Origin of the sequence: Flavobacterium muglaense (assembly GCF_014305155.1) — a bacterium.
GTDB classification, from domain to species: Bacteria; Bacteroidota; Bacteroidia; order Flavobacteriales; family Flavobacteriaceae; genus Flavobacterium; species Flavobacterium muglaense.
Map to the genome: position 1 here is coordinate 57,672 of NZ_JACRUK010000004.1, position 57,671 is coordinate 115,342.

The window sequence follows — 57,671 nt, forward strand, 5'->3', positions numbered from 1 at the left end:
CAATGTCTGTCCAGCCTCCGAAACAATCTTCACTTTACCTTGCAAATCGATAATACCCGTTTCTTTATACGATACCGCATAATTCGAAGTTACATGAGTTTTCTTTCCCTTGTTATCATACAAAGTAACATCAACACCCTTAGGAAAATCAGTAAAAGGAAAGGCAACCGTGCCATAATCCAACATTTTAGGACTAATCAACACCACCTTTATTAATCCAGAGTCTGTGTATTTTAGATTCACAGTGTCCGCATCACTACTAGGTGTAAACTCCGTGAAATTAATTTTTTGAACTTCTTTAAAATTACTTTCGCAACCAAAAAACAGAGTCACAGCAAAGGCTGTGACTACTGGAAGTACGTTATATTTTTTTCTTAAAATCATTTAATAGATGGAACAAGTTAGTTTTGCTCACAAAAATACATTTTTATGAATTAATTAAATTTAGATTTAACAAACCATTTATCATTTAATGAGAATCCCACACTAATTTTCATATAATTTTCTTGAACCAAGCTTGCCGCAGTAGTCCCTTTTTTTCCCATTTCGAAACCAAAATTTACATTAGAAAAAACACCATTAATAGGCATTCCTAGACCAAGAGTAAATCCTAAATCATTAATAGACTCGCCATTTACAACTAGCCCTGTTTTCTCATAACGAAGACCTCCTCTATAAACAATTCTCTTTGCGTAGCTCGAAAACGAATTATAATTAGGAATAAAATACCCTCCTAAACTAGCAGTGGCATACTTACCGTAACCTACATTTGGAGCAGCATTATAATCATTGGCCTGAGCAGCTCTTCCCTGATATTCAATTTTCCCACCAACAAGCCATTTTCTCGCTTCTCCTATACCTGCGCTAAAAGATACTTTACTAGGAAAACTTAAGTTCACTCTACTGCTTTGCTCAGCTAAAACATCGACAACTGAAACGCTAAAAGCACTATTATATCGAACTGTAGAAATATTTCTTGTATTTTGAGAAGTCAAAGAATGCTGCAATGAATAATTCAAACTTGTAAACAAACTTAATTTATCGGTAATTTTCGCTTGGTACATGGCACCGATATTAAAATTAACACCAGATAAATCGGCAGTATTAACTTCCCGTGTTCCAATAGGAATACCATTTACAAAGTCTAAACTAGAGGTAGTGATTTTACCAAAATTATAATTAAAATCAGCTCCAATACTCAATTTAGGTGTAAGCTTATAACCTGCCCCTAAGAACACTTTATTCAAACCACCTTCACCATTGTAGCGTCTATTACTAGCATCAACTACATCCGATAGCGACTGAATTTTATACCCCACAGAAGAATACGGAATCAATCCAAACCCAACTCCTACTTTACCCATTGGTAAACCAACAGCTAAATAATCCAAAGTGGTACGTCTTGCATTTTCAGTATTTGAATCGGTTTTCAATTTATTTGTAGCATAAGTTCCTCCCAAAGCAAAAGTAGTTAGCTTTAAATTAGCAAAACTAGCAGGATTTTCTAAGTTGATATGGATACTATCCTGTTCAACAGCTACTCCACCCATAGAGCGACTCTCAACGGTACCTCTAAATCTCACATCACCAATACCGTAATAAGAATAAGGAGACGAAGTCCCTTCCTGAGCAAAGGAAACAAGCGACAATAATAAAAAAGCGCTTACTATAATTTTTTTAATCATTTTTGATTTTATATTGAAATGTTTGGTTCAAACTCTCTAAAAGAAAATTTGAATTGGCAAATATGGTATTTTTTAATCGTTTAGCCAAAAAATCTGCGTCTCCACCCGTTAAAATTATTATAAAATTTAAACCGAGCTGTCTATATTCATCGATAAAACCGTCAATCTCATAGACCAATCCGTTGACCACCCCCGAATGTATCGACTGATCGGTTGATTTTCCGATCAAATGCTCCGGACTATCCAATTGCAACAACGGCAACTTAGCAGTATAATTATGCAATGCTTCATATCGCAATCTAAAACCTGGAGAAATAGCCCCTCCTTGATAATTATCATCCTGATCTACATAATCATAGGTAATACAAGTACCTACATCAACAACCAGTCGATTCTGTTTGGGGAACTGTAAAGTTGCGCCAGCCGCAAGGACCATTCGATCAATTCCTAAAGTTTTTGGTGTACCGTATTTATTTTCGAAAGGAAAAATATCTTCATTTGAAAAAAAATGAACCGAAAGCTGTTGTTCAAACTCCAAAAAAGAATCTTTACCCACTTTTCCCACCGAAGCCACCACCAAATGAGTGATGTTATTGTATTCTTTTAAAATATTTTTAATTTTTTCGTGCAGCTCATTTGCATCAAAAACAAAATACTCCAAAGCAGTATCTTCCTCAAAAACAGCGCTTTTAATTCGAGTATTCCCTACATCAACTGTTAAAATCATAAATTATCTTTTGATATTACAAAGGTACGAATTGATTTTTTTAAAAAAATGTTTTGGATATACTAAAAATGATTCTATATTTGCACCCGCAACAAACAAGCATTACTGCTTACTAGAAGCAAAAATGGTGCCTTAGCTCAGATGGTAGAGCAATGGACTGAAAATCCATGTGTCCCTGGTTCGATCCCTGGAGGCACCACTTTAAAACCCGAATAGAAATATTCGGGTTTTTTGTTTTACAACCCTTTCTACAACTGCATTACGGATCAATCCCAAAAAACATACTATCCTAAAATTAAAACCGATATCTATCGCTACCCAAAAGAACCCTCTATTTCCCGATCGTTTCAATCCAAACCCATTCAACTTCATCCAAAATTCAATAACAACTATTTAAAAAAAAAGAACTACTGATCCTTTTAAAAAAACTTATAAATCCTCCGTAATCCACATTAGTTATCACCTTAAAATCACTTTTGAATGCGAATTATTAGTAATTTTGCTAAAAAACTAAATGTTCTGTAATTATTTTTTATTGAATTCGAAAAATAATTATTGCTAATTTACTATATTTATGCAAAATTTATATACATGGAGATTTTAAGCTGCCCAAAATGCCAAGGAAATGAAATCATAAAAAGTGGTGTAATCAACAGTAAACAAAGGTATTTATGCAAAAAATGCAAATACTTCTTCACGGTTGCCAAAATAGGTAAAAAGATAGATGATTACTATGTTACCAAAGCTTTACAACTTTACCTCGAAGGCTTAAGCTATCGAGAAATCGAGCGTATTATTGGCGTTTCTCATGTTACCATTAGCAACTGGGTAAAGTCATTCAATATAAAAAAGCCATCACACGCCAATTACCACCCTACCTACAAGATATTTAACCATTTAGAGCTTATTGAATACCTCAAAAAAAAAGAATTACTATCCGGAGCCGGAATGATCATCACAGAGCTTGGCGATAAATTTATGCTTATAAAATGGGAACGTTTTAAAGATTAACTATACTACTTTACACAAATATATATCATAATTTTTTTTATTAACAAAAAATTAGAATTTGGCACCGTTATAACCAACCACATTACCAACCAAACCTAATTTAATTATGAAAAAAATATATTTGATTGCAGTTGCGCTGTTATTCAGCTTTAAAGGTTTTTCTCAAGGATCGCCAGATTATGGCGCTGGAATGAAATTTAATTTAAACGAAGATGGTTCAAAATACCTTAGAGTCATTTCTTGGGCACAAATTTGGGGACAATACAACTCAGATCGTCCACTAGATGCAAACGGAAAAGAACAAGCTGATCTCGACTTTAGCGTACGAAGAGCGCGTGTTTTAATGTATGCTCAAATTAATAAAGACTTTTTAATTTTAACGCATTTCGGACTAAATAGTCTGAACTCGGCTAATCTTACGCCAACTGGAAAAGGAGAGAGTTCTCAATTATTCCTTCACGACGTTTGGGCCCAATACAGCTTAGGAAAAAACAACGCTATTGGAGCGGGATTGCATTACTGGAACGGAATCTCAAGACTAAACAACCAAAGCACCTTAAACATCATGACCTTGGATAACGATAGACAAGCATGGGCAACCCTAGGTTTATCAGATCAATTTGCAAGACACATTGGGGTTTACGCCAAAGGAACCGTGGGTAAATTTCAATACCGTGTTTCTATAAACGGAGCCGCAACAACAAACTTACAAGCAACAACTGTACCTACAAACGGAGGCGCAGCAACGTATACAGGAGCAAGATTATTAGGTTCTAAAGAAGCTGGACGTACTTACGCTGGTTATTTTGAATACGGTTTTCTAGATGCAGAGAGTAACTTTTTACCGTATAAAGTGGGAACTTATTTAGGAACTAAAAAAGTATTCAACATAGGTGCAGGGTTCTTTTCTCACCCAAACGGATCTGTAGTTGCAGACCTTGCAGGAAATTTAACTGGAGAAAACGTAAACATTTTTGGACTTGACGCTTTTTATGATGTTCCCGTAGGAAAAAAAGGAGCTGCAGTAACCGCTTATGCTTTATATCAAAACACTGATTACGGAAAAAATTACAGACTCGGGACCACTTACGAAACGGGATCAATGATTCACACCCACTTAGGATATGTGCTTCCTGGGAAATCCAAAACACGTTTTCAACCTTACTTATCGTATGACAGTAGAAAAATCGATGTACTAAACGACAATGCTTCGCAATTAGGAATTGGAGCCAACGCTTTTTTCAGCGGTCACAATTCTAAACTTACTTTAGAATACCAAACTTTAAAATACGCTTCAGATAAAGCCGTAAATACAGTTACACTACAAGCAATGATTTACCTATAATTAACCAACCAAAAAAAACAATATTTTATGAGTACAAAGTCAACAACAGGGATTTGGAAAGTGATTTCTGCATCCTCAATGGGAACAATGATTGAATGGTATGACTTCTACATTTTTGGGAGTTTAGCAACTTTATTGTCCACCAAGTTTTTCCCACCCGATAACCCAACGGCAGCCTTCCTATCCACGCTTGCAACCTTTGCGGCAGGATTTGTAGTACGCCCTTTTGGAGCATTATTCTTTGGTAGATTAGGCGATTTAATAGGTCGAAAATACACCTTTATGGTCACCTTACTATTGATGGGTGGCGCAACATTTTTAATTGGTTGTGTACCAAGCTACGAAACTATTGGCTTTATGGCACCAACATTAGTATTGATACTAAGATTATTACAAGGTTTAGCCCTAGGTGGTGAATATGGAGGAGCCGCAACCTATGTTGCTGAGCACTCCCCTACCAACAGAAGAGGTTTTTTCACTTCTTGGATTCAAACTACTGCAACCGTAGGTTTATTTATATCACTTATCGTTATCTATATTGTAAGACACTCATTAACCAAAGAAGAATTTTCTGATTGGGGATGGAGAATACCGTTCTGGGCTTCAATTATCATGATTGTGGTATCATTTGTCATCAGAAGAAACATGCACGAATCTCCTGTATTTGCTAAAGTAAAGGAAGATGGTGAAATCTCTAAAAATCCCTTAAAAGAAAGTTTTGGAAACAAATTAAACTTCAAATTTGTATTGTTGGCTTTATTTGGAGCAACAATGGGACAAGGTGTAATCTGGTACACTGGACAATTCTACGCCATGAGTTTTATCGAAAAAACCATGAGTATTGACAAAGATATATCCGATAATATCATGTTGATATCTTTGGCTTTAGGAACACCGTTTTTTGTATTATTTGGATGGTTATCTGATAAAATGAGTCGAAAATGGATAATGATGTTTGGAATGCTTATCGCGATTTTTGCCTATCGTCCTATTTATACGTCTATGTACGAATCTGCCAACGAAAAATCAATGAAAGCGGCCGGAAGCGCAGTTGTTCTAGACAGTTGTAAAGTAATTGGAAGCACCATTGCTGATATCAAAACCGAAGACGACAAAAAGGATCCTTCGATTAAAAAAACCAAAATTCTTTTAGTCACTAAAACCGACTCATTATACAATACGGGAGCTAAATTTCATTATACTAAAACAGATACTTTGTACGCAGCAAATCCAATTGTGTTTGATGCTAAAGCAAATGATAAAAATGAAACTTGGATCAAATACACTACTACCGATGGAGCGACAACCACGATCAATACTTTCAAACTCAAAAACGGTATAAAAGCAGACGAAAAACCTATAAAAGTAGATACACTAGCGGCCTTTACCTTAAAAACGTTCACTGAAGGAGCGGGACTTAAGCACCACCCAGCAGGTATCAGTTTGAAAAAAGGAACCGAAGTCGTAAAACAAATTACTGATGATACGAAATGGCATTTGATCTGGATGGTATTCATTCAAGTATTGTTTGTGACTATGGTTTATGGACCTATTGCCGCTTTCTTAGTCGAAATGTTCCCTGCTAAAATACGCTATACTTCAATGAGCTTACCTTACCACGTCGGTAACGGAATCTTTGGAGGACTATTACCTGCAGTTGCAACATTCTTAGCATTGAATGCAAAAAAAGCCAATGATATTGCTAAAGAAGCTGGAGAAGTGTTACCTTTTGACAAGCCTTATTTAGAAGGACTTTGGTACCCTATTATTGTAGCGAGTGTGTGTTTAGTAATTGGAGTGGTTTACTTAAAATCAAACGACAAAAACGTACACGATTAATAACCTTAAAAAACTAAAAAATGAATAAATTCAAAAGACTTTTAGGAATTGTATGGATTGCCATTGGAGCCATATCCGTATACTATTTATTCGTGAACCAAGCACTTGGAATGTGGCAAGCGGGTGGCGAAAAACTAATACCAGCAATAATATACACCTTTATATTATGCCCATTAATTGCTTACGGACTGTTTACTTTTGGTAAATACTGCTTGTCAGGCGAATATGATGATGATGAAAAATAATAATTAATTCTTAGTTTATTTCTAACAATCTCTACGTATTTTTATGTAGAGATTGTTTATTTATTAAAATTATAATGAAAAAAAGACACGAACAAAAGCTGGTTATCCTTTCGATGTTAATGCTATTGCTATTAAACATCCCGCTTTTGCTATTATTTGATAGTTCCGAACCAATATTGGGTTTCCCGATTGTGTACATCTATATCTTTTCGGCTTGGTTTTTTTCAATCGCAATTTCCTTTCTAATCATAAAAAAATATTATGAGTAGCATAGGCCTTTTAATCATTCTAGCACTTTATGTGTCGATCCTCTTTTATGTTGCTCATTGGGCAGAAAAAAGAAGCCATTCTAAGTGGACTAACAATCCCTACATTTATTCCTTTTCTCTCGCGGTCTATTGTACTGCTTGGACCTATTATGGAAGCATTGGTCTGGCAGCTAACTCTGGTTTAAGCTACTTACCCATTTATGTAGGCCCTATTATTATCATTCCTACTTGGATGATTATCCTAAAACGCATCATTCGCATTTCGAGAGTGAATAAAATATCAAGCATCGCCGATTTCATTTCGCTTCGCTACGGCAACAGTAGATTCCTAGGAGCATTAGTAACCATGATTTGCATCTTTGGAATCGTGCCTTATATCGCTTTGCAGTTAAAATCAATTTCAGACACCTTTCATATTGTTACTAAAACACAATCAAGCTCTAATATTTTCAACGACACTACCACTTATGTGTGCCTCGCTTTAGCCTTATTTGCCTCTTATTACGGAACCCGTTATGTAGATGCATCCGAGAAAAAACGGGGTATAGTAACTGCAGTGGCCATTGAATCTATTTTAAAATTAGTGTTCTTTTTAATCATCGGAATCTACGTAACTTACTTTGTATTTGACGGTTTTGGAGACATTTACAACCAAGCATCAGTTCTTGAAAATTTTCATAAAAAAAACACCATTGGCGGTTTGAGCGAAAGCATTAATTGGTTTTTCCTTTGTGTCTTATCCATGTTTGCCATCTTTCTTTTACCCAGACAGTTTCATACTTCGATTATTGAAAACAATAAAGAAACCCATATTCGAACAGCGATTTGGTTATTTCCATTGTACTTATTGCTTTTCAATGTATTTGTTTTTCCAATTGCATGGGGTGGCAACATTTTATTTCAAGGAAAAGGTTTTAATTCTGATACTTATTCTTTATTAATACCACAGTTTTACAATAAAAACTACCTCACTGTATTGGTATTTCTTGGCGGATTTTCGGCAGCAATCTCTATGATTATTGTGTCGTCCATCGCACTTGCAACTATGTTAAGTAACAACCTTTTAATTCCCTACGGATTCATTGGTTCATTAGAAAACAGTTCACAAGAAAAAAACAGCAAACGCATCTTGAACAGTAGAAAAATCGGAATCTTCTTGCTGATTATTTTGGCTTATGCCATATATAAAATTTTCGCTTTAGAGTATTCTTTAGTCTCTATTGGTTTAGTGGCTTTTGTAATTATAGCACAGCTAGCACCTGCTTTTTTTGGTGCCTTATTCTGGAAACGAGGTTCAAAAAATGGTGCTGTAACTGGTATTATCATCGGTTTTGCCATTTGTTGCTACACCCTACTCGCACCTTACGCCATTGGAATTACTAAATCGACTAGTTTATTCATTCAAGAAGGACCCTGGGGAATTAGTTTATTAAAACCATTTCAGCTTTTTGGGTTGGATTATTTAGATCCTATTCCGCATGCGGTTTTTTGGAGTTTATTATTAAACATGATGAGTTATGCTGCGATTTCGGTGAGTTTTAGAGGCAATTATAGAGAGCGCAATTATGCCGAAATGTTTGTGGATATCGATAAATACATCACCAACCACGAGAATGCTTTTGTATGGAAAGGAACAGCCTACATTACGGATATTCAAAAAGTACTGCAACGTTTTCTGGGTGAAGAAAGAACCAAAAGAGCACTGACTATTTTCAATCTAAAATACAATATTGACAAAAACATCACTACTGCCGATGCGCGATTTATCAAATTTGCCGAAAATCTTTTGACTGGGCATATTGGTACGGCTTCCGCCAAAATTTTAATTTCGAGTGTAATTAAAGAGGACAAAATAAGCTTACCCGAAGTACTGCGTATTTTAGAAGAATCGAAAGAGAATATCATTATCAATAAAAAACTAACGGATACTTCGAATGAATTAAAGCAAATATCAGAGCAGTTAAAAAACGCGAATCAGGAATTGATCGACAAAGACATTCAAAAAGACGAATTTCTAGACACCGTGACCCATGAATTAAGAACTCCTATAACGGCCATTCGGGCTGCGAGTGAAATACTTCATGACGACGAAGACATTCCGGAAGAGCTTAAAAAACGTTTTTTACAAAATATCATTTCCGAGTCGGATCGATTGAATCGTTTAATTGATAAAATTCTGGATCTAGAAAAGTTTGAAACTGGTAAGCAAAAACTCTATCTATCCAAGAACAACATTTCGAAAACAATAAAAAGCACGGTAGAATCCGTTAAACAACTAATTTTAAACAAGAACATTACCATCGAGTTCTTGCAATCAAATTTGGAGATCAAAGCCTTTTATGACGAAGAGCGTCTGATTCAAGTGATTCATAATTTATTATCGAATGCCATTAAGTTTAGCGCTGAAAGCGATGGTAAAATAACCATTAGCATTACAGAAAACGCTCAAGAAGTCGAAGTTCAAATCCATAATAACGGTAAAGGAATCAAGGAAGAAGATTTTGAAGCCATCTTTGATAAATTCTATCAATCACGAAATCAAAATGTCAAAAAACCTATAGGTAGCGGTTTAGGTCTCGCGATTTGTAAGCAAATTATAGAACATCATAAAGGGAAAATTTGGGCTAAAAGAACGACCGAAACAGGTGCCACTTTTATTTTCACCTTACCCAATTATAACACAACTGAAAGCACAGAAAGATGAGGAAAATTTTAATAGTAGATGACGAACCCAATATTGTAATGTCGCTAGAATACACTTTCAAGAAAAACAATTTTGAAGTATTCATAGCACGTGACGGGCAAGAAGCATTGGATATTTTACAAAAGCAACTACCCGATATCATTATTCTTGATGTAATGATGCCCATGGTGGATGGTTTTGCCACATTAGAACAAATCAAAAAAGACGAACGATTGCAAAATTGTAAAGTCATATTCCTTTCGGCAAAAAACAAAGAAAAAGACATTGAAAAAGGACTTTCATTGGGTGCAAATTTATATGTAGTCAAGCCTTTCTCAGTCAAAAAACTAGTAGAACAAGTACATGATTTATTGCAATAATTTTTAATTACTACCATCATGAATTACAACGATTTTTACAATAAAAGCATCCAATATCCAGAAGAATTCTGGGCTGAACAAGCCAATACGATCAAATGGTACACAAAACCTGAAGTGATTTTATCACAAGATGAAAACGGTTATCCACTATGGTACAAGGATGGTGAATTAAATATGTGCTATTTGGCTTTAGACAAGCATGTAGAAGATGGATTTGGTGACCAAGTAGCCATTATTTATGACTCGCCAGTAACACAAACGGTCAAAAAATACACTTTCGCTCAAGTAAAAACCGAAGTAGCAAAACTCGCTGGCGGCATGCAATCCTTAAGTTTAAAACAAGGAGATACCGCTATTATTTATATGCCAATGATTCCCCAAGCTGCATTTGCGATGCTCGCTTGCGCTAGAATTGGGGTAACACATTCGGTTGTTTTTGGTGGTTTTGCTCCGCATGAATTAGCCATTCGAATCGATGATTGTAAACCCCGATTAATTATAACAGCCTCATCTGGAATCGAAATTGATCGCTTAATTACTTACAAACCATTGGTCGATGAAGCCATAGCACTCGCCTCCCACCGACCAAAAAAAGTAATTGTTTTCAATCGAAAATTAGGAGCAAGAGTACCTTTTAAAAAGTACGATGTTGATTATGATGCTTTGGTATACGGATCCGAAGAAGCCGCTTGCGTTCCCGTAAATACGCTGCATCCATTGTATATTTTATACACCTCAGGCACCACCGGAAAACCAAAAGGAGTTGTGAGAGATACAGGAGGATATGCGGTTGCTTTGCGTTTTTCTATGCAACACATATACAATGTAAAAGAAGACGATGTTTTTTGGGCAGCCTCAGATGTGGGCTGGGTTGTAGGGCATAGCTTTATCGTTTACGGTCCGCTACTCAATAGAAACGCCACTGTAATATTTGAAGGAAAACCGATAAAAACACCTGATGCAAGCACCTTCTGGCGTATTATAGACGAGCACAAAGTAAATGCCATGTTCACGGCACCTACTGCCATTCGAGCTATAAAAAAAGAAGATCCCGACGGTGATTTTATAAAACAATACGATCTAAGTTCATTAAAAACGCAGTTTTTAGCGGGAGAACGTTGTGATTTAGCCACCCTAGAATGGTATTCCCAACACATAAAAGCACCTGCAATTGACCACTGGTGGCAAACCGAATCAGGCTGGCCCATGATCGCCAATATGATGGGAGTAGAAGCATTAGCAGTGAAACCGGGCTCCGTAGGAAAAGCGGTTTGCGGATACAATATTAAGATTTTTAGCGAAGAAGGAAGTGAAGTAGCCGCAAATGAGCAAGGATATGTAGTCATTGAACTGCCATTGCCACCCGGAACCTTACTTGATTTATGGAATGACAATCCGAGATTTCAAGCAGGATATTTAGCCCAATTCCCCGGTTATTATTTCTCTGGAGATGGAGGTTATAAGGACGAAGACGACTATATTTTTATCACAGGTAGAGTCGATGATGTGATAAATGTAGCCGGACATCGACTGTCGACTTCGGAGATGGAAGAGATTGTTTCGTCACACCAATCGGTTGCTGAATGTGCCGTAATTGGTATCAACGACGCTTTAAAAGGACAAATACCTCTGGCCCTTGTCGTTATAAAACTGAATGATGAGATCGAAAACTATCAACTAGAACAAGAAGTCATAAAACTAGTCCGGCAACAAATTGGTGCAGTAGCTTCACTGCGCAATGTGGTCATTGTAGAACGGCTACCAAAAACCCGATCAGGAAAAATTCTACGAAAATTAATGCGTAGTATTGCAGACGGTGATGCATTCCAAATCCCATCTACCATTGACGATGAAGCGATCGTTGCCGAAATTGAGACGGTCTTATCAAAACATGAAATTGGAACTTATAACAAACAACACTAACTATATTAAATATTACAAACATGAGTCGTTACAAGATAAACAACCTAGAAGAATACTTTAAAGAATATAAAAAATCAGTTCGTGAGCCTAAAAAATTCTGGGACAAAATCGCATCCGAAAACTTCACTTGGTACCAAGAATGGAGCAAAGTGGTTGATTTTAATATGGCTGACGCCGAAATAAAATGGTTTGAAGATGCCAAAGTAAACATTACAAAAAACTGTATTGACAGACATCTTGCCAAAAAAGGAGATAAAACCGCTATTATCTTTGAACCAAATGACCCAACCGAAGAAGCGCAGCATATATCCTATACCGAATTGCACCAGCGCGTTTCAAAAATGGCCAATGTTTTGCGTGATCAAGGCATTCAAAAAGGAGATCGTGTGTGTATCTACTTGCCCATGATTCCGGAACTTGCTATTACTACTTTGGCGTGCGCTAGAATTGGAGCGATCCACTCGGTTGTTTTTGCAGGATTCTCGGCTTCGGCAGTGGCTACAAGAATAAATGATAGTGAATGTAAAATGGTCATCACCTCGGATGGTGGTTATCGTGGTAATAAAACCATTGACTTAAAAGGAATCGTAGACGAAGCTTTGACAAACACTCCATGTGTCGAAAAAGTTTTAGTAGTTAAAAGAACGAATACTGCAATCCAAATGAAAGACGGTCGTGACCAATGGTTGCAACCGCTTTTAGACCAAGCATCAGACAATAATACGGCCGAAATCATGGACGCCGAAGATCCGTTGTTTATCTTATACACCTCTGGTTCTACCGGAAAACCAAAAGGAATGGTGCATACTACCGCAGGGTATATGGTGTACACAGCCTATACTTTTAAAAACGTATTCAACTACGAGGATAATGACATCTTCTGGTGTACTGCTGATATTGGGTGGATCACAGGACATTCTTATATTCTTTACGGCCCGTTATTAAATGGTGCGACTACCGTAATTTTCGAAGGAGTTCCTTCTTATCCTGACTTTAGTCGTTTTTGGGAAATTATAGAAAAACATCAAGTAAATCAATTCTATACCGCTCCTACAGCCATTCGTGCTTTAGCCAAAGAAAGCTTAGATTATGTACAACGCTTCCCTTTAAAATCGCTAAAAGTAATAGGATCAGTAGGAGAACCGATCAACGAAGAAGCATGGCACTGGTACAATGACCACGTGGGTGACAAAAGGTGTCCTGTTGTTGATACTTGGTGGCAAACAGAAACTGGCGGAATTATGATTTCTCCAATTCCATTTGTAACACCTACAAAACCTACTTATGCTACATTGCCATTACCCGGAATTCAGCCTGTTTTAATGGATGAAAAACGAAATGAAATAGAAGACAATCAAGTGGTAGGATCGTTATGTATTAAATTTCCTTGGCCTGGAATCGCCAGAACCATTTGGGGCGATCATCAAAGGTATAAAGAGACTTATTTCTCGGCCTTTCCAGGCAAATATTTCACTGGTGACGGCGCTTTGCGTGACGAAGTAGGCTATTACAGAATCACAGGTCGTGTGGATGATGTAGTTATTGTATCTGGACACAATCTAGGAACAGCACCTATTGAAGACGCGATTAATGAGCATCCAGCCGTAGCCGAATCAGCAATTGTTGGATTCCCACATGATGTAAAAGGAAATGCATTATATGGTTACGTAATCCTGAAAGAAACAGGTGAATCACGTGATAGAGAAAACTTAATGCGCGAAATCAACCAACAAATTTCTAACCAAATAGGCCCAATTGCCAAACTAGATAAAATTCAGTTTGTTTCAGGCTTGCCCAAAACACGTTCTGGAAAAATCATGCGACGCATACTTCGTAAAATAGCCGAAGGGGACTTTTCTAACTTTGGAGATACCTCAACGTTATTAAACCCTGAAATTGTAGAAGAAATAAAAAACGGGAAACTTTAAAATTTCTTTTTATCGAATGCAAAAGCGGCCTTAGTCTTAATTGACTGAGGCCGCTTTTTTCTTTAAACAAAAGTAGGAAAGCTGTTTGTTAAGAACAGCCTTACTACCCAACCCAATTAACTTATTTTTTTATGAATTTAATTACCTGTACTTGATTGTCTGCATTGTAAGCTTTTACTACATATACACCTTGAGTCAAATCATTCACTTCATATTGAAACGAAGCATTTCCATTGGTTTTAAAACGTTTCATTACCTGTCCGTTGATCGAGAATACTTCCACTCTATTAATCTGGCTACTTAGTGTGAAATAGTGGTCCACTGGATTTGGATACAAATAAACTGCATTCTCTTTATTTTCGAAATTTGCAATGGCTAGCGCAGCTACTTTATTACCATAGATTCTAAATTCGCCTGCTGGTATACTTATCGTTGCATTCACATCTGAAACTGTAATTGCACTATTGTCCATCAAATTGTACCAAGTTCCCGTGTAAGGAAAACCAGTAGCTACGTTTTGAGTCGACAAATCAAAATTAGCCAATACCAATACATCCTTCAATTGGGCCGAAGTCAAAGCAGCGTTAGTAATTTTAATATTTGGCGTAAGCGTAGTTCCTCCAGCCATAGTTACGGTTCCTACAAAAACAGGTTCATTCAATTTTAAAGCAATCATTTTTGACCAATCGGTATAAATTTTATTTCGATTCGTGTTGCCTAACCAATTGTTTGCCCACTGTGGTTGTGGTTTTGTATCTAGCTTGCAATCACCCGCAGTTGCATCTGTAGCAGTGTTTACGCTCCCGTCGTTGCATGCAAAAATTGAAGAATCCCAACCAAGCTCGCCAAAATGCCAAATCATCTTTGGCCCGGGTACCAATAAAGTCACCGCTCCTAAAGCCGACATTCTAGCTAATGCTGTCGCTGGAGTTTTTACATTATACCCATTCAAATTAGCACCAAATTGTATGTTTTTATACATCAATCGTTCTTCGTCATGGCTTTCGGCATAACCCATCAAACGGTTTTTAGTAAATCCATGTACGCTGCTATTCATTCGAGAAATATCATTGCTAGAATTGTACCCCATAGTCAATTGATTGTAGGGATCAGTCATTTTTCCCCACATCATTACTCCCTTACTGATGGTTTCATTGATACGGTAATTAGCCCATTCTTTTTCCTCAGTATCCGTTCCTAAATGTTCAAAAATAACATAGTGCGTAGGATCTAAACTCCAAGAATAATCGGCATAATCTTTTAAAATTGCTACACGATCTGCTTGATAAGCATTCGTACAACTTTCATCACTAGCAGTACAATTTTGCGTAAAGCCTTTGGTTAAATCCCAACGAAAACCGTCAATTTTATATTCGTCTATCCAATGTTTCACCACACGCTTAACATAATTTTTTGTCAAAGTGGAACTGTGATTAAAATCTTCACCTACACTATAACTGTGTTTTGCAACGGTATTAAAATATGGATTTTCGGTCGAAGGAGAGCCCCAACCATCACCATCAGGATCATTCATCCACATTCGAACCATAGGATTTCGACCAAAAGCATGATTTAAAGCCACATCCAGAATTACTGCTATTCCGTTTTGATGGCATAGATCTACTAATTCCTTAAACTTAGTTGAAGGGCCATAAAATTTATCCAGTGCCATGTGAAAAGAAGTGTTGTAGCCCCAACTTTCGTTTCCTTCAAACTCCATCACTGGTAACAATTCGATCGCATTTATTTTTAGATTCTTAAAATAATCCATTCGATCAATAATACTTTGATAACTTCTTGCTGCATCAAAATCACGAACCAATAGTTCATATACCACTAGTTTTTCTTTTTCTGGTTTTACAAAATTTGTAGTCGCAGTACTCCATGCATAAGGAGTCTGGCCTGTTTGTAAAACTGTAACTTCGCGTTCCTGCCCTACAGGATAAACTGGCCTATTAGGGTAAGACGCAGCTGGAATACCAGGGTCATCAAAAGGAGATAAAACCAAGGTCGCATAGGGATCGGCAGTTTTCACTAAGGTAGGTGTTCCTACGATTGGAGTAGCATCAGCCACCCAATACTGATAGGTATAATTTGTACCTGAAACCAGTCCCGTCAATTCTAACCAAAATTTTCCAGATGTTGGATCTTTTTGCATCGAATACGCCGATGTAGGTTGCCAATTATTAAAACTTCCTGCTATGTAAACAAAATCTTTCAATGGAGCATCTAGCACCAAGGTTGCCTTTGTAGCATCTGTACTATTATAATTAATTCCGTCTACTATTCCTGAAGGCATCGCTACCGCAGGCGTATTGGGATTGACAATCACCGAAAACTTCTTGTTTACCACTGTAGTTCCTTGTGTTACTTCTAAAACATAGTTCTGATTTGCTGTAATAGCATTATGGCTGAAGGTATAATTTGAAGTACTTGCGTTCGTATGAATAGTTGAACCATTTGCTTTCAAAACATAGCTAGCGTTTCCTCCAGTATTGGTCGCACTAATAGTAAAATTACTGCCTGATGCTAGAATAGAAGCACTGTTTTCAGTAGGATTAGTCAGGCTTACTTGAAACACACCAACCTCGGCTAAAATATCTTGTGATTTCTTGTCGCCAGTACCATCCTTAGCCTTGATTAAAAAACCAATTCGGCCGATGTTAGTTGTATTGTAATAAGCTGTGGGCGTAATTGTTTTTGTATAGGTATCCGTTGCTACATTATAGGTAAACTTGCTCGCTTCATCAGATGCCGTCCAAGAACCATTGAGCGGTGTCCCTTTTTGGGTGGTATCGTCGCTATCAAAAGCCCAAGCCCACATGTACAAAGCATTGCCAGTAACGCCCCAGCTCGCTTCATTGATACTACTCCCATTGATTGTAATGGTAATAGCGGTCGTTTCTTCAAATACTGCAGGGCTTATAGCGTAACTTACTGTTTGCTGTTGTGCAAAAACAGGCACTGCTAACAGTAGAAATAAGAGTACTATTTTTTTCATGGTTTTTTGGTTTTAATAAAAAAGGCTACCAATTGATAGCCTTTTTAATAGTTAAGAACATTTTATTGTTTCACCATTGAGTATTTGTATGCTCTAGGGTTACTTAAATCTAAAGTGATTAAATAGCTCCCCGCAGTTGTACTAATATTTGTTCCACCTGCTTCAAGAGTTCCATCTGCTCCAGTATCACCAAAGTTATAGTCCCAATTGTTATTTGCTCTAAATTTCATTCCGTTATCAGGAGCAGCTTGATTTGTTAAGGTTGCTACAACTGTCCATGTTTTAGTGTCTTTATTATAAGTCATTGGTGTATCGGTAGTCCAACCACCTGGAGTTCCGTTACCTACAATTCCCCAGCTTAGCTTAGTGGCTTTGTACGTAAGTTTCTCTGTATCTACTTCCATTTTATAGTATCCAGCAGCAGGAATCTTAAGATTAGCTCCTGATAATGCTAATGTTCCAGCTGTTGCACCAGCAGCATATTCACCTGGCTGAGACCATGCTGGAAAACTTGTGAATTTATACTCTGCATTTGCATCGTTGAAATAGATATACCCTTCAAAATCTACTTTTCCATAACCCGAAGCGGCTAATTTTGGAGAACTAGCAGGATCCCAATTTTTTGGGTAACCCGCAGCTTCTGCGTATCCACCTGGCACCCATAACTTAGGACTTTCGGTAGTATATGGCGTAACAACAATACTTACTACATTAGAAAACAGACTTGCAGTTCCTACAGTAGCTTTAATTCTAACTTCCATTTCAGCAGGAGAAAAAGGCACCGCTTTAAGCGTTAAAGCAGCTCCATTCATTGACTCTACAGTAACTGAAACTTGATTTTCGGATGGTAAAGCACTTCCAATTATTTGAGGTGTTTTGAATGCATTTCCTTTTGTGTCCATTTGCACTACATAATTCACTTGAACATCACCACCAAAATTAGCCGATTTCCAAGTAAATCGTTCCACTTGTGATGCAGCATTTGCAGGAGTCAGAACGTAAGCTGCACCCGAAGTTGGGGCTGTTAAAACTGGTGCATCTACACCTTCGATAACGGGTCTATCTTGAACATCTTCGACGCTACATGATAAAGTAAGAACTGCAAATAATGCAATTATTGATCTAGTTATATTTTTCATTTTATATCGTTTTTATAGTATTAGTATCCAGGGTTTTGTTGTAATTTTTGATTTGAAGCCAATGCGTATGCCGGAATAGGAAACACATCTCTATACGATTGAGTAGGTGATCCACCAGCAGCGCCTCCTTTAAAAGGCCATAAATAAGCACCTCCTGTGAATTTACCAAAACGAACCAAATCGGTTCTTCTGTGCCCTTCCCAATGCAACTCTCTGGCTCTTTCATCCAAAATAAAATCTAAAGTAAGGTCTCCTTGACTTACCGTTGTTGCTTTGGCTCTTGTGCGTAAAGCATTAACATAAGTCACAGCATTTCCTAAAGTAGCTCCTCCAGCCGCTCTTACAGCACACTCAGCGTACATTAGGTAAGCATCTCCAAGACGGAAAATTGGGAAATCAGCATCGGAGAAATTCCCTGCTTTATCTGAACCCTGTAATCCGTTAACATCAACATTTCTAAATTTTTGAATCGCATACCCATCAGTAAACAAACTAATATCTTTAATTTCTTTAGTTTGCCCATCAGTGTAAAATTGCCCACGACTGTCTGTTGTATTAGCCCCAAATTTGTCTACGAATGCAGCAGTAGTTCGAATACCAGCCCAACCGCCATTAATTCCAAAATCAGCAGCTTTCATGCTTCCTCCTACGGGAGCATGTGTTAAGAACGTTGTTCCACCGTAGGTTTGAGTATGTATACCATCAAAACCTATTGTGAAAATAAATTCATTTTGAGCCCCATTTTTATTATTATCAGCTAAAAACAACTGATTGTAATTAGTATGTAACTTATAAGAAGTTGCTAGTACTTTATTAATTAAAGGAACAGCCTCAGCATAATGGTCTGTACCTATGTATACTTTAGCGTTCATATACAATTTAGCTTGTAACATCCAAGCAGCAGCTTGATCGACACGATACGCTTCATTCGATTTTGGTGCTTTTAGTACGGGAGCAATTGCAGTTAACTCATCATCAATGAACTTATATATTTCAGCTCTACTTGCGTATTCTGGGTAGTAAAATGTAGTAGGTGACTCTTCGGTAGCCAATGAACCACCTCCAAAAGTATCAATCAAGTGCCAGTAAGTTATTGCTCTTAAAAAACGAGCTTCGGCTCTATAGGTAGCGATCTCCCCTTTTAAAGTTGCATCTACACCTCTTGCTGCCAACTTCTCATCTGTAGTTTGACGCAAAAATTCGTTACAGTTTACAATTTGGAAAGAGAAACGAGCAAAAGTGGCGCTAATAAAGTTGTCCGAAGAAGTCCAAGATTGTGCGTGAAAATCCTTAATTGTACCATCATTCCATCCTATAACTGCTTCATCAGTAGTTAATTCTTGCATCATCCAGTACCCTCTAATGTATTGACTTGTACCTTCATCAATTCCTGAAATATCTGGTTTTCCTGCTGGACCTTGTTGACCCGAAGTTGCAAAACCCGCATATAGTTTAGCTAGATTTTGCTTGTATGATTCTGGTGTGCTGTAAAATGTTTCTCCAGCAACCGAATCTCCATTATCTGGAGATTGGTTCAAATCATTTGTACATGATGGAAACGCAAGCACCAACAATAACAATGAAATACCCAATATTTGTTTATGTATATTTTTCATGTTTCTTATTATTTGTATTAGAAATTAACGTTTAAACCCAATGTAAAAGTGATCGGTCTAGGATATAAATTTTTATCAATACCTCCAGAAATCTCTGGGTCTAATCCCTGATATTTAGTAATCACCAATACGTTTTGAGCAGACAATGTTAATTTTACTAATGAGGTCGCATTTTCTTTTTGATTAAATGTATATCCTACATTTACATTGTCTAACCTAATAAACGAAGCATTTTGAACGTAATAATCGGAGTGTAATTGGAAATCTGTTGATTTAGTAAAACCACTTTCTAGAAGATTGGCAACACCATTACTTAAGTCTGTGTTTCTTGTTAAAACAGTATTGTAAACACCTTTATTTGAATCCACATTATTGTAGTTGTAATTACCCCAGCTACCTCTCCAGTTCATTCCCATATCCCAATTCTTATAACTTACACTGGTATTAAAAGCATAAAACACATCTGAAGCTGGTTTATGAAAACGGTATTTGTCTTTTTCATTTACTACACCATCTTTGTTTCTATCAATAAACACCCCTTCAAGCGGTTTTCCGTCTGTACCATAAGCTTGTTCGTATACAAAAAAGGAACTTGGTGAATAACCTACTTGGTGATTTTGAATCGTATTTCCGGTTCCTCCATCAATTCCTCCGGTATCAATTCCAGGAGTATTGGCTTGAGTTGTGGTTAGTTTGGTGATTTTCGAATCTTGAAAAGTCACGTTTCCACCAATAGTCCATTGAAAATTATCATTTCTAACAGGAATTACTTCCGCAGACAATTCAATTCCTTTATTGTCAATTGTTCCCACATTGTAATTGTCTTGATTAGAGAACCCAAAGAAAGATGGATTGTAGGTGTACAATAATAAATCTTTTGTGATTCTTTGATAAGCATCAACACTACCAGTAACTCGATTATTGAATAATCCAAAATCAATACCTGCATTTACAGTAGTTGTTTGTTCCCATTTCAAGTTGCTATTGTACGCCTCTGGTCTGTATGTAGTATAAAAAGTATCTCCTATTTGATATTGCGCGGAGCTATTTGAAGCTAAATACAATGGAAGTGATGGATACGAATTACCAATATTTTGCTGTCCTGTGATCCCCCATCCTCCTCTTAGCTTAAGGCTTGAGATACTTTCAACATCTTTTAAGAAACGCTCTTCGTTTAATTTCCAAGCCACAGCAACTGCTGGAAAGTTTGACCATCTAAACTCTTCAGTAAAACGTGATGTACCATCTCTTCTATAAGAAAGAGTTAGTAAATACTTATCGGCTATTGTAATATTTGTTCTAGCAAAAAAGGACTGTAAGTTCACGCGAGTTGGTGTAAATAGATCTGCAACAGTGGTATTATTTTGAAAGTTATAAGACGACTTATTTTTAGACTCTTTAAAATCTTGATAAGTATAACCGCCTGTTACATCAAATTGTGTAGCTATTGCATCTACCTTTGCATTGTAATTCAAGTACAAGTCCATCAATTTATTATCACGAGACTCTACATTTCTATAGGTGTTATTAAATCCTGAACCTGACAAACCATTGCGATAATCAGCTGCAGTATCACCGTATCCCGCTCCAGTCATTTGGTCATAACCAAAATTAGCTACTGCTTTTAACGCTGGTAAAAAGTGTAATTTATAATCCAATTGGATGTTTCCAATACTTCTATAAAAACTTCCGTAGTTATTTTGTTGTTCTATTTGAGCAACTGGATTAACACCTGCTAATTGATTGATCTCCGTAGGAGAACTTAACCATTGGAAATAAGTACCATCGGCATTTCTAACAGACTGTGTAGGATCAAAGCTAACAGCTCCGCCAATAGCACCATTGTTACTATAATTACTTTTGATGACCGAAGTGTTATTATTCAATTCGATTTTTAAGTGCTTATCAAAGAAATTCCCTGTTACATTAGCGCCAAGCGACGTTCTTTGCAAATTATCTCTTTTTAAAATTCCACTCAAATTAGCATAACCTACAGAAGCTCTATATACAACATTATCAGTACCACCGCTCAAAGCGATATTATGATCTGTTCCTATTGCTGTTCTATAAATTTCCTTTTGCCAATCGGTATTTGCTGTTCCTACAAGTGCTTGTTGGGTTGCATTACCATTTGCTGCAACAAATGCTTTGAATTGTGTACTTGATAAAGCATCCACTTTTTTAGTGATCTCAGACACTGTCAAATTTCCGTTGTAGGTTACTTGCAACTCTCCTGACTTTCCTTTTTTGGTTGTAATAATAATCACACCATTAGAAGCACGCGAACCATAAATAGCTGTAGCCGATGCATCTTTTAACACTGAAATAGATTCAATATTATTTTGATTTATAGTAGCCAATGGGTTTCTACCACCTTCTACTCCACCACTAGCAACTGGAACACCATCAATAACATACAATGGATCGTTATTAGCCGATAATGAAGAACCGCTTCTAATTCTAATTACTGGATCAACACCTGGAGAACCTCCACCATTGATGATTTGTAAACCTGCTACTTTTCCTTGAATCATTTGATCGGCAGAGGTAACGGGTCCTTTATTAAAATCTTTTGTAGATAAAACGGTAACTGCTCCAGTAGCATCTTTTTTCTTAACGGTACCATAACCTACTTGAATGACAACTTCTTTCAGTTGGTTTTGATCTTCTTCAAGTGAAACTGTTACTGATTTTTGTGCAACATAACTAACAACTGAGTTCTTATATCCAATAAAAGAAAAAACGATTTTATCGCCTTTTTTTACATTTGATAATTGAAACTTCCCGTCGAAATCTGTTGATACGCCATTGACAGCGCCTTGTACATTTACATTAACCCCAGGAATAGGTTGGCCTGATATTTTATCAAGAACCGACCCATTTACCGTGTTCTGAGCCAGAACACTAAAAGGCAGTAAGAGTACTAAAAATAACAACTTTTTGTAAATTGTTTTCATACTTTTTGTTTAAATTAATTTGTTTTTATTGGGCTTTTATTTTACTTCGAGCGCTAAAATTATGGAAATTTTAACATGCTCGACAAAGTCCGTTTCAGAATAGGTTACGAAAACGTGATAGTGTTGAAAAGTTTCTACTTTATTTAATTATATTAGGTTTAAATTGCAATAAATTAAACCAAAACAGATATTTATTACGAATACCTAATTATTCCCCTATTGATACATGAAAAGAAAAGTCACACTTAAACAAATTGCCAAAGAATTAGATGTCTCTATTTCGACGGTTTCTAAATCGCTTAGAAACAGTTTAGAAATAGGTGAAGAGACTCGGCTAAAAGTGCAAGCTTTTGCAAAATTTTACAATTACAAGCCCAACAATATTGCTCTTAGCTTAAAAAACAAAAAGACAAAAACAATAGGAATCATCATCCCCGAAATTGTACATCACTTCTTCTCGACTGTTATAAACGGAATTGAACAAGTGGCTAACGAATTTGGATACAGTGTAATCATCTGCCTCTCTGATGATTCATTCGAAAAAGAAGTCCGAAACATGGAAATGCTTGCCAACGGTAGTATTGATGGCTTCATTATGTCTTTGTCTAAAGAAACCCAATTAAAAGGCGACTTCCATCATATTACCGAAGTCATCAATCAAGGAATGCCCGTCATAATGTTTGACCGAGTGACTAACGAAATTCTATGTGACAAAGTAATTATAGATGACAAATATGCGGCTTATGAAGCCGTTCAAAGCTTAATTGACAAAGGCAAGAAAAAAATTGCACTCGTGACTACGGTGGATTATGTAAGTGTTGGTAAACTAAGAACTGATGGATACACCAAAGCACTACTAGACAATAACATTCCATTTGATGACAATCTAATTATAAAGATCGAAAACATTGACACCTGCGAAATCATCATTGGAAAACTACTGGAAGACAAAGCCATCGATGCGGTATTTGCCGTCAACGAACTCTTTGCCGTAACCTGCATTAAAACCGCAAATAAGATCGGACTAACAGTTCCTCAAGATTTTGCTGTAATTGCTTTTACAGACGGAATTATTTCCAAATATTCGACACCAACTATCACAACAGTCAGTCAAAATGGATTAAAAATGGGAAATAAAGCAGCAAAAATGCTTATTGATCGCCTTGAACTAGAAGAAACAGAGGAAGAAAACTACACAACGGAGGTAATTGAAACCTATCTGATAGAAAGAGAATCCACAAATTAAGAACTTTACGCTATACAATTCATTACTACAACCTTGTAGTAAAAATATTTACCAAAAAATGACTGTTAAAAATAAAAGCATGGAAAAAAATTTTATTTTTACATCCACCTCAAAGCTTTTACTTTTACTTCGAAAATAAGAACAAGTTTTGATAAGCATCGCGCTTATCGTATCATTTTAAAACTACGATAATGGAAAAGCGTAAATTACGTTTTTGGGAAATTTGGAACATGAGTTTTGGATTTCTAGGAATACAATTTGGATTTGCCTTACAAGGCGGCTTTATGTCTCGAATTTTTCAAACCCTAGGTGCCGATGTCGACAGCATTCCTGGTTTATGGATTGCTGCACCTCTTACAGGGCTATTAGTACAACCCATAATTGGTTATTTATCTGATAATACTTGGAGTACCCGTTTTGGCCGAAGAAAACCTTATTTTTTAATAGGAGCTGTTTTAGCATCCATTACTTTGTTCATCATGCCGCATTCACCAGTTTTATGGGTAGCCGCGGGATTATTATGGATATTAGACTCTACAATCAATATTAGTATGGAGCCTTTTCGAGCGCTTGTTGCTGATAAATTACCCGAAGAACAACGCTCGAATGGTTTTGTGATTCAAACTTTAATTATTGGGATTGGAACTTGGATCGCCAGTAATTTGCCCTGGTTAGTTAATAAACTTGGCGTGACTAATGAAGCTGCGGCAGGTATCATTCCACCATCTGTTGTAGTCGCTTTTAGCATTGGGGCGTTCGTTTTTATCCTAAGTATTTTATACACTGTCCTTACCACAAAAGAAGATCCGCCTACTGACCTTGAAAAATTTAAACGAGAAAAAAGCGAATCTAATTTTATAAAAGATTTTAAAGAAAGCCTATCAACCATGCCTTCAACAATGAAAAAACTGGGTTTGATTCAGTTTTTCAGTTGGTTTGCCTTTTTTACCATGTGGAGTTTAGCCACACCGGCATTAACACAACACACTTTTAATGCGCCCTCTCCTATTGCAGCAGAATACAACATGGCCGATCTTGCTCAAAAAGCAGTCTATGACGCAGCAAATTTAAAATACCAAGACGCGGCAAATCTAGTTGGGTCAGCCATGGGAGTATACGGACTTTCGTCAATGGCGTTTGCCTTAATTTTGACTTTCTATACCGCTAAGAATACCATAAACCGCAAATACATTCACATGTTTTCATTACTTCTAGGAGGTTTAGGGTTCATCTATATGTATTATGCAACGCCAGATACTTTAATCTATTCCTTTGTATTGATCGGTTTTTCTTGGGGAAGTATTTTATCCATGCCTTATGCCATGTTATCCAGTTCTGTTAATCCCGACAAAATGGGAATGATGATGGGTTTATTCAATATGTTTATTGTTATTCCACAAATTATTGCGGCTCTAGGCGGCATCAATTTTTTATACAAACTTATCGGTACAGATCACATCAATGCGATGTTGCTGGCCGGAATCTCCTTGATACTTGCAGCGATCTCTAATTTTTTAATTACAGATAAAAATGCCATTTCAGGTTAAAAATAATTATTATGACAACAAAAAAAGCATTCATATTCGACCTTGACGGTGTTATTGTCGATACGGCGAAGTACCACTTTCTAGCTTGGCAAAAAATTGCACAAGAATTAAATATTAATTTCACATTAGAAGATAACGAACTTTTAAAAGGCGTAAGCCGTGTGCGTTCTCTCGATATTATATTAGAATTAGGTAAAGTGGAAGCCTCTCAAGAAGACAAAAACAGATGGTTGATTCAAAAAAATGAAGAATACCTGACCTATCTTGTTGATATGGATCAAAGCGAAATCTTAGCCGGTGTACTGCCTGTTTTACAGTTTTTAAAAGATAAAAAACAACCTATAGCTTTAGGTTCGGCTAGCAAAAACGCTAGGCCTATTTTAGAAAAAACGGGGATTATCCATTATTTCGACGCCATTGTAGACGGAAACGACGTGACTAATGCCAAGCCAGATCCCGAAGTTTTTTTAATCGCTGCACAAGCACTAGGAATCAAACCCGAAGACGCTATTGTTTTTGAAGATTCGGTTGCAGGAGTGCAAGCGGCTAATATTGCTAAAATGATCAGCATTGGTATTGGCGAAGAAAAAACACTGCATGAAGCCAAATATATTTTCGAAGATTTCACTCATATCGAATTGGCTTTCATCGAAAAACTGATCAATAAATAAAAAATGGACTCTATTGAAAAGTTACTTTTCAGTATCTAATTAAAATTAAAAAAAATGAATCAAGATTATATAAAACCAGACAATTGGTCCATCATTGAAAAAGGATTTGATGCCGAAAGTGTAAAATCATCCGAAAGCCTTTTCAGTATAGGAAATGGCGCTATGGGTCAACGTGCTAATTTTGAAGAAAATTACACGGGAGCTACTTTTCAAGGAAGCTATATTGCTGGAATTTATTATCCCGACAAAACCAAAGTGGGTTGGTGGAAAAACGGGTATCCCGAATATTTTGCCAAAGTATTAAATGCTCCCAACTGGATTGGAATTGAAATCGAAATCAACGGCGAGAACTTAGACTTAAACAGTTGTACTGCTGTTCGTGATTTTCGTCGTGAACTAAATATGAAAGAAGGATGGTACCACCGCTCCTTTGAAGCCACACTTAAAAACGGCACCGAAATCGCGGTAAACATCCGCCGTTTCCTTGCTATGAATTTAGACGAAGCAGGTGTCATCCATTATGAAATCACCCCTTTAAACAAAGATGCCAAAATTGTTTACAAACCCTACCTTGACGCAGGCGTGACCAATGAAGATGCCAACTGGGACGAAAAATTCTGGGAGCCCCTTGACGTAAAACATCATGGAAACGAAGCTTTTGTGACAGCACAAACCTTCAAAACGCATTTTAAAGTGACTACTTTTATGCAAAACAGCATCTTAGAAAACGGTCGCAATCTTAACATTTCGCCAAGTAACTTTGAAACTACGGTAGACAAAATTCAAAGTAGTTATGCGGTTATTGTTGCTCAAGGCAAAAAATCAGCAATCCAGAAAATAGGTGGATATACCGTTTCCTTAAACCACGACAATACTTATACAGCTGCCGAAAAAGTAATCCAACAAGCAATAGCAATAGGTTACGACCAATTGTTACAAGATCAAATTGATGCTTGGGCCAAAATTTGGGAGATGTCAGATATTACCATTGATGGCGATGTCAAAGCGCAGCAAGGTATTCGTTTTAACATTTTTCAATTGAACCAAACCTATTCTGGTAAAGACAACCGTTTAAATATAGGACCAAAAGGATTTACTGGAGAAAAATACGGTGGTTCAACATATTGGGATACGGAAGCGTATTGCATTCCGTTTTACATGGCGACTAAGGATCAGCAAGTAGCCCGTAATTTATTGACTTACCGATACAACCAACTGGATAAAGCGATTGAGAACGCACAAAAAAATCTTGGATTTAAAGACGGTGCTGCTTTATACCCAATGGTGACTATGAATGGTGAAGAATGCCACAACGAATGGGAAATTACACATGAAGAAATTCATAGAAATGGAGCCATTGCTTTTGCCATTTTCAACTACCACCGTTTCACCGGTGATTACTCGTACATTCCCGAAAAAGGACTAGAAGTATTAATAGGTATTGCTCGTTTTTGGCATCAAAGAGCTAATTTCTCTAAAGACAAAAATCAATATGTTATTCTAGGTGTTACTGGCCCTAATGAATATGAAAACAACATCAACAATAATTTCTATACTAATTATATTGCTAAATGGTGTATCGATTATGCAACTGAGCAACTAGTAAAAGTTTCTTTAGAGTACCCATCAGATCACAAACGCATTATCGAAAAAGTAAAACTATCAGATGCTGAATTGCAAGAATGGAAAAAAGTAGCTGGTAATATGTACTTCCCAAAATCGGAGGAATTAGGGATTTACTTGCAGCAAGATTGCTTTTTGGACAAAGATCTAGTTCCTGTAAAAGACCTAGACAAAGCACAACGTCCTATTAATCAAAAATGGTCTTGGGACCGGGTATTGCGCTCTCCGTATATCAAACAAGCCGATGTATTGCAATGTTTCTACTTCTTTGAAGAGCACTTTTCGAAAGAAGAATTGAAACGTAATTTTGAGTTCTACGAATCATTTACTGTTCATGAAAGTTCGCTTTCGCCTTGCGTGCATTCGATACAAGCGGCTGCACTTGACAAAATGGATATGGCCTACGCCTTTTATTTACGAACTTCAAGATTAGATCTTGATGACTACAATAAAGAAGTCGAAGAAGGTTGCCATATTACATCAATGGCCGGAACATGGATGAGTATCGTTGAAGGTTTTGGTGGAATGCGTGTAAAAGATAATACGCTACATTTTGCTCCAAAAATCCCAAAAGAATGGGAAGGATATTCATTTAAAATAAATTTTAGAAATCAAATTCTAAAAGTAGCCATCAATCACAATCAAACTACTTTTTCAGTAGATGGTACCAAGGAATTAAAGATAATGGTAAATGGCGAAGCAGTTGTTGTTTCTCCTGCACTATAATACATAATTCTAAAGAAATTTAGACCATTATACCTCCTATTAAAACTATAAAACAATCCCAATTCTGTTGGGATTGTTGCTTTAAACAAATCAGTATTTTTCTTTTTCTTTTTTTCTATTCGAATAATATAAAAGCATTACTACCTAATATATCCTTAATTATGAATAAATTTGGTTTTACCCGCACACAAAACGATGCCTTTTTAAAAAAAATAATCTTATTCCTTTTTTTTATGTCGCTAAACGTAACTGCTCAAATCGATAAAATCGAACCTCCATTTTGGTATGCAGGCATGCACAATCCCGACTTACAAATCATGTTCTACGGAAAAGATATTGCTAAATACCAAGTTACGGTTTCGAATGAAACCAAAATTATCAATGTAAAACGCACCGAGAATCCCAATTATATTTTTGTTACGATTGATACTAGAAAAACTGCCGCTACGGATGTCTTTTTTAGCTTTTCGACAAATAACAAACTGCAGTTTACACAAAAGTATTCGATAAAAAAAAGAAGAGAACAATCTGCTCAACGCAAAAGTTTTGACGCTTCGGATATGATGTATTTAGTCATGCCAGACCGTTTTGCAAATGGCGATAAAAACAACGACAGCAACAACGCGACTGTTGAAAAATTCAATCGCGAACTACCCGGCGGAAGACATGGCGGTGACATTCAAGGAATAATCAACAATCTAGATTACATTGCATCTCTGGGAGCAACTGCCATCTGGAGTACACCGCTTTGCGAAGACAATGACGCAGCCTACTCCTATCATACCTATGCCCAATCGGACGTGTATAAAATTGATCCTCGCTACGGAACTAATGAAGATTATGTGCGTCTATCCAGTGAAATGCATAAAAAAAATCTGAAATTGATCATGGATTATGTGACAAATCATTGGGGAATTGAACATTGGATGATGAAAGATCTACCTACTAAAGATTGGATTCATCAATTTGACAACTTTACTCAAACCAATCACAAAAGATCAACGATTTCTGATATCAATGCTTCAAAAATTGACACCCAAATATGTTTAGACGGCTGGTTTGTAGCATCTATGCCCGACTTGAATCAATCCAATACATTAGTGCTCAATTACCTCAAGCAAAATGCTATTTGGTGGATTGAATATGCAAATCTAGATGGTTTTAGAGTAGACACTTACAACTATTCTGACCCAAAAGGAATTGCAGATTGGACCAAAGCCATCACCGATGAATACCCTAATTTTAATATTGTAGGCGAAATCTGGATGCACAGTCAAGCACAAATGGCTTATTGGCAAAAGGACAGTAAAATTGGAGCCATCCAAAACTACAATTCGCATTTACCTACCGTCATGGATTTCACTTTGCTTGATGCAATTGCAACTGTTTTTAATGAAGATGATGGTTCTTGGGACAAAGGAATGGTGAAAGCCTACGATAATTTTTCGAATGATTTTCTATACCCAAATCCCAACAACCTGCTCGTCTTTGCCGAAAATCATGACACCAATCGTATCAACGAGGTCTACAACAGTGATTTTGACAAATACAAAATGACAATGGCACTACTTGCAACCGTAAGAGGAATTCCACAATTGTATTATGGCAGCGAAATAGGTATGCGAGGCGACAAAAATAAAGGTGATGCCGATATTCGTCAAGATTTTCCAGGCGGATGGGAAGGCGATCAGAACAATGCATTTACTCCAGAAGGACGAACAGAAGGACAAAACCAGTACTTTGATTTTACCGCCCAATTATTCAATTGGAGAAAAACCAATGAAGCGGTCCATTTTGGAAAAATGACCCATTATATACCCGAAAACAATGTTTATGTTTATTTTAGATATACCCAAAACAAAACCGTTATGGTACTCATCAACAACAATAAAGAAGCACAAAATATGAAGACCAATCGTTTTCAAGAAAATATCAAAAACTACAAATCAGGAAAAGATATCTTGACAAACAATGATTACGATCTATCGAATGAAATTGCGGTTGCGTCAAAATCAGTTTTGATATTAGAACTGCAATAGATTCAAATTACTATTAATTTTCTATTCGAAAAAAATATGAAAAAAATCACATCAATAATTGTACTCCTCGCAATTTCGTTTTTCACGAGTTGCAGTGGTACAAAAACCACAATTACCGCACCAAGAGCGACCGAAACTCCCTTTATCTGGGAAGCTGCCTCGGTTTATTTTTTAATGACGGACCGATTTAATAATGGAGACAAAACCAATGATTTAAACTTTGACCGAACCAAAACTGCTGGAAAACTGCGCGGCTTTGAAGGCGGAGATATCAAAGGAATTACAGCCAAAATTGACGAAGGTTATTTTGACAAACTAGGAATTAATGCCATTTGGCTTACGCCAATAGTAGAACAAATTCACGATGCTGTCGATGAAGGAACGGGATTGAGTTATGGTTTTCACGGTTACTGGGCACGTGATTGGACGGCATTAGATCCTAATTTTGGTACTAAAGCAGACTTGGTAACTTTAGTCCAAAAAGCACACGCACACGGAATTCGTATCGTGTTAGATGGCGTAATCAACCACACAGGACCTGTTACCACCATAGATTCTGTCTGGCCAAATGACTGGGTTCGCACAGGACCACAATGTGATTACAAGTCTTTCCAAACCACAACAGCATGTACCCTAGTAAAGAATTTACCCGATATTAAAACGGACAGCAATCAAGAAGTACAACTTCCACCTTTTTTAATTGAAAAATGGAAAACCGAAGGACGTTATGAAAAAGAAATAGCTTCCTTAGATGCATTTTTCAAACGAACTGGATATCCAAGAACACCCAAGAACTACATCATAAAATGGTTGACGGATTACATCGAAAACTACGGAATTGACGGCTACCGCGCAGACACCGTGAAACACACCGAAGAAAACGTTTGGGCCGATTTTAAAACACAATGCGACTATGCCTTTGCTAATTGGAAAAAAAATAATCCAACTCAAGTTCTAGACAACAATCCCTTTTACACCATTGCCGAGGTCTATAATTACAACATCAGCGCCGGTAAAAGCTTTGATTTTGGAGACAAAAAAGTAAACTACTATGACAATGGTTTTAACAACATGATCAACTTCGAATTCAAATGGGATGCCAAAAAAGACTATGAATTTATCTTTTCTAAATACGCTACAATCTTAAATGGCGAATTAAAAGGATCTAGCGTTTTAAACTATTTATCGTCACATGATGATGGAAATCCGTTTGATGCGGCAAGAACTAAAAACAAAGAAACTGCAACCAAATTACTGCTTTCTCCCGGTCTTGCACAAGTATATTATGGCGACGAATCCGCTCGTTCTCTAATTATTGAAGGGACCGAAGGCGATGCAACATTGCGTTCTTTGATGAATTGGGACGCTATAAAATCAAATCCGGACACACAAAAATCACTTTTACATTGGCAAAAACTAGGACAGTTTAGAAAAAATCATCCTGCCATTGGCGCTGGGATTCATCAAGAGATTTCGGCACAACCCTATACTTTTTCACGAACATTTTCTAAAGACAATTATACAGACCAAGTGGTTGTAGGTCTGGATTTACCCATTGGTAAAAAGGAACTTTCTGTTGGTACTATTTTCGAAAATGGTACTCTTTTAAAAGACGCTTATTCTGGAAAAGTAACTATCGTGACAAATGGTAAAATATCCATAGACACCAACTTTGACATCGTTTTATTAGAAAAAAATAAACCAAATATGAAGCAGTAATTTACTAAATATCGGTCCATATTTAAAATCGAGAAAGCACAAATCAAACCTGGTTTGTGCTTTTTTATTTTAGCTACCTTTGTTAAAAATTATTTCTATGTTTAAAATTGGCCATCGTGGCGCAAAAGGGCATGAACCGGAAAATACTATCATTGGATTCCAAAAAGCAATTGACCTTCATGTTGACCGAATCGAACTGGATGTTCATCTGAGTTCGGACAATGAATTGATGGTTATTCATGACGAAACCATAGATAGAACTACGGACGGTCAAGGATTAGTCACTTCCTTTTCATTACCTGAATTGAAGCGTTTTAAAATTGAGAAAATTCATAATATCCCAACCTTAACCGAGGTTCTTAACTTGATTGATCAAAAATGTGACATCAATATCGAACTTAAAAGCTTTGAATCGGCTGATTATGTTGTGACTTTAATTGAAAAATACGTGAACGAAAAAAACTGGAAATACGATCGATTTGTCGTTTCAAGTTTTGATTGGAATGTCTTGCAACAAGTCGCTTTTTTAAACGCCGATATCCCGATTGGTGTTTTGACAGAAACCGATTTAGATCTAGCATTGGCTTTCGCCAAATTTATACGTGCCAAGTCAATTCATCCCTATTTTCATTTGTTAACCAAAGAAAATACAGCACAATTACAGCAAAAAGGATTTCAAGTGTTCCCTTGGACCATCAATGAAATCGAAGACATAAAAAGAATAAAAACATATCAAGTAGACGGAATCATATCTGACTTTCCCGATCGATTATAAATTTTGCTTTAAGCAAAAACAACAAAAACATGAATCAAGATTTTGATATAATAATAGTAGGTGGTGGCGCAGCAGGATTTTTTACAGCCATAAACATCGTCGAGAAAAACCCAAAATTAAAAGTAGCCATACTAGAACGTGGTGCCGAAGTATTGCAAAAAGTACGCATTTCAGGCGGTGGACGTTGCAATGTAACACACGCTTGCTTTGAACCCAATGAACTCGTGAAATTTTACCCACGAGGCGAGAAAGAATTGCGAGGTCCTTTTCATCAATTTTGTTCTGGCGACACTATCGAATGGTTTGAAAAACATGGAGTAGAACTAAAAATTGAGGATGATGGTAGAATGTTCCCTGTTTCTAATTCGTCACAAACGATCATTGATTGTTTTTTACAAGCCACTCAAAAACTGGGTATCAAAGTATTGACAGGACAAAGCGTACAATCTATTTTTAAGAAAGAAAACATTTGGAAAATAGAAACACAAACCGAAAATTATGTAGCCGAAAAATTAATTTTGGCAACGGGAAGCAATCCTAAAATTTGGGAAATGCTGCAAACTTACGGTCACGCGATTGTCAATCCAGTTCCTTCCTTATTCACGTTCAACATCAAAGATCCTAGAATTAAAGAATTACCCGGCGTTGCCGCACTTGCCACCGTAAAGGTAAAAGACACAAAACTAGAATCCACAGGACCTTTATTAATTACCCATTGGGGAGTGAGTGGTCCAGCGGTATTGAAATTATCGGCTTGGGGCGCACGAATATTACATGATAAAAATTATCAATTTACTATTTATGTCAATTGGTTAAATGATGTAGACGCAACCGATACCGAGAAGAAACTAAAAGAACTCAAGCAAGAGCATGCAAAAAAAGCCGTTTCTAAAAAATCACCTTTTGAATTCCCCAACCGTTTGTGGGAAAGTTTAGTACTTGCCTCAGGAATTGATACTGAAACTAAATGGGCAGATCTATCCAAAACTCAATTACAAAACCTAGCCAATCAATTGACAAGTGGAAGTTTTCAAGTCAATGGAAAAAGCACTTTTAAAGAAGAATTTGTTACTGCTGGCGGAATTGATTTAAAAGAAATCAATTTTAAAACCATGGAAAGCAAATTACACCAAAACCTTTATTTTGCTGGCGAAATTGTAAATATTGACGCGATAACTGGGGGATTTAATTTCCAGAATGCTTGGACGAGCGGGTTTATATTAGCAAATGGAATTGTTTCACATTAAAATAAAATCCACTCTAGCGCTTTAATAAAAAAAAGATGTGACTTTTATAAACTACTTGTGTCTTAATGTATATAAAAGCAAATTAAGTGGAAAAATACAACGATTTATCTGATGAAGACTTAGTTTCAAAAATTAGTGAGACGAAAGACACTGTTCTTTTCGGGGTTTTGTACGATCGTTTTGAACACTTAGTTTACAACAAATGTTTTGGGTTTGTCAATAATGAGGCTGAAGCCAAAGATTTAACTCAAGATATTTTCCTTCACGCCTTTATAAAAATCAGCACTTTTAAAGGAAAATCCCGATTTTCAACTTGGCTGTATTCTGTTACCTATAATTTTTGCGTTAACTATCTCAACCGCGACAAAGAACGTAAAATCAGCAATCATTCGAAAGACATTGACGAGGAGTACAATTTATCCGTCGAAGTAAACGACTATAGTTTGTATCAAATGAAAGTGGATCGACTCGAAAAGGCATTACTCAAAATTCCTCCCGAAGACCGGATGGTTTTACAAATGAAATACCAAGATGATGTTTCAATAAAAGAACTCCAAGAAGTACTAGAAATATCCGAAAGCGCCGTAAAAATGCGCCGTTCGAGAGCCAAATCAAAAATTGCCGAAGCATACAACAACTTAGAAATTTAGCCATGGAAAACAATAATCCATTTAAAAAAATCGGACTACCACCGCAAGAAGTACCTGCCGATTTGAAAAAAAAGGTATTAGATGATGTCAACACAGCTAAGTTCCTGATGGAAGTAACCAGCTTATTTTCGTCAAATTACTTAACTGTATTAGAGAATTTATTTAAAACCAAGCAAAAAACCGATTCTAACAACCAAAAACACTAAATATGGACCTATTAAACCAATTGAAAGCAGATACTTTCGACACCTTGAACGCTTTATTTTTTAAAATAGGTGAAGGCATAATGAGCTTTTTATATGCCGTAATCATTTTATTTTTTGGCTGGATGATTACTAAATTAATTCTTTTTGTATTAGCCAAAACATTACAAGTCTCAAAAATAGATGCATTGGCTGATAAAGTAAACGAATCAGATTTGTTTGGTAAATCAGACTTTAAAATAAATATCTCTGCCATTATTTTAGGATTTGTAAAATGGATTCTTGCCTTAGTGTTCTTGATCATCGCTGCTGACATCATGCAATGGAAAATCATCTCGGTAGAAATAAGTAACTTACTTCGCTACTTACCACGTTTATTTAGCGCAATTGTTTTGTTCATGATTGGTTTATACATTGCTAATTTCTTAAGAAAAACAATCTATGGCTTGTTTACAACTCTAGAAATGAGTGGTGCTAAAGTTATCAGTAGCATCGTTTTTTATGGACTAATGATCATGATCACCATTACCTCCTTAAACCAAGCAAATATTGACACGAGCATCATTACTAATAATATTACAATCCTTTTTGGAGCATTGTTGTTCACTTTCACTTTGGCTTTTGGATTAGGTTCAAAGTCAATTATACAAAACTTATTGTTTACCTTTTATTCGAGAAAAAACTATACAATAGGCGATACTATTAAGTACAAAAACACAGAAGGAGCTGTTATTGCAATCGACAACATTAGTTTGACAATCAAAACTCCAAACGGAAAACTAATCATTCCGATCAAGGACATCATCGAAACTGAAATTGAAATTCTTGAATAATAGAGCTTCAAAACGGCATAAAAGCAAAACGGCAATCTCAATGAGATTGCCGTTTTGCATTAAACATAATTGTCTGTTATTTTCGAATGATAAAAGTAGCATCAACACGTCTTGAATCCGCTTCGGTTGCATCATAATCAACACCATGAAACTGTGATAAAATGCGACTTGGATGAATTCCTTTTGCAATCAAATAGCGTTTTACACTTTCGGTTCGTAGAAAAGACAAGTTTTGATTGTAAGCCGCACTTCCCTTTTTACTTGCAAAACCTTTCAAGAACACATCAATACTTCCTGCCTCCAGCATAGCATCGATCACTTGGTCTAGCGCAGCCGTTTGATCTTGATTAATTTCTTTCGAATTATTATCAAAAAACACCTTCTTAATATACCCTTTGTACTTCGCTTCTAAAACTAAATAGTCCGATGGTTCGTTTTTCACCACAATAGTATCTCTAATTACTTTTACTAAATTAGGCTGAGCCAAAGTAGTCGTTGCTGGAGCTATTGCAACTGGAGCCAAAGCTACTTTGACAACCTCTTTATTTCTAGCAGTCCGTTTTAAAGAGTCTAGTTGTTGTTGTAAACTTACAATCAGTGCCGCATTATCAGTAGATACCGTTTCAGCTTCAGGTTGCGTTGTAGTCGTTTCATTTTTTTCAGTATAATCATAAGGTACGGGACTTTGCTTTCTAGCCGCTTGTTGATTGGATAGTAATAAACTATTCAAATACTTTAACTCTTGTTCCAGTCCATTCATCTTTTTGGACAATGAATCTAGTTTGGTCGCATTCAAATCTGGCTTTTGAGCTACAGTCACCACCTTCTCAGTATTCACATTCTTGGCAGAATAATTTTTAGCTAATAACGCTTGAGTGGTATTGTATTGCAATTGATTTGCCGCACGTTTGTCTTTAATCTTTTGTATTAAACTTATTAAATGATCCTCAGAAATTACAATTTCACTTTCCTGCGAAAAGCAAACAAAGGTTGAAGTAGACAATAATAAGGTTAAAAAATGTTTTTTAAGTTTCATAGCTTTTAATATTTATACAATTAAGACACGAAATGACTAAATAAGTCACATGGAAAAAATAATTTAAAAAAAATGTGACCTATTCGAAAATCGAGTGTCTAAATTATAAACCACATAAATAATCAATGATGAAAAAAATAACAACACTGGCATTAGTAGCAATCTCAATTATCTCATGCCAACAACAAAACAGCAAAACAACAACTCTTAGTAATCCTGAAACTCCAACTGTTTCTCAATCGAATACCGATTTAGAAAGTCACCTAGACAAACAAGAAGATTTAAAAGAGCACATTATTCAATTGGCCAAGAAAAAAGATTCGCTTCAAAATGTGTTGAAAGGTACAAAAGAATCAATGACTAGAATCAATGAAACTAAAATTGATAAAGGAACTGAAGGTGTAAAAGCTAAATTGAATGAACTTAAAGGTCAAAAAGAAAACTTTGAAGAGCAATTGAATTTACAAAAGAAAGAAATGGATCTTGCTACAAAAAAAATCGACATCTTAAAGCAGGAAAAAACAGTCTATGACGAGCAAAAGAAAGCGTTGTATGACAAAGGAGCAAAACCAAAAGAATTTGTAGTAGTTGACTCCTTATTAAACGGAATTACAAAAAAACTTTTGGATCAAAACAAACGTGTAAAAACACTCAATAGAAATGTTGCCGATGTAGAAGAGCAAGTACTTTCTATTACTGAACAAAGAGGTTTTTTGAGTTCGAAAATCAGAGAAAATTACAATGCACAAGAAATTTTTGAAGAATTTGCAAAAGAAGAAGACACGAAAATAACAACTCAAATTGCTGCAATCGATGCCGAAATGAGTAAACTAAACGGAGATGTAAGCAGTATTAACTCAACAGTTGCAGGATTGCATTCGAATATTGAAAAAGAGCAAGCTGACCAAGATATCAAATTATCAGAAGTTGAGGCGCAAGAAAAAACAAACAACAGATTGAAAATTGCAGGAATTGCGATTGTATTGATTGCTCTACTATTTGGATTGTTTTACATCGTAGGAAAAAGAAAAAAAAATAACGCAAAAAAATAAGACATGGCTACTAAAAAAAAATACACCCACAGAAGATAAAGTTTCAAATTTAGATAAAATGAAAAACTTTTTTGGTACAGTTACTGAAAATGTTATCGAAGGAGCGACTATCGTTACCGAAGCAATAAAAGACAACTCGGCCAAAGCATACGTTGCAAGTGCCGAAATCGTCGAAGATGCAAATGATAAAATCCACACCTACTCGGACAAAATTTTATTGCAAAAAGAAATTAAAAACATGGAGTCTAGACAAGTGCAATTGATGAACGAATTTGGAGCAATTACAATTGAACATTACGTCAATAGTGATTCTTTGCACAAAGCTTTCCTGACAACAAAAGCGGTCAGTACTATTGTTGAAGAATACAAAGAGAACAAAAGCAAAATTGTTTTGATCGAAAAAAAATTAAAAAAAATAAGCAACTAAAATGAGAAACGTAATTCTATTTTTGTACCTTATAATCAATGTCTTTTTGTACACATTAAACTTCGAATTATTCAATTCTAGTGTAAACGTAGACTTTGGTTTTGGGGTATTCAGCACGATGCCTTTGATTTTGATTCAACTTATTGGATTAGTATTTATTTTACTTTTTGTATTTATTGACAAAAACAAAGCTTTAAAAAACACCCTTCTAGTCGAAAGATTAGAAGACCGAAATAAAATTTTACTAAAGGATTTAGAAATAAATCAATTAAAATTAAAAAACATACTTTTGGCTGAACAAACAGTGATCCCTGCAGAGCCAATCAATTAAAAGAAACAAACATGAAAAACAAGATATATTTAACCGCATTATTACTCTCTAATTTCGCTTTTTCACAAGTAAAAGACATTAGTTTTACCATTGCACCAGTCGCAAATTACACATTTTGGGACAACCAGTCAGGCCTTGACAACGGCTTGCTTTATGGTGGTAAAATAGGTTTTGGTTTTGGTGAATATATCGAGTTAAGAGCCATGTACCTGCAATCACATGATCTAAAAAGCAAATTCTCAAAATACGGAATTGCAGGATATGATTCGAATACTTTTACACCACAAGACCTTGATTTAACAAGATGGGGAGGAGAGTTAAAAGCCAATATTGGTCGTGGTCGTTTAAACCCTTATGTCACCTTTGGTACAGGAGTTCAAAACATCGCTATTAAAAACGGGAACGACTTTGATCAAATCTATACAAGTGTTGGTTTAGGAATAAAAACTAAAATCAACAATAGAATTGTGCTAAATATAGAAGCTAAAAACACTGCTTTTAACTTTAACTCAGGGAAAAACTTATTGACAGCTAGTGACAAAACTAATATGGGCGTTACTGATGCTAGTTTTGAAAGCCAATTGTTGTACAACTGGTCAGCGCAAGCTTCTTTACAGTTTTACCTTGGTGGTAGAAAACCAGGAACATTATCTGAATTAGACAAAGCTTATCTTCAAAAATTTAGAGGAGGTTTCAAAGGAATTCAATGGGTAGTGGAGCCCGGAGCAAGTTATGTAAGCTTTGACAACCGTTCACAATTCAAAGACAGTTACTTCTTAGGAGGATATGCAGGTCTAGATTTCAACCGTTTTACCGGAATACGAGCTTTCTTTTTTCAAGCTACTCAAAACGAACAGTTATCATTCTCATTCGACAAAATGAACATGTATGGTCTAGAATTTAGAGCACGCCTTAATGATGGAAATGGTGTAACACCCTACTTAATTTTGGGTGGTGGTTACATGAGTCCATCAAATAGTTACGTAGGTAAAAGCATCGCTGTTACACCCGAAGGAGAAAAATTTGCGCAAGCAGGTTTAGGGCTAAACATTCCTTTGAGTAAAAACTTCTTGATCACGGGAGGAGTAAGAGGAATGGTTTCGTCTGGAGAAAACGTTGAAGATTTATCAAATCCAGATTTATTACAAACGCACATCATGTACAATGCTGGTCTTAAATTAACTTTTGGTGCCAAGTCTAAAAACCCAGATGCTATGTACCAAGCCGAAATGGATGAAGCGCTTAACAAGCAAAGCAAAACATCAGCAGCGGTATTGACGCAACAAAACGAAAACAACCAACAAAAACTAATTGATTTACAGTCTAATTACCAAGCAAAACTAGATTCATTAAATGTAGCTTTAAAAGCGGCTAATAGTAAAAATGATGTGGATACTGCAGTTGAAATATTAGAAACTAAAAACAAGACTGAAAAATCACTAGAAGAAGTTGAGAAAGTAACTAAAAAAGCGGTCGCAACACCTATAGCTATTGTTACTAAAAAAGACAGCATTATTATACAAAAAGCCAATGTTGTGATTCAAAAGGACAGTGTTACAGTTGCCAAACCCTTAGTGCCAAAAGTACAAACAGCTACGCCTGCTAAGCCAACCAAAGAATTGATTAGGATGACGCCTCAGGAACTAGAAATGTTGATTGACAAGATTTTGGACAAAACTGATCCTACCATCCAACAACAACTAAAAACAACTACTGATCGTGCAAAAGAAATGGAGCAAATGCAAAAAAGAATTGATTTTCTTGAAAAATTAATGCTTCAAAAAAATGGATCTACGGTAGTTGATCCTGTAAAAAAATAAAAATACAACCTGATTGACAATGGAAATAAAAGGAGACATTGCCTCCCGTTTTCAATCTAATAATAAATGGTAACCTGTACAAATCTAGTATTTGTATTTTACAAACAAGCTGTTCTAACTTTTAGAGCAGCTTGTTTTTTTGTTTCTATCTGCGATATGGACTTAAGCGTTAAAAAACATGCTCTATAATTAACAAGACTTTACATCTTTACTAAGTTTTCATTAAGAAGATTCTAATAATTTTACCATCACCTTATTAGCTTCTATTTATGAAAATAAAACTACTTAGCACTTTCGTTCTCCTGAGTTCTCAATTAAGCTTCAGCCAAGTCATAAAAGGCCGAGTAACTTTTAATAAATATGCAATTCCAAAGGTCGAAGTCATCAATGCCTCCACAAAAACACTGACCCTAACGGATGCCGATGGCCAATTTTCTATTACAGCCAAAACAAATGATATCCTTGTATTTGTATCAAAACAACATCAACTCAAACAACTCATTCTAAGCCCAGCCATATTTACAAATGGCCAACTTATTGTTGAAATGATGTTAAAGGCTGAAGAATTAAAAGAAGTAGTAATTACAAACATGCCTTCGATAAAATTGAGCTCTGACGATAAATATGAACAAACTAAAATTGATCAATACACACTAGAAAAGGCAGCATCCAGCCCAAAAGTACAAGGTGTGTACACGGGAACAATTGTAAACGGAGCCGATATTAACCGAATTGGCGAAATGATTGCGGGTCTATTTATTAAAGAAAAAGAACCTGAAAAAAAAGAGACCACTGAAATTATATTCAAAGATTTTACAAAATCTCATTTTGATCAAAATTACTTTGAAAAAACGTTACACCTACAACCGGATAAAATAGGTTTGTTCCTCGAGTTTTGCGATGCAGATCCAAGATCCAAAAACATTGTAAAAACCCAAAACATTTTAACCGTTATGGATTTTCTATTCGAAAAAAACAACAGTTTTAAAAAACTATAAGCGGTACTTCAAGACAATTATTTATCACGCGAGTGTGATGCACTAAAAACAATAAAGAAACTTCTTAATGAAAATAAAAATACGCTACATTTTCGTACTCCTTAGTCTCCAATTAGGCTTCAGCCAAAACATAAAAGGTCGAGTAACCTTCAATAAATATGCAATTCCAAAGGTCGAAGTCATCAATGCCTCCACCAAAACACTTACCCTAACAGATGCCGATGGGCAATTTTCTATCACTGCCAAAACAAATGATATCCTTGTATTTGTATCAAAACAATATCAGTTCAAAAAACTTGTTCTAAGCCCAGCCGTATTCACAAATGGCGAACTTATTGTTGAAATGATGCTAAAAGCTGAAGAACTAAAAGAAGTAGTAATTACAAACATGCCTGCTATAAAACTAAGTACAGACCTCAATTACGAAAACTCAAAAGTTAGTCAATACAACATTGACAGAGCAGCGCAAGCTGCAAAAGTGACTGGCGTCAACATGGGAACCATCGAAAATGGCATTACAAAAACCTTCAGAATCTTTAATAGAAATGCAAAGGAAACACCCGAAACGCCATTCAAGGATTTTGTAAAATTAAATTGTGATCAAAATTACTTTGAAAACGCTTTACATATAAAATCCGAGCAAATAGGATTGTTCATCGAGTTTTGTGACGCAGATCCAAGGTCAAAACACATTGTAAAAACCCAGAATATTTTAACCGTTATGGATTTTCTATTCGAAAAAACCAATAGTTTTAAAAAACTAGAACCTAATACCAACTAGAAAACGAATGTTTGTTTTTACTTGACCTCACAAATCGTATAATCTCACTTTGAAACGAGAGTACTTACCTATTCAACCACCAAATACTTGCATTTAATACCGTTGCAAAACTCACCCAAGCCAAGTAAGGCACTAATAAATAACCCGCAATTTTATTGATTTTAATAAACTGACTATAGGTTTCAAAAATCAACAACCACAATAAAACAATTTCAACCAAAGCCAACATAGGATTGTGTAAACCAAAAAACAAATACGACCATAGGGCATTCAAGCCCAACTGAACAGCAAAAAGGACTAAGGCTTTTTTAACAACTTCCTTATCAGAATCCATTCGATCCCAAACAAGACCCGCTGCCACTCCCATCATAATGTACAACATACTCCATACTGGGGCAAAAACCCAATTGGGCGGATTAAAACTTGGTTTTACCAAAGTAGGATACCAAACTTGGATGCTTTCGCGAGTTACCGTTCCAGACAAGTATCCAATAGCAACACATGTCACAACAACTGTAAGTATTTTAGTAAGCTTATTCATTTTTTTCAATTTATTTGTACTTCAAAATTAATGAAAACAATCGACTGTTTACCATTATAACTTTCTTTGTTGAATAATTTCAAAGAGTTCTTTTTTGTAAGTATCGCCTATTGGAATACTATTTCCGTTAATATAAACACTTATAGAATCGGTTTTTGCAATATGACGCAGTGCAACAAGAAAGGATTTATGTGTTTTTAAAAATTCAGAAGCCGGTAAAAAATCCTCAATACTTTTTAAAGTATTATTGGTAATTATTTGTTTGTCAATTAAATGAATAGCAACATAATTCTTTAAACCTTCGATATAGCAAATGTCTTTTACATAGACTTTTTCGAAATTATTTTTTCCATCTGTCTTAACAAATATATAATCATCAATCTCTTTTTGAATTGCTTTTACCTCAGACTCGCTACTATTTTTCACTTTTAGTACTGCTTCATAAAAACGTTCAAATTCAAATGGTTTGAGTAAGTAATCAATCGCATTAACTTCATAGCTTTGCAACGCAAATTGCGGGTAGGCCGTTGTAAAAATAATGTTGGTTTTACCCTTTACAATTTTTGACAATTGCAAACCCGTTAGATCCGGCATTTGAATATCCATAAAAACCAAATCAACATTTCCTTCCTCAATGGTAGCAAGCGCTTCTAACGAACTGGTGGTGGTGCCAATTAATTCTAAAAAAGGGACTTTACTCACATATTTTTCAAGTAATCGAATAGCAGGCGGTTCATCATCGACAATTAGGCATTTTACTATTTTCATGATTTAATTTTAAATGGTAGTTTGAGACTCGTTGTAAAAATATCATCGGATTGATTGTAATGCAAGACATAATCCTGTTTATAGATTGCACTTAATCTGCGCTCTAAATTTTCTTTTCCAATACCACTTGTACTATACTGTTCTGCACTAGAAATTTTGTTATAAGTTTCCATACTAATAAATTCTTCGGTAACAATAATACTTATTTTAGCTGGAAAAGCACTATTGGTAACCACACCATGTTTAAAAATATTTTCGATAAAATGAATAAAAACTAAGGAAGGCACTTTTTGATCTCCTACTACTCCAGTAATAGTGTAATCTAGTGACAAAGTATCTTCAAATCGTTTCCGATGCAGATAAATATAATCTTCAATAAAATTTATTTCTTTGGAAAGTGGCATAAAATCAGTTCCAGCTTCATAGGTTACATACCGCAGTAGTTGGCACAAACGCAGAATATCTTTGGCGATTTTAGGTTTATCATCAACTAGATCCGTATAAAAAGCATTGAGTGTGTTGAATAAAAAATGTGGCTCCAGCTGCGATTTCAACAGGCTAAGTTCTGCTTTGTTATAATCCAATTCTAATGTGTGAATTCTGTGCTGGTTTGTCGCATACTCGAAGAAAAAATAAACCAAAGTGCTATACAAAATTCCTTTTATGGCATAAATTGAATTATCAAAGGTGTAAAATAAAAACCTCCTAGATTCTTCAAAATAATTGTGCTTTCCGGTAAATTCAAACAGCAATACCTCTTCCAAAAAGTATCTCACACGGCCAAAAATAACAATCAAGAAAACAACACCAATTGCAAATCTAACACAATGCTTCTTCCCTAAAGTATAGGGACATACAAAATAAAAATTAACCGCATACGTTGTAAATGTTGCTGTATACATAATGACTCTCATATAATTTAAAGGCAACTGAAAATTACCTAAAAATCGTTCGCTGCCTCCATAGACATAATCAGAGAAAAGATCCATCAATACAATTGTTAGTACTACTGCAAAATGAAAGTACCACTGTTTCTTATTTATTTCCATGGGATGAAATTAAACATTATCTGTTGAACTATTCTTTTTTTTACACCAACTGCCCAAATTAACGGACCAAAGTATTTTTTTTTAGACAAAAAACAAATAAAAATCTGTTTTCAGCTTTTCATGTAGTAGAAAGTCCTACTGGTGTAAAATGAATTCGGAGATTGAGGCACTACCCTACATTTGCAGACAACAAAACCATACAACATGAAAACAACTATCGCCCTTTTATTATTTTTCAACATGAGTTTGCTTTTTGCACAAAACAGCAAACTAACCGGAACAATTGTAGCTAAAAACAATAAGGAAAAAATTGCATTTGCAACTGTTGCTATTTTTGATGGTACTACCAAATCGTTTGTTAAATCAACGGCAACCGATGAAAAAGGATACTATGAAATACAAGTCGCTACTGTAGATTTCTATGTTCAAATTGAAATATTAGGTTACAAAACCTTCCAATCAAAAACGATTACAAATACCAAAACCGACTTAAATCTCAATTTTGAGTTAGAAGAAGATGCTCTTGCGCTAAAAGAGGTAGTTGTAATGCAAAGCAAAAGCCTCATCAAATTAAGCCGAGACAAGATGATAGTAGACATTGACAAGGCAGGATTTGGAAATGGAAATGATGGACTTGAAACCTTAAGCAAACTACCTGGTGTACAATTAGACAAAGATGAAAATGTGGTTTTTAGAGGCAGCAGCAATCTTCAAATAATGATCGATAGCAAACCTTCGCTACTAACTGGTGAAGAGCTCAAACAATATTTAAAAACACTAGACGGCGCCAATATTAAAGCCGTAGAGATAATCGCCAATCCATCTGCCAAATATGATGCTGCAGGGAGTGCTGGTATTTTTAATATCGTACTAAAAAAATCAGCGGCAACGGGTTTAACTGGTAATCTGAGAACATCAGTAGGTTATGCTGAATTTATCAAAAACTACAACGGCTTGAACCTATACAATAATACCGAAAAATGGAATCTAAAATTTGGCCTAAATTATGGTTACAACGAGAGTGTAAATCATCGTACAATTGATCAAACTGTAATTTCACCAGATATTACTACTTTACTTAAGCAAAAAAATGACTGGTTACCAGTTAATAATAGTTATTCTGGGAATTTTGGAGCCTCGCACCAATTAAATAAAAACACTACTGTTGGCGCTTCAACAAATTATAGTATTTACAAAAGTGATGAAAAAACAAACGGTCGTACCGAAGAGCTTGACAATGCCATTTATAAGCGATATACCATTCTGGACACACAAAACGATATTGCAAATAGAACCTTAACAAGTACTTTATTTTACAATTTTGCCTCTGATAGTCTAGATAATAAAATTGATGCACAGCTAAGCTATGCTAATTATCAAAACACTAGTGACCGACTTACTTCTAACGCTTATTTCAATGCAAATACAAACAAAATGTACAGAGATATAGAAGCTGTAAAATACCAAAACCCAACGAACTTTAATATAATCAGTGCAAAATTAGATTTTGAAAAAAAGGTAACTAACACCTTCAACTTCGAGACTGGTACAAAATTAAGCTATGTCAATAATGACTACACCATTGTTTTACAAGATAGAGACGCACAAGGAAATTACATTTTAAACACCAATAGAAGTAATCATTTAGTCTACAAAGAGTCGATTTTATCTGGCTACGGAATTACCAATTTAACTAAAGGAAAATTTAATGTTCAAGCAGGATTACGAGCAGAATATATCAATTACAATGCTACATCATTGACATCGAACAGTACGAACAAAGGCAATTATCTATCGCTTTTCCCTTCATTCAGCATTAATACAAATCTAGAAAACAATCAATTTAAGTTTTCCTATAGCCGTCGCATTCAACGCCCACGTTATTTGTACTTAAATCCGTACTACGAATACACCGATACCTATAATGTTTCAGTAGGAAATCCACAACTAACTCCGCAATTTACAGATGCCTTTGAGCTAGTATGGATTAAAAAACAAAAAACCTCACTTTCTCTATTTGCTAATTTCTCAAAAGACGAAATGTATCAAATCATCAATTACGATCAAGACACAAAAATCACTACCTTGTTTTATGACAACATAGGAAAATCTAAAAGTATAGGATTATCATTCAACACCAGTTATTCCGCAAAAAAATGGTGGGAAGTACAACTAAATACAGAAGTTGCTTACGGTCAAGCAACCTCAAACCTACAAGGCTATCAATTCAACAATAGCGGCGTTTCCTTTTCGGGAGCTGTAAATCAATCGTTCACTTTAGCGAAAGATTGGAGTGCTACTTGGAATAGTTTTTATAGTCAGAATGGTGACTACGGAAATACAAGTTTCAAACCGTCATACGATATGTCATTTAGTATGCGAAAAGACTTTTTAAGTAAAAAGCTACGCATGAATTTAAGCGCTCAAAACGTATTGAAAAAAAGTCAATGGATTCAAAGCACGAAGCAAGACAACGTAACTAATAATTGGATTAACCGCTGGGAAACAAGAAAAATAACACTGTCACTAACTTATAATTTTGGTACAGCTAAAAAGAAAGAGGTAAAGGATGCGGATCTTAATGAAGAGCAAAATAGATTGTAACTACCTATTTTAACCTCTAATCTTAACCGCTACGGCGATAAAAAAAGCAAAATATGACATGCATAACAACAGATTTTCGTAATATAAATTGACGAAAATCTGTTAATCTGTGGTTTAAAAAAAAGTATCTTTGTAAAAATTTTTCAATTCATGTTGACAGCAAACGACTTTATACCTACAAAATATTCTCAACTTATAGAAAACGGTAGCTTTCAATGGAGCGCACCTAGCAATATAGCATTAGTAAAATACTGGGGGAAAAAAGACAATCAAATTCCGGCTAATCCATCGATAAGTTTTACGTTGAACAACTGTAAAACGATTACTAAACTGGCTTTCGCCAAAAAAGACAGTTCGACTTCGCTCCATACTGATCCAGACTCTTTTTCGTTTGACTTGCTTTTTGAAGGGCAACCAAAAGAAGATTTCAAACCGAAAATTCAGAAATTCTTAGAAAGAATTGAAGTCTACCTTCCGTTTTTAAAAGAGTATCATTTTACAATTGACACTGCGAATACATTTCCGCATAGTTCTGGAATAGCATCATCAGCATCAGGAATGGCTGCACTAGCTATGAACTTAATGAGTTTAGAAAAAGCGCTTAACCCAGCAATGACCGAAGAATACTTTTATCAAAAAGCGTCTTTCCTAGCCCGACTAGGATCAGGAAGTGCTTGTCGAAGTGTAAAAGGGCAAGTTGTTGTTTGGGGAAACCAATCCAATATTAAAGGAAGTTCTGATTTATTTGGAGTGGAATTTCCAAACGATATTCATGACAACTTCAAGAATTATCAAGACACGATTTTATTAGTAGACAAAGGCGAGAAACAAGTTTCAAGTACGGTAGGTCATGACTTAATGCACAACCATCCGTATGCAGAAAGGCGTTTTGCGCAAGCACATGAAAACTTAGACGCACTGATTTCAATATTTAAAAGCGGAAATTTAAACGCATTTATTAAAATAGTAGAAAGTGAAGCTTTGACTTTGCACGCCATGATGATGACCTCTATGCCGTATTTTATCCTGATGAAGCCAAATACTTTAGAAATCATAAATGCCATTTGGAAATTCAGAAACGAGACCCAAATACCGGTTTGCTTTACATTAGACGCAGGTGCAAATGTGCATGTTTTATATCCCGAAAACGTTAGCGAAAAAGTTTTGCAATTTATTAAAGACGAATTAGTTGGCTATTGTCAAAATGGGCAGTACATTTGTGACGAAATTGGAAATGGAGCGATCTTATTATAATTTTTGTATCTTTATGAGATTAAAGCGTTAAGTATGGATATTCAATTAGAAAAACAAGAAATTATTGAGCGGTTATTGCAAACCAATGACGAATCAATTATTGCGTCTATCAAATCCCTTTTAACAAAAGAAAAAAAAGATTTTTGGGAGGAGTTGACAGAGGAAGAGAAAGCAGGAATCGAAGAAGGAATTGAAGATTTTAAAAATGGCAATACTACTTCCTGGGATGATTTCATAGTTAACTATCTTTAATGAGAAAGGTGGTGATTTCGAAACGAGCAACGTATGAATTAGAAGATTTATTTGATTTTTTAGACTGTAAATGGTCTGTTAGTATTCGGAAGAAAGTAGCACAAAAATTAAACAAAAATATTCAAAAAATCAGATTGAACCCTGAATTATTTCCAAAATCAACGATACGCAATACACGGAAATGTGTTGTTTCTAAACAGATAAGCTTGTATTATGACTTTGACGAAAAAAATTTAAATATTCTTCGCATCTTCGACACAAGACAAGACCCAAATAAGATTAACAAAATAAACTAATTACCAACCCCAAATTGATAATTCACCAACTATGAAAGGACCTTTATTTTACTCAAAAATACTACTCTTTGGAGAATACGGAATTATTCGTGACTCTAAGGGTTTGTCAATCCCTTATAATTTTTATAATGGTGCGTTAAAAAGAGACGAACATCCAACTGCAGAAGCCATAGCTTCAAATGCTAGTTTAAATCGCTTTGCGGTTTATCTTGAAACGCTTCAACAAGAACAACCCACATTAGTAGCATTTGACTTAGCAACACTAAAAGAAGACATTGCAACAGGAATGTACTTTGATTCTAGCATACCGCAAGGATATGGTGTAGGAAGTAGTGGAGCACTAGTTGCCGCTATTTATGACAAATATGCACACGACAAAATTACTGTTCTTGAAAATTTGACTCGTGAAAAATTATTACAGTTAAAAAATATATTTTCTCAAATGGAAAGTTTTTTCCACGGGAAAAGCTCTGGATTAGACCCATTGAATAGCTATTTGAGTATTCCTATATTAATCAATTCTAAAGACAATATTGAAGCAACTGGCATTCCTAATCAAAGTTTTGACGGAAAAGGAGCTGTATTCTTATTGGATTCTGGAATTGTAGGTGAAACGGCACCAATGGTAAACATCTTTATGGAAAATTTAAAAGACAAAGGTTTCCGTGCGATGTTAAAAAACCAATTTGTAAAATACACAGATGCTTGTGTTGAAAACTTCCTAGGTGGTGATATGAAGTCATTATTTACCAACACTAAGAAATTATCTAAAGTTGTTTTAAATCATTTTAAACCAATGATTCCAGAACAATTTCACGCAATTTGGCAACAAGGAATTGACACTAACGATTACTACTTAAAACTTTGCGGTTCAGGTGGTGGTGGTTACATCTTAGGTTTTACCGAAGATCTAGAACGCGCCAAGGCATCATTGAAAGACTACAAACTAGAAGTTGTTTACCAATTTTAATCAACAACTAAAACGATACATAAAGCTTAAAATTCACAGTAATTTTAAGCTTTATTATTTTAAAAAAGTAGGAAATTGAATAGAAAGCACAAACTATTGATTATGAAGGCTATTAGTTTATTCTCGGTAATTAGAGGATACAACATACCTATAATTATCTTGGCTCAATACCTTTCGGCCATATTTATTCTCGCACCCGAAAAAAGAGCTTTAGCTATATTATTAGATCTAAATTTATTTTTACTAGTATCAGCCTCTGCAATTACTATTGCTTCTGGATACATCATCAATAATTTCTACGACAGCCAGAAAGATTTAATTAACCGTCCTAATAAGTCAACTCTAGATCGATTAGTGAGTCAGTCTACCAAACTTAAAGTTTACTTTTCGCTTAATTTTTTGGCGGCAGTGCTAGCTCTTTTCTCTTCTTGGCAAGCCTTTATATTCTTTTCGGTTTACATATTTATGATTTGGTTCTATTCTCATAAAATAAAAAAATACGCTGTAATAGGAAACCTAACCGCAACATTGATGGCTGTAATACCGTTTTTTGCCATTATGCTTCATTATTACAACAACATTAGTTTTGAAGAAATAGAAAACTACAAAGGACACTTTGCCGTGATTTTTGCACATGCTTGTTTTTTATTTCTATTGTTATTAATTCGAGAAATGATCAAGGACTTAGAGAATTTAAAAGGAGATTTGGCAAATAATTACCAAACCATCCCAATCCGGTTTGGTGAAAAGGTTTCGAAAAAAATCATAACAGTATTGACATTATTTACAATTGTACCGGTCTATGTTTTGGTTGACATTTATGATGTGGGCTATATGGACATCTATTTTTACTCTTGTTTTATTATACTTATTTTCTTTTTATTGTATTTATGGAAATCCAATCAAAAAGGGCAGTATTTACTACTACATAATGTTTTGAAATTTCTTATTGTAGCAGGTGTTTTCTGTATTGTATTGATCAACCCTACTGTTTTGTGGAATGGCAAAAAACTGTTGCTATTAGTTTAAAAACGACTTCTTTTGGACTAGAAACGGGATCGTATCACTAGCCCTGATTGCAACGGCATCCTTTTACTTTTTTTTTCAAAAAAAGTAAAAGATATAGTGAAAAGCAGGAAATAGCTCCAAATAAACAAACTTCCCTTACATTATATCGCTATGTGCTACTGTTTTAGCATTTTACTTTATAGTTATCGATTAGCAATTATTTAAATACTATCTTTGCACAAATTATAGAATATTATGAATAACAAGGAAGGCAATAATAAAAAAAGCGGTGCTAGACCTACGAGTTCTAGACCTAGCTCAAATAAGCCAAAACCTGCGATGCAAAAAAGGGCACAAGGGCCTAAAAAAGTAAAAGTAAATACTAAGGTTGCTGAAGTCGTTTCGGATAAAGTAGAAAAAAAACCGAATCAGGCTCCAAAAAGACCTAAGGTAAAAGATGAAATTCGTTTGAATAAATATATCGCCAATTCTGGCGCTTGTTCACGTCGTGATGCTGATATTTACATTCAGTCTGGAACGGTAAAAGTAAATGGAATTGCCGTTACCGAAATGGGATACATGGTAAAACCAGGTGATGTTGTAAACTTTGACGGTGTAAAATTGACACCAGAGAAAAAAGTATACATCTTACTGAACAAACCTAAAAACTTTACAACAGCATTTGACGAAGGTCAAGAGTTTCGTAATGTTTTAGAATTAGTAAAAGGTTCTACTACTGCCAAAATTGGAGCTGTAGGAAGAATGGATAAAAATACGACTGGTTTATTATTGTTTACCAATGATACTGACATGATTCGTAAATTTACATTACCAACAAACAAATCATCAAAAATCTACCAAGTTTCACTAGATAAAAACTTGAAATTTGAAGACCTAGAAAAAATCAACAAAGGACTTGTTCTTGATGGACACCGCGTTTATGTTGAAGATGTAAGTTACATTGACGGAGAAGCGAAAAGCGAAATAGGTTTAAAACTAAGATCGGCTAACGTAAAAGTAGTTCGATCAATATTTGAACATTTTAGTTATGATGTTTTAAGAATTGACCGTGTTTCTTTTGCAGGTTTGACAAAGAAAAACTTACCAAGAGGAAACTGGAGATTACTTACAGAACAAGAAATCATCAATTTGAAAAACGTATAAATCGCTTTTCAATAGCATAAAAAGTCAAAAATCCTTTTCTTCGTGAATAGGATTTTTTTTACAACAAAGCCAAGCCCATGACCCCCGAAAAACTGCAATCAATTGCCTTTAAATGGATCGAAACATTCAATAACAAAGAGCTCGAAAAACTACTAGCGCTTTATGATGATGACGCCATACATTACAGTCCCAAATTGAAAACCCACCAACCTGAAACCAACGGTTTTGTGACCGGAAAAAACGCTTTGCGCAACTGGTGGCAGGACGCATTTGACAGACTCCCTAGTTTGAACTACAAACTAACATCAGTGACCGCTAATGGCGACCGCGTTTTTATGGAATACACTCGCCTTGTTGCCAATGAAGAACCAATGCCCATTGCCGAAGTTCTTGATATTAGAGAAGATAAAATAATAAGCTCTAGAGTCTACCACGGTTAAATTATTGTTTTTCCAAATTTTATCATAGCTTTACATATCATAAATTAAAAAATCATGAAAAAGACCCCACTAATTTTAATTGCAATTCTAGTCTCTACATTCTTAGTTAACTGTAAATCAGAAAAAAACAAAGTTGATTTTTCGACCATTACTAAAAACTATTTTGACGATAAAAACGCCCTTGATCCATTAAGCGCCACTCAAAGTGGACAAAATGAATACAACGACAAATTGCAATTTGAGATGACGGATAGTTATAGAAAATCGCAATTGGATTTTTTCAACAAATACGAAAGCACCTTAGATTCTATCGATGAGAAAGAACTATCTGCGGAAGAAAAGAACAGCTACGAAATCATTAAGTGGGAAGTAAGCGTTGGAAAAAAATTATTAGACCAACCTACAAACCTGATGCCTATTCACCAATTTTGGGGAACCCATTTAACCATGGGACAATATGCTGGCGGAACAAGTGGTCAACCCTTCAAAACCGAAAAAGACTATACTAATTTCCTAAAACGAATGGACTTATATAGTGTATGGATTGACTCGGCTATGGTGTATATGAAAAAGGGAATCCGCAAAGGCGCAGTTTTACCTAAATCTTTAACCGAGAAGGTGATTCCGCAATTTGCCGAAATGGCAACTCCTAACGTGGAGGACAACCTATTTTATTCGGCTATAAAAATAATGCCCGATGCATTTTCAGATGCTACCAAAAAAGATTTAACAGCTAAATACACTGCAACGATCAATGACAAATTGATTCCGCAATATAAAAAAATGGCCGAATTCCTTAAAAAGGAATACTTGCCAGCTTCACGATCAACAAGCGGAATAGGCAGTTTGCCATTTGGCAAAGAACTCTATGCTGCTTATGTCAAGCAATGGACTACTACTGAAATGACTCCAGAAGAAATTCACGAATTGGGATTAAAAGAAGTGGCGCGCATTAATGCCGAAATGGAAAAGGTAAAAAATCAAGTTGGTTTCAAAGGAACGTTAATTGACTTTTTTGAATACGTAAGAAACAAACCAGAATTAAAACCATTCAAAAAACCAGAAGAAGTAATTGCTAACTTCAACCGAATCTACAGTGTAATTAAACCAAACGTAGACAAGTTATTCTCTTTGCAACCCAAAACAAAATTTGAAATAAGAAGAACCGAGGCCTTTAGAGAAAAAACCGCAAGTGCCGAATACAGTCAAGGAACTGCCGATGGATCTCGACCAGGTATTTTTTATGTTCCCATTCCAGATGTAAAAGAATACAATATGTATGGTGATGAAGATTTGTTTTTACACGAAGCAATTCCTGGACATCATTTCCAAATTTCGTTACAACAAGAAAATGCTAGTCTTCCTGATTTTAGAAAATTCAACTGGTTTGGTGCTTATGGCGAAGGCTGGGCATTATATACTGAGAGCTTAGGAAAAGAACTTGGTTTATATAAAGATCCTTATCAATATTTTGGGATGTTAGGAAACGAAATGCACCGCGCCGTACGTTTAGTAGTAGATACGGGCTTGCACAGTAAAGGATGGACTCGTGAACAAGCGATTAAATATTCTCTTGAAAACGAAGCCGAAAGTGAAGCAAGTATCACTACCGAAATCGAGCGCTACATGGCCATCCCCGGTCAAGCTTTGTCATACAAAATAGGACAACTAAAAATAATGGAATTACGTAAAAGAGCACAAGATAAAATGGGCGCAAAATTTGATATTAAAAAGTTCCATGAAATGGTATTAGAATCTGGTGTAATGCCACTCGCTTTATTAGAGAAAAAAATTGACGAATGGATTGCAAGTAAATAGTTTGTTCGAAAAAAAATACAATTACCAAAAAGTCTCATTGAATAAAAACAATGAGACTTTTTTTATGTCTATTTTTTTCAAATCTACTTTCCTAAAGTATAATTATTAGACTATAAATAAGCACTAATTTTTACAAACGAAAACGTTAAAGTTCGATAAAACAATAAGTATACCATTGCCAAAGAATCAATAACTTTAAAAAATACCTACTTTTAAAAATAGAAAAAATAAAAAAACAGCTCCTTTTTTTTGTTTTTTATTTTTAAATCAACCCAAATCTATTAACAAATGAAAAAAACAATTTTACTATTATTGGTTCTTTGCTTTTCAGTAAATGCATCCTTTAGTCAAAATAACAAAGTTGAAATTGATAAAAAAGTATCCGAACTACTTGCTAAAATGACTCTGGAAGAAAAAGTAGGTCAGATGACACAAATGACAGTGACTAATTTTGAAGCAAAAGGGCAACCCGGCGTTTTTGATATGGTTAAATTAAAAGAAGCAATCCAGAATTACCATATCGGTTCTATGCTAAATGTCCCAAATCCTGGAGCCCCTACCATTCAAAGATGGAAAGAAGTTATTACTACCATTAACAATGAAGCCAACAAAACAAGATTAAAAATCCCGGTTTTATACGGTATTGATGCCATTCATGGGTCTAGCTATACTGCTGGAGCTACATTATTTCCACAACAAATAGGAATTGCAGCTACCTTTAATACCGAAATTGCAAAAAGAGGATCAGAAATATCCGCTTACGAAACAAGAGCTTCCTCTATTCCATGGGTTTTCTCTCCAGATTTAGACTTACCACGCAATCCATCTTGGTCAAGAATGTGGGAATCATTTGGTGAAGATGCGTATTTATCGTCTCAAATGGGCGCTGCAATGGTCGCTGGTTTCGAAGGAAACGATGTGGGTTCAAAATACCATGTAGCCTCTTGTATGAAACATTTCATAGGCTACGGAAGCACAACGACTGGAAAAGACAGAACACCTAGCATAATCCCTGAACGTGTTTTAAGACAGTTTGATTTAACCATTTATCAAGCCGCAATAAAAGCAGGTTCTAAAAGTATTATGATAAGCTCAGGAGAAATAAATGGTACTCCCGTTCATGCAAGCAAGCACTTGGTTACTGATATCTTGAAAAACGAATTAGGTTTTCAAGGCGTTGTAGTGACTGACTGGAAAGACATTATCTATTTGTACACAAGACATAAAGTGGCCGAAAACAATAGAGACGCAGTTAGAATATCTGTTATGGCAGGTATCGATATGAGTATGGTTCCCGAAGATTATACCTTTTACACGGATTTACTAGATCTAGTAAACAAAGGCGAAGTACCAATGTCAAGAATTGACGATGCGGTTGCCAGAATCTTACGAATGAAATATGAAGTAAATTTATTTCAAAACAATATAGCTGATTTAAAAGATTATCCCAAATTTGGTTCTCAAGAATTTATCGATGTTGCTTATAATGCGGCAGCCGAATCTATTACCTTATTAAAAAACACAGCTGCTGTTTTACCTTTAAACAAATCCGAAAAAATACTAGTTACTGGTCCTACGGCTAATAGTATGAAATACCTAAATGGAGGATGGTCTTACAACTGGCAAGGCGAAAACTCAGACAAGTATGCGGCTGACAAGTCTACTGTTTTAGAAGCATTAGAAAACAAAATAGGAAAACAAAACGTACTGTACACTGCTGGAGCTGATCTTGAAAAAGAAAACGAGGACGAAATTCAAAAAGCAGTAGCACTAGCCAAAGACGCTTCGAAAATAATTTTATGTCTAGGTGAAAAAAACTATACTGAAACGCCTGGTGACATTAGTAATTTATACCTGAGCAAATCACAAATAAATTTAGCTTTGGCTTTATCAAAACTGAACAAGCCAATTATTTTAGTTTTAAACGAAGGAAGACCCAGAATCATCAGCGATTTTGAAGACAAAATGAATGCTGTAGTTCAATGTTACCTACCCGGAAACGAAGGAGCACGCGCACTAGCCGATATTCTTTACGGTGATGTAAACCCAAGCGGACGCATTCCTTATAACTACCCTAGATACACGAACTCATTAGAAAAATACAATAGAAAATACACGGAGAGTTTAGGTGACGAAGAGCAAAATAACGATGCACAATATCAAAAAAGTTATTCTCCGCAATACGAATTTGGAACTGGATTATCGTATACTACTTTTGAATATTCAAATTTAGCAATTGACAAATCAGAGATCAACCATACTGATGCAATCACCGTAACTGTTGATGTGAAAAATACGGGGAAACGAGCTGGAAAAGAAGCTGTTTTACTTTATCTATCTGACAAAGTAGCTAGTATCACACCTGAAGTAAAAGCATTGAAACGTTTCGAAAAAATCAATTTGGAACCAAACCAAACAAAAACCGTAACCTTTACCCTAAACCAAAAAGACTTGCAATTTGTAGGTGAAGATTTAAAATGGGTAGCCGAAAACGGAACTTTCAACATTCAAATTGGAACACAAAATAAAAATTTTGTATTAAAATAAAAACAAATCTATAAATCATACGGTAAAGGCTTCTCATTGAGAAGCCTTTACTATTTAACAACCTTGCGGCCCAATAAAAAACAGAAAACTTAGCAAACAAATAATCTAAAAACGCAAGACTACTCTCATTTTATAATTATTTTAGCGCAATCAGACCTTTATACAACCAATGACGCACCAAAACACTTTAAAAGAAATAGCTCAATTATTTTTAAAACTAGGTATTATAGGCTTTGGCGGACCCGCAGCTCATATTGCCATGATGCGACAAGAAGTGGTTATAAAAAGAAAATGGCTCACCGAGGAACACTTTTTAGACCTCATAGGAGCAACCAGTTTGATTCCGGGGCCAAATAGCACCGAAATGGCTATCCATATTGGTCGCGAAAGAGGTGGCGCAAAGGGTTTGATTATTGCCGGCCTCTGCTTCATCTTACCCGCGGTAATCCTAACCGGAATTATAGCACACTATTACAAGGAATACGGTC

At 35.6% G+C, this 57,671-nt stretch carries 47 protein-coding genes and 1 tRNA gene (2 of these 48 cut by a window edge); 37 read left to right on the forward strand and 11 right to left on the reverse strand.

Features of this window, described 5'->3' with window-relative positions; all coding sequences use genetic code 11:
- The 3 genes in view from lptC to H8R24_RS03025 are tightly spaced (at most 50 nt apart) and all read right to left on the reverse strand, a layout consistent with a single transcriptional unit that may run on beyond the window.
- A protein-coding gene (gene lptC / locus H8R24_RS03015; protein ID WP_187017100.1) for an LPS export ABC transporter periplasmic protein LptC crosses the window boundary here: on the reverse strand, positions 1-384 show its 5' portion. 171 nt of this gene lie to the left of the window's left edge; only the first 384 of its 555 coding nucleotides appear in the window; it begins with the start codon at positions 382-384; the stop codon falls past the left edge of the window.
- Between the two features lie 50 nt (positions 385-434).
- Complete coding sequence (locus H8R24_RS03020) at positions 435-1,685, reverse strand: hypothetical protein (RefSeq protein WP_187017101.1); 1,251 nt, start codon at positions 1,683-1,685, stop codon at positions 435-437.
- Positions 1,678-2,412: a type III pantothenate kinase gene (locus H8R24_RS03025; protein WP_187017102.1), complete on the reverse strand. Its 735-nt coding sequence runs from the start codon at positions 2,410-2,412 to the stop codon at positions 1,678-1,680. Before H8R24_RS03025 ends, H8R24_RS03020 begins: the two co-directional genes overlap by 8 nt.
- A 126-nt stretch (positions 2,413-2,538) precedes the next feature.
- Here H8R24_RS03025 and H8R24_RS03030 point away from each other — a divergent pair.
- The 9 genes from H8R24_RS03030 to acs all read left to right on the forward strand — a co-directional run bounded on the left by H8R24_RS03030 (position 2,539) and on the right by acs (position 14,035).
- A tRNA-Phe gene (locus tag H8R24_RS03030) sits at positions 2,539-2,611 on the forward strand.
- Between the two features lie 392 nt (positions 2,612-3,003).
- On the forward strand, positions 3,004-3,423 hold the full coding sequence (locus H8R24_RS03035; protein ID WP_187017103.1) for an IS1/IS1595 family N-terminal zinc-binding domain-containing protein: 420 nt from the start codon (positions 3,004-3,006) through the stop codon (positions 3,421-3,423).
- A 106-nt stretch (positions 3,424-3,529) separates the two neighbouring features.
- Positions 3,530-4,768 carry a hypothetical protein gene (locus H8R24_RS03040; protein ID WP_187017104.1) on the forward strand — a complete coding sequence of 413 codons (1,239 nt, stop codon included), beginning with the start codon at positions 3,530-3,532 and terminating at the stop codon, positions 4,766-4,768.
- Positions 4,769-4,795: 27 nt separating this feature from the next.
- Positions 4,796-6,607: an MFS transporter gene (locus H8R24_RS18135; RefSeq protein WP_225876760.1), complete on the forward strand. Its 1,812-nt coding sequence runs from the start codon at positions 4,796-4,798 to the stop codon at positions 6,605-6,607.
- Between the two features lie 20 nt (positions 6,608-6,627).
- A complete protein-coding gene (locus H8R24_RS03050; protein WP_187017105.1) occupies positions 6,628-6,852 on the forward strand; it encodes a DUF6814 family protein in 225 nt (74 codons plus the stop codon).
- Positions 6,853-7,113: 261 nt separating this feature from the next.
- The gene (locus tag H8R24_RS03055) at positions 7,114-9,825 is read left to right on the forward strand and encodes an ATP-binding protein (protein ID WP_187017106.1); all 2,712 of its coding nucleotides are present in this window, start codon (positions 7,114-7,116) and stop codon (positions 9,823-9,825) included.
- Positions 9,822-10,184, forward strand: a complete 363-nt coding sequence (locus H8R24_RS03060; protein WP_187017107.1) for a response regulator transcription factor — start codon at positions 9,822-9,824, stop codon at positions 10,182-10,184. The genes H8R24_RS03055 and H8R24_RS03060 overlap by 4 nt, the downstream gene beginning before the upstream one ends.
- Before the next feature lie 18 nt (positions 10,185-10,202).
- Complete coding sequence (locus H8R24_RS03065; RefSeq protein ID WP_187017108.1) at positions 10,203-12,107, forward strand: acetate--CoA ligase; 1,905 nt, start codon at positions 10,203-10,205, stop codon at positions 12,105-12,107.
- 20 nt (positions 12,108-12,127) lie between these two features.
- Positions 12,128-14,035 carry an acetate--CoA ligase gene (gene acs / locus H8R24_RS03070; protein WP_187017109.1) on the forward strand — a complete coding sequence of 636 codons (1,908 nt, stop codon included), beginning with the start codon at positions 12,128-12,130 and terminating at the stop codon, positions 14,033-14,035.
- A gap of 121 nt (positions 14,036-14,156) precedes the next feature.
- Here the strand turns inward: acs and H8R24_RS03075 are convergent, their stop codons facing one another.
- From H8R24_RS03075 to H8R24_RS03090, 4 genes are all read right to left on the reverse strand, one after another.
- Positions 14,157-17,036 carry an alpha-amylase family glycosyl hydrolase gene (locus tag H8R24_RS03075; RefSeq protein ID WP_187017110.1) on the reverse strand — a complete coding sequence of 960 codons (2,880 nt, stop codon included), beginning with the start codon at positions 17,034-17,036 and terminating at the stop codon, positions 14,157-14,159.
- A gap of 62 nt (positions 17,037-17,098) precedes the next feature.
- Positions 17,099-18,175, reverse strand: a complete 1,077-nt coding sequence (locus H8R24_RS03080; protein WP_187017111.1) for a SusE domain-containing protein — start codon at positions 18,173-18,175, stop codon at positions 17,099-17,101.
- 20 nt (positions 18,176-18,195) lie between these two features.
- On the reverse strand, positions 18,196-19,791 hold the full coding sequence (locus H8R24_RS03085) for a RagB/SusD family nutrient uptake outer membrane protein (protein WP_187017112.1): 1,596 nt from the start codon (positions 19,789-19,791) through the stop codon (positions 18,196-18,198).
- Between the two features lie 17 nt (positions 19,792-19,808).
- Entirely contained in the window at positions 19,809-22,748 is a 2,940-nt protein-coding gene (locus H8R24_RS03090; protein ID WP_187017113.1) for a SusC/RagA family TonB-linked outer membrane protein, read from the reverse strand.
- Positions 22,749-22,974: 226 nt separating this feature from the next.
- Here H8R24_RS03090 and H8R24_RS03095 point away from each other — a divergent pair, with 226 nt between their 5' ends.
- The 11 genes from H8R24_RS03095 to H8R24_RS03145 all read left to right on the forward strand — a co-directional run bounded on the left by H8R24_RS03095 (position 22,975) and on the right by H8R24_RS03145 (position 36,027).
- Entirely contained in the window at positions 22,975-23,994 is a 1,020-nt protein-coding gene (locus H8R24_RS03095) for a LacI family DNA-binding transcriptional regulator (RefSeq protein ID WP_187017114.1), read from the forward strand.
- A gap of 191 nt (positions 23,995-24,185) precedes the next feature.
- Positions 24,186-25,541: an MFS transporter gene (locus tag H8R24_RS03100; RefSeq protein ID WP_187017115.1), complete on the forward strand. Its 1,356-nt coding sequence runs from the start codon at positions 24,186-24,188 to the stop codon at positions 25,539-25,541.
- 11 nt (positions 25,542-25,552) lie between these two features.
- A complete protein-coding gene (gene pgmB / locus H8R24_RS03105; protein WP_187017116.1) occupies positions 25,553-26,212 on the forward strand; it encodes a beta-phosphoglucomutase in 660 nt (219 codons plus the stop codon).
- A 54-nt stretch (positions 26,213-26,266) separates the two neighbouring features.
- Positions 26,267-28,561 (forward strand): glycoside hydrolase family 65 protein, encoded by a 2,295-nt coding sequence (locus tag H8R24_RS03110; protein ID WP_187017117.1) that lies wholly within the window; start codon positions 26,267-26,269, stop codon positions 28,559-28,561.
- Positions 28,562-28,722: 161 nt separating this feature from the next.
- Positions 28,723-30,600 (forward strand): glycoside hydrolase family 13 protein, encoded by a 1,878-nt coding sequence (locus H8R24_RS03115; RefSeq protein ID WP_187017118.1) that lies wholly within the window; start codon positions 28,723-28,725, stop codon positions 30,598-30,600.
- Positions 30,601-30,636: 36 nt separating this feature from the next.
- The gene (locus H8R24_RS03120) at positions 30,637-32,319 is read left to right on the forward strand and encodes an alpha-amylase family glycosyl hydrolase (protein ID WP_187017119.1); all 1,683 of its coding nucleotides are present in this window, start codon (positions 30,637-30,639) and stop codon (positions 32,317-32,319) included.
- Positions 32,320-32,416: 97 nt separating this feature from the next.
- Positions 32,417-33,094, forward strand: coding sequence for a glycerophosphodiester phosphodiesterase (locus H8R24_RS03125; protein ID WP_187017120.1), 678 nt, complete (start codon positions 32,417-32,419; stop codon positions 33,092-33,094).
- Between the two features lie 29 nt (positions 33,095-33,123).
- Entirely contained in the window at positions 33,124-34,341 is a 1,218-nt protein-coding gene (locus H8R24_RS03130) for a BaiN/RdsA family NAD(P)/FAD-dependent oxidoreductase (RefSeq protein ID WP_187017121.1), read from the forward strand.
- Between the two features lie 86 nt (positions 34,342-34,427).
- Complete coding sequence (locus H8R24_RS03135; protein ID WP_187017122.1) at positions 34,428-34,991, forward strand: RNA polymerase sigma factor; 564 nt, start codon at positions 34,428-34,430, stop codon at positions 34,989-34,991.
- Positions 34,992-34,993: 2 nt separating this feature from the next.
- Entirely contained in the window at positions 34,994-35,197 is a 204-nt protein-coding gene (locus H8R24_RS03140) for a hypothetical protein (protein ID WP_187017123.1), read from the forward strand.
- A 2-nt stretch (positions 35,198-35,199) separates the two neighbouring features.
- A complete protein-coding gene (locus tag H8R24_RS03145) occupies positions 35,200-36,027 on the forward strand; it encodes a mechanosensitive ion channel family protein (protein WP_187017124.1) in 828 nt (275 codons plus the stop codon).
- A 76-nt stretch (positions 36,028-36,103) separates the two neighbouring features.
- On the opposite strand, the gene H8R24_RS03150 is transcribed toward H8R24_RS03145, so the two are convergent.
- A complete protein-coding gene (locus tag H8R24_RS03150) occupies positions 36,104-37,063 on the reverse strand; it encodes an OmpA family protein (RefSeq protein WP_187017125.1) in 960 nt (319 codons plus the stop codon).
- A gap of 125 nt (positions 37,064-37,188) precedes the next feature.
- Between H8R24_RS03150 and H8R24_RS03155 the strand changes: the two genes are divergently transcribed.
- The 6 genes from H8R24_RS03155 (at position 37,189) to H8R24_RS03180 (ending at position 42,472) form a co-directional block, all read left to right on the forward strand.
- A complete protein-coding gene (locus H8R24_RS03155; protein ID WP_187017126.1) occupies positions 37,189-38,115 on the forward strand; it encodes a hypothetical protein in 927 nt (308 codons plus the stop codon).
- A gap of 58 nt (positions 38,116-38,173) precedes the next feature.
- Positions 38,174-38,542 carry a hypothetical protein gene (locus H8R24_RS03160; RefSeq protein WP_187017127.1) on the forward strand — a complete coding sequence of 123 codons (369 nt, stop codon included), beginning with the start codon at positions 38,174-38,176 and terminating at the stop codon, positions 38,540-38,542.
- A gap of 1 nt (position 38,543) precedes the next feature.
- Positions 38,544-38,873, forward strand: coding sequence for a hypothetical protein (locus H8R24_RS03165; protein WP_187017128.1), 330 nt, complete (start codon positions 38,544-38,546; stop codon positions 38,871-38,873).
- Between the two features lie 11 nt (positions 38,874-38,884).
- A complete protein-coding gene (locus H8R24_RS03170; protein ID WP_187017129.1) occupies positions 38,885-40,693 on the forward strand; it encodes a TonB-dependent receptor in 1,809 nt (602 codons plus the stop codon).
- Between the two features lie 269 nt (positions 40,694-40,962).
- Positions 40,963-41,691 carry a peptidase associated/transthyretin-like domain-containing protein gene (locus tag H8R24_RS03175; RefSeq protein ID WP_187017130.1) on the forward strand — a complete coding sequence of 243 codons (729 nt, stop codon included), beginning with the start codon at positions 40,963-40,965 and terminating at the stop codon, positions 41,689-41,691.
- Between the two features lie 67 nt (positions 41,692-41,758).
- Complete coding sequence (locus H8R24_RS03180; protein ID WP_187017131.1) at positions 41,759-42,472, forward strand: peptidase associated/transthyretin-like domain-containing protein; 714 nt, start codon at positions 41,759-41,761, stop codon at positions 42,470-42,472.
- A gap of 64 nt (positions 42,473-42,536) precedes the next feature.
- Here H8R24_RS03180 and H8R24_RS03185 read toward each other — a convergent pair whose 3' ends face one another.
- Genes H8R24_RS03185 through H8R24_RS03195 form a run of 3 tightly spaced genes read right to left on the reverse strand, consistent with a single transcriptional unit; the run spans position 42,537 to position 44,830 of the window.
- A complete protein-coding gene (locus H8R24_RS03185) occupies positions 42,537-43,013 on the reverse strand; it encodes a TspO/MBR family protein (protein ID WP_187017132.1) in 477 nt (158 codons plus the stop codon).
- 54 nt (positions 43,014-43,067) lie between these two features.
- On the reverse strand, positions 43,068-43,781 hold the full coding sequence (locus H8R24_RS03190; RefSeq protein WP_187017133.1) for a LytR/AlgR family response regulator transcription factor: 714 nt from the start codon (positions 43,779-43,781) through the stop codon (positions 43,068-43,070).
- Complete coding sequence (locus tag H8R24_RS03195; RefSeq protein ID WP_187017134.1) at positions 43,778-44,830, reverse strand: sensor histidine kinase; 1,053 nt, start codon at positions 44,828-44,830, stop codon at positions 43,778-43,780. Before H8R24_RS03195 ends, H8R24_RS03190 begins: the two co-directional genes overlap by 4 nt.
- Before the next feature lie 204 nt (positions 44,831-45,034).
- Between H8R24_RS03195 and H8R24_RS03200 the strand changes: the two genes are divergently transcribed.
- The 11 genes from H8R24_RS03200 to chrA form a co-directional block, all read left to right on the forward strand.
- On the forward strand, positions 45,035-47,434 hold the full coding sequence (locus H8R24_RS03200; protein WP_187017135.1) for an outer membrane beta-barrel protein: 2,400 nt from the start codon (positions 45,035-45,037) through the stop codon (positions 47,432-47,434).
- A 150-nt stretch (positions 47,435-47,584) separates the two neighbouring features.
- The gene (locus H8R24_RS03205; protein WP_187017136.1) at positions 47,585-48,688 is read left to right on the forward strand and encodes a diphosphomevalonate/mevalonate 3,5-bisphosphate decarboxylase family protein; all 1,104 of its coding nucleotides are present in this window, start codon (positions 47,585-47,587) and stop codon (positions 48,686-48,688) included.
- A 33-nt stretch (positions 48,689-48,721) separates the two neighbouring features.
- On the forward strand, positions 48,722-48,940 hold the full coding sequence (locus tag H8R24_RS03210; protein ID WP_187017137.1) for a hypothetical protein: 219 nt from the start codon (positions 48,722-48,724) through the stop codon (positions 48,938-48,940).
- Positions 48,940-49,236 (forward strand): type II toxin-antitoxin system RelE/ParE family toxin, encoded by a 297-nt coding sequence (locus H8R24_RS18405; RefSeq protein WP_187017138.1) that lies wholly within the window; start codon positions 48,940-48,942, stop codon positions 49,234-49,236. Before H8R24_RS03210 ends, H8R24_RS18405 begins: the two co-directional genes overlap by 1 nt.
- 31 nt (positions 49,237-49,267) lie before the next feature.
- A complete protein-coding gene (locus H8R24_RS03220) occupies positions 49,268-50,206 on the forward strand; it encodes a mevalonate kinase family protein (protein ID WP_187017139.1) in 939 nt (312 codons plus the stop codon).
- 102 nt (positions 50,207-50,308) lie between these two features.
- A complete protein-coding gene (locus H8R24_RS03225) occupies positions 50,309-51,235 on the forward strand; it encodes a geranylgeranylglycerol-phosphate geranylgeranyltransferase (protein ID WP_187017188.1) in 927 nt (308 codons plus the stop codon).
- A gap of 234 nt (positions 51,236-51,469) precedes the next feature.
- The gene (locus tag H8R24_RS03230; RefSeq protein ID WP_187017140.1) at positions 51,470-52,378 is read left to right on the forward strand and encodes a pseudouridine synthase; all 909 of its coding nucleotides are present in this window, start codon (positions 51,470-51,472) and stop codon (positions 52,376-52,378) included.
- A 77-nt stretch (positions 52,379-52,455) separates the two neighbouring features.
- Positions 52,456-52,818 (forward strand): nuclear transport factor 2 family protein, encoded by a 363-nt coding sequence (locus H8R24_RS03235; protein WP_187017141.1) that lies wholly within the window; start codon positions 52,456-52,458, stop codon positions 52,816-52,818.
- 54 nt (positions 52,819-52,872) lie between these two features.
- Positions 52,873-54,636, forward strand: a complete 1,764-nt coding sequence (locus H8R24_RS03240) for a DUF885 domain-containing protein (RefSeq protein ID WP_187017142.1) — start codon at positions 52,873-52,875, stop codon at positions 54,634-54,636.
- A 288-nt stretch (positions 54,637-54,924) separates the two neighbouring features.
- Positions 54,925-57,183 carry a glycoside hydrolase family 3 N-terminal domain-containing protein gene (locus tag H8R24_RS03245; RefSeq protein WP_187017143.1) on the forward strand — a complete coding sequence of 753 codons (2,259 nt, stop codon included), beginning with the start codon at positions 54,925-54,927 and terminating at the stop codon, positions 57,181-57,183.
- Between the two features lie 169 nt (positions 57,184-57,352).
- Positions 57,353-57,671, forward strand: the 5' end (the start) of a protein-coding gene (gene chrA, locus H8R24_RS03250; protein ID WP_187017144.1) for a chromate efflux transporter. Its footprint extends 749 nt past the window's final position; 319 of the gene's 1,068 nt are visible here — the first part of the coding sequence; it begins with the start codon at positions 57,353-57,355; its stop codon lies off the right edge, out of view.

Bases quoted from the DNA above. Each gene is read 5' to 3' on its own strand.
- H8R24_RS03020 (WP_187017101.1), bottom strand. From the start codon at position 1,685: ATGATTAAAAAAATTATAGTAAGCGCTTTTTTATTATTGTCGCTTGTT.
- H8R24_RS03210 (WP_187017137.1), top strand. From the start codon at position 48,722: ATGGATATTCAATTAGAAAAACAAGAAATTATTGAGCGGTTATTGCAA.
- H8R24_RS03145 (WP_187017124.1), top strand. From the start codon at position 35,200: ATGGACCTATTAAACCAATTGAAAGCAGATACTTTCGACACCTTGAAC.
- H8R24_RS03125 (WP_187017120.1), top strand. From the start codon at position 32,417: ATGTTTAAAATTGGCCATCGTGGCGCAAAAGGGCATGAACCGGAAAAT.
- H8R24_RS03090 (WP_187017113.1), bottom strand. From the start codon at position 22,748: ATGAAAACAATTTACAAAAAGTTGTTATTTTTAGTACTCTTACTGCCT.
- H8R24_RS03170 (WP_187017129.1), top strand. From the start codon at position 38,885: ATGAAAAACAAGATATATTTAACCGCATTATTACTCTCTAATTTCGCT.
- H8R24_RS03165 (WP_187017128.1), top strand. From the start codon at position 38,544: ATGAGAAACGTAATTCTATTTTTGTACCTTATAATCAATGTCTTTTTG.
- H8R24_RS03160 (WP_187017127.1), top strand. From the start codon at position 38,174: ATGAAAAACTTTTTTGGTACAGTTACTGAAAATGTTATCGAAGGAGCG.
- H8R24_RS03225 (WP_187017188.1), top strand. From the start codon at position 50,309: ATGAAGGCTATTAGTTTATTCTCGGTAATTAGAGGATACAACATACCT.
- H8R24_RS03185 (WP_187017132.1), bottom strand. From the start codon at position 43,013: ATGAATAAGCTTACTAAAATACTTACAGTTGTTGTGACATGTGTTGCT.
- H8R24_RS03245 (WP_187017143.1), top strand. From the start codon at position 54,925: ATGAAAAAAACAATTTTACTATTATTGGTTCTTTGCTTTTCAGTAAAT.
- H8R24_RS03130 (WP_187017121.1), top strand. From the start codon at position 33,124: ATGAATCAAGATTTTGATATAATAATAGTAGGTGGTGGCGCAGCAGGA.
- H8R24_RS03050 (WP_187017105.1), top strand. From the start codon at position 6,628: ATGAATAAATTCAAAAGACTTTTAGGAATTGTATGGATTGCCATTGGA.
- H8R24_RS03140 (WP_187017123.1), top strand. From the start codon at position 34,994: ATGGAAAACAATAATCCATTTAAAAAAATCGGACTACCACCGCAAGAA.
- H8R24_RS03230 (WP_187017140.1), top strand. From the start codon at position 51,470: ATGAATAACAAGGAAGGCAATAATAAAAAAAGCGGTGCTAGACCTACG.
- H8R24_RS03110 (WP_187017117.1), top strand. From the start codon at position 26,267: ATGAATCAAGATTATATAAAACCAGACAATTGGTCCATCATTGAAAAA.
- H8R24_RS03190 (WP_187017133.1), bottom strand. From the start codon at position 43,781: ATGAAAATAGTAAAATGCCTAATTGTCGATGATGAACCGCCTGCTATT.
- H8R24_RS03120 (WP_187017119.1), top strand. From the start codon at position 30,637: ATGAAAAAAATCACATCAATAATTGTACTCCTCGCAATTTCGTTTTTC.
- H8R24_RS03240 (WP_187017142.1), top strand. From the start codon at position 52,873: ATGAAAAAGACCCCACTAATTTTAATTGCAATTCTAGTCTCTACATTC.
- H8R24_RS03025 (WP_187017102.1), bottom strand. From the start codon at position 2,412: ATGATTTTAACAGTTGATGTAGGGAATACTCGAATTAAAAGCGCTGTT.
- H8R24_RS03075 (WP_187017110.1), bottom strand. From the start codon at position 17,036: ATGAAAAAAATAGTACTCTTATTTCTACTGTTAGCAGTGCCTGTTTTT.
- H8R24_RS03180 (WP_187017131.1), top strand. From the start codon at position 41,759: ATGAAAATAAAAATACGCTACATTTTCGTACTCCTTAGTCTCCAATTA.
- H8R24_RS03195 (WP_187017134.1), bottom strand. From the start codon at position 44,830: ATGGAAATAAATAAGAAACAGTGGTACTTTCATTTTGCAGTAGTACTA.
- H8R24_RS03155 (WP_187017126.1), top strand. From the start codon at position 37,189: ATGATGAAAAAAATAACAACACTGGCATTAGTAGCAATCTCAATTATC.
- H8R24_RS03115 (WP_187017118.1), top strand. From the start codon at position 28,723: ATGAATAAATTTGGTTTTACCCGCACACAAAACGATGCCTTTTTAAAA.
- H8R24_RS03085 (WP_187017112.1), bottom strand. From the start codon at position 19,791: ATGAAAAATATACATAAACAAATATTGGGTATTTCATTGTTATTGTTG.
- H8R24_RS03235 (WP_187017141.1), top strand. From the start codon at position 52,456: ATGACCCCCGAAAAACTGCAATCAATTGCCTTTAAATGGATCGAAACA.
- acs (WP_187017109.1), top strand. From the start codon at position 12,128: ATGAGTCGTTACAAGATAAACAACCTAGAAGAATACTTTAAAGAATAT.
- H8R24_RS03175 (WP_187017130.1), top strand. From the start codon at position 40,963: ATGAAAATAAAACTACTTAGCACTTTCGTTCTCCTGAGTTCTCAATTA.
- H8R24_RS03065 (WP_187017108.1), top strand. From the start codon at position 10,203: ATGAATTACAACGATTTTTACAATAAAAGCATCCAATATCCAGAAGAA.
- H8R24_RS03040 (WP_187017104.1), top strand. From the start codon at position 3,530: ATGAAAAAAATATATTTGATTGCAGTTGCGCTGTTATTCAGCTTTAAA.
- pgmB (WP_187017116.1), top strand. From the start codon at position 25,553: ATGACAACAAAAAAAGCATTCATATTCGACCTTGACGGTGTTATTGTC.
- H8R24_RS03055 (WP_187017106.1), top strand. From the start codon at position 7,114: ATGAGTAGCATAGGCCTTTTAATCATTCTAGCACTTTATGTGTCGATC.
- H8R24_RS03205 (WP_187017136.1), top strand. From the start codon at position 47,585: ATGTTGACAGCAAACGACTTTATACCTACAAAATATTCTCAACTTATA.
- H8R24_RS03150 (WP_187017125.1), bottom strand. From the start codon at position 37,063: ATGAAACTTAAAAAACATTTTTTAACCTTATTATTGTCTACTTCAACC.
- H8R24_RS03220 (WP_187017139.1), top strand. From the start codon at position 49,268: ATGAAAGGACCTTTATTTTACTCAAAAATACTACTCTTTGGAGAATAC.
- H8R24_RS03060 (WP_187017107.1), top strand. From the start codon at position 9,822: ATGAGGAAAATTTTAATAGTAGATGACGAACCCAATATTGTAATGTCG.
- H8R24_RS18135 (WP_225876760.1), top strand. From the start codon at position 4,796: ATGAGTACAAAGTCAACAACAGGGATTTGGAAAGTGATTTCTGCATCC.
- H8R24_RS03080 (WP_187017111.1), bottom strand. From the start codon at position 18,175: ATGAAAAATATAACTAGATCAATAATTGCATTATTTGCAGTTCTTACT.
- H8R24_RS03035 (WP_187017103.1), top strand. From the start codon at position 3,004: ATGGAGATTTTAAGCTGCCCAAAATGCCAAGGAAATGAAATCATAAAA.
- H8R24_RS03200 (WP_187017135.1), top strand. From the start codon at position 45,035: ATGAAAACAACTATCGCCCTTTTATTATTTTTCAACATGAGTTTGCTT.
- H8R24_RS03095 (WP_187017114.1), top strand. From the start codon at position 22,975: ATGAAAAGAAAAGTCACACTTAAACAAATTGCCAAAGAATTAGATGTC.
- H8R24_RS18405 (WP_187017138.1), top strand. From the start codon at position 48,940: ATGAGAAAGGTGGTGATTTCGAAACGAGCAACGTATGAATTAGAAGAT.
- H8R24_RS03100 (WP_187017115.1), top strand. From the start codon at position 24,186: ATGGAAAAGCGTAAATTACGTTTTTGGGAAATTTGGAACATGAGTTTT.